The sequence below is a fragment of the Suilimivivens aceti genome, from assembly GCF_025567405.1.
Lineage (GTDB): Bacteria > Bacillota > Clostridia > Lachnospirales > Lachnospiraceae > Suilimivivens > Suilimivivens aceti.
This window is the reverse complement of sequence record NZ_JAOQKJ010000006.1, coordinates 196,244-245,950: the sequence shown is the minus strand read 5'-3', so window position 1 is coordinate 245,950 and position 49,707 is coordinate 196,244. Positions and strand designations below refer to the sequence as shown.

Annotated in this window: 53 protein-coding genes, 1 tRNA gene and 1 pseudogene (1 of these 55 running past the window's edge); 1 reads left to right on the top strand and 54 read right to left on the bottom strand. The window is 46.5% G+C overall.

The window, feature by feature from the left end; translation table 11 throughout:
- Positions 1 to 93 precede the first annotated feature (93 nt).
- The 11 genes from OCV77_RS09145 to OCV77_RS09095 form a co-directional block, all read right to left on the bottom strand.
- Positions 94 to 339, bottom strand: coding sequence for a DUF6061 family protein (locus OCV77_RS09145; protein ID WP_173866158.1), 246 nt, complete (start codon positions 337 to 339; stop codon positions 94 to 96).
- Between the two features lie 24 nt (positions 340 to 363).
- Entirely contained in the window at positions 364 to 1,896 is a 1,533-nt protein-coding gene (gene rlmD, locus OCV77_RS09140) for a 23S rRNA (uracil(1939)-C(5))-methyltransferase RlmD (protein WP_262574745.1), read from the bottom strand.
- A 104-nt stretch (positions 1,897 to 2,000) separates the two neighbouring features.
- Complete coding sequence (locus tag OCV77_RS09135; protein WP_262574743.1) at positions 2,001 to 2,294, bottom strand: hypothetical protein; 294 nt, start codon at positions 2,292 to 2,294, stop codon at positions 2,001 to 2,003.
- A gap of 117 nt (positions 2,295 to 2,411) precedes the next feature.
- Positions 2,412 to 2,726 (bottom strand): hypothetical protein, encoded by a 315-nt coding sequence (locus OCV77_RS09130; RefSeq protein WP_262574741.1) that lies wholly within the window; start codon positions 2,724 to 2,726, stop codon positions 2,412 to 2,414.
- Positions 2,727 to 2,744: 18 nt separating this feature from the next.
- Positions 2,745 to 3,374, bottom strand: a complete 630-nt coding sequence (locus tag OCV77_RS09125) for a cytidylate kinase-like family protein (RefSeq protein ID WP_118798262.1) — start codon at positions 3,372 to 3,374, stop codon at positions 2,745 to 2,747.
- Between the two features lie 17 nt (positions 3,375 to 3,391).
- A complete protein-coding gene (locus OCV77_RS09120) occupies positions 3,392 to 4,102 on the bottom strand; it encodes an ABC transporter ATP-binding protein (RefSeq protein ID WP_262574740.1) in 711 nt (236 codons plus the stop codon).
- A gap of 12 nt (positions 4,103 to 4,114) precedes the next feature.
- Positions 4,115 to 4,876: an ABC transporter ATP-binding protein gene (locus OCV77_RS09115; RefSeq protein ID WP_262574738.1), complete on the bottom strand. Its 762-nt coding sequence runs from the start codon at positions 4,874 to 4,876 to the stop codon at positions 4,115 to 4,117.
- Position 4,877: 1 nt separating this feature from the next.
- Positions 4,878 to 5,933, bottom strand: coding sequence for a branched-chain amino acid ABC transporter permease (locus OCV77_RS09110; RefSeq protein ID WP_334307702.1), 1,056 nt, complete (start codon positions 5,931 to 5,933; stop codon positions 4,878 to 4,880).
- Between the two features lie 19 nt (positions 5,934 to 5,952).
- Positions 5,953 to 6,837, bottom strand: coding sequence for a branched-chain amino acid ABC transporter permease (locus OCV77_RS09105; RefSeq protein WP_262574736.1), 885 nt, complete (start codon positions 6,835 to 6,837; stop codon positions 5,953 to 5,955).
- A gap of 189 nt (positions 6,838 to 7,026) precedes the next feature.
- Positions 7,027 to 8,205: an ABC transporter substrate-binding protein gene (locus OCV77_RS09100; protein ID WP_262574760.1), complete on the bottom strand. Its 1,179-nt coding sequence runs from the start codon at positions 8,203 to 8,205 to the stop codon at positions 7,027 to 7,029.
- A gap of 148 nt (positions 8,206 to 8,353) precedes the next feature.
- Positions 8,354 to 8,426: transfer RNA gene (locus OCV77_RS09095), tRNA-Pro, on the bottom strand.
- Between the two features lie 230 nt (positions 8,427 to 8,656).
- Between OCV77_RS09095 and OCV77_RS09090 the strand changes: the two genes are divergently transcribed.
- Positions 8,657 to 9,424 (top strand): DUF975 family protein, encoded by a 768-nt coding sequence (locus tag OCV77_RS09090; protein ID WP_262574735.1) that lies wholly within the window; start codon positions 8,657 to 8,659, stop codon positions 9,422 to 9,424.
- A 29-nt stretch (positions 9,425 to 9,453) separates the two neighbouring features.
- On the opposite strand, the gene OCV77_RS09085 is transcribed toward OCV77_RS09090, so the two are convergent.
- From OCV77_RS09085 to cbiD, 43 genes and pseudogenes are all read right to left on the bottom strand, one after another.
- Positions 9,454 to 10,665, bottom strand: coding sequence for an AI-2E family transporter (locus OCV77_RS09085; protein ID WP_262574733.1), 1,212 nt, complete (start codon positions 10,663 to 10,665; stop codon positions 9,454 to 9,456).
- The gene (locus OCV77_RS09080) at positions 10,666 to 12,126 is read right to left on the bottom strand and encodes an aminoacyl-histidine dipeptidase (RefSeq protein ID WP_262574732.1); all 1,461 of its coding nucleotides are present in this window, start codon (positions 12,124 to 12,126) and stop codon (positions 10,666 to 10,668) included.
- A 70-nt stretch (positions 12,127 to 12,196) separates the two neighbouring features.
- Entirely contained in the window at positions 12,197 to 12,553 is a 357-nt protein-coding gene (rplT, locus tag OCV77_RS09075; protein WP_118798247.1) for a 50S ribosomal protein L20, read from the bottom strand.
- A 43-nt stretch (positions 12,554 to 12,596) separates the two neighbouring features.
- The gene (gene rpmI / locus OCV77_RS09070) at positions 12,597 to 12,794 is read right to left on the bottom strand and encodes a 50S ribosomal protein L35 (protein WP_118798246.1); all 198 of its coding nucleotides are present in this window, start codon (positions 12,792 to 12,794) and stop codon (positions 12,597 to 12,599) included.
- 76 nt (positions 12,795 to 12,870) lie between these two features.
- Positions 12,871 to 13,362: a translation initiation factor IF-3 gene (infC, locus tag OCV77_RS09065; RefSeq protein WP_118798245.1), complete on the bottom strand. Its 492-nt coding sequence runs from the start codon at positions 13,360 to 13,362 to the stop codon at positions 12,871 to 12,873.
- Between the two features lie 238 nt (positions 13,363 to 13,600).
- Positions 13,601 to 14,248, bottom strand: a complete 648-nt coding sequence (locus OCV77_RS09060) for a hypothetical protein (protein WP_262574730.1) — start codon at positions 14,246 to 14,248, stop codon at positions 13,601 to 13,603.
- A 202-nt stretch (positions 14,249 to 14,450) separates the two neighbouring features.
- Positions 14,451 to 14,765: a DUF1540 domain-containing protein gene (locus OCV77_RS09055; protein WP_262574729.1), complete on the bottom strand. Its 315-nt coding sequence runs from the start codon at positions 14,763 to 14,765 to the stop codon at positions 14,451 to 14,453.
- Positions 14,766 to 14,824: 59 nt separating this feature from the next.
- Complete coding sequence (locus tag OCV77_RS09050; RefSeq protein ID WP_262574728.1) at positions 14,825 to 15,394, bottom strand: pilus assembly FimT family protein; 570 nt, start codon at positions 15,392 to 15,394, stop codon at positions 14,825 to 14,827.
- Positions 15,375 to 15,749 carry a hypothetical protein gene (locus tag OCV77_RS09045; protein WP_262574727.1) on the bottom strand — a complete coding sequence of 125 codons (375 nt, stop codon included), beginning with the start codon at positions 15,747 to 15,749 and terminating at the stop codon, positions 15,375 to 15,377. The genes OCV77_RS09050 and OCV77_RS09045 overlap by 20 nt, the downstream gene beginning before the upstream one ends.
- Positions 15,733 to 16,314 (bottom strand): hypothetical protein, encoded by a 582-nt coding sequence (locus OCV77_RS09040; protein ID WP_147371216.1) that lies wholly within the window; start codon positions 16,312 to 16,314, stop codon positions 15,733 to 15,735. Before OCV77_RS09040 ends, OCV77_RS09045 begins: the two co-directional genes overlap by 17 nt.
- A 16-nt stretch (positions 16,315 to 16,330) precedes the next feature.
- Positions 16,331 to 16,963: a prepilin-type N-terminal cleavage/methylation domain-containing protein gene (locus OCV77_RS09035; RefSeq protein WP_262574726.1), complete on the bottom strand. Its 633-nt coding sequence runs from the start codon at positions 16,961 to 16,963 to the stop codon at positions 16,331 to 16,333.
- Positions 16,953 to 18,635, bottom strand: coding sequence for a GspE/PulE family protein (locus OCV77_RS09030; RefSeq protein WP_262574725.1), 1,683 nt, complete (start codon positions 18,633 to 18,635; stop codon positions 16,953 to 16,955). The genes OCV77_RS09035 and OCV77_RS09030 overlap by 11 nt, the downstream gene beginning before the upstream one ends.
- Before the next feature lie 20 nt (positions 18,636 to 18,655).
- Positions 18,656 to 19,249 carry a hypothetical protein gene (locus OCV77_RS09025; protein WP_262574724.1) on the bottom strand — a complete coding sequence of 198 codons (594 nt, stop codon included), beginning with the start codon at positions 19,247 to 19,249 and terminating at the stop codon, positions 18,656 to 18,658.
- Positions 19,250 to 19,266: 17 nt separating this feature from the next.
- On the bottom strand, positions 19,267 to 20,700 hold the full coding sequence (gene pilM, locus OCV77_RS09020) for a type IV pilus biogenesis protein PilM (protein WP_262574722.1): 1,434 nt from the start codon (positions 20,698 to 20,700) through the stop codon (positions 19,267 to 19,269).
- 20 nt (positions 20,701 to 20,720) lie between these two features.
- A complete protein-coding gene (locus tag OCV77_RS09015) occupies positions 20,721 to 21,926 on the bottom strand; it encodes a type II secretion system F family protein (RefSeq protein WP_262574721.1) in 1,206 nt (401 codons plus the stop codon).
- Between the two features lie 92 nt (positions 21,927 to 22,018).
- Positions 22,019 to 22,486 carry a type II secretion system protein gene (locus OCV77_RS09010; protein WP_118798234.1) on the bottom strand — a complete coding sequence of 156 codons (468 nt, stop codon included), beginning with the start codon at positions 22,484 to 22,486 and terminating at the stop codon, positions 22,019 to 22,021.
- A gap of 25 nt (positions 22,487 to 22,511) precedes the next feature.
- A complete protein-coding gene (locus OCV77_RS09005; protein ID WP_262574720.1) occupies positions 22,512 to 24,146 on the bottom strand; it encodes a glycosyltransferase family 39 protein in 1,635 nt (544 codons plus the stop codon).
- 19 nt (positions 24,147 to 24,165) lie between these two features.
- On the bottom strand, positions 24,166 to 26,130 hold the full coding sequence (thrS, locus tag OCV77_RS09000; protein ID WP_118798232.1) for a threonine--tRNA ligase: 1,965 nt from the start codon (positions 26,128 to 26,130) through the stop codon (positions 24,166 to 24,168).
- A gap of 20 nt (positions 26,131 to 26,150) precedes the next feature.
- Entirely contained in the window at positions 26,151 to 26,402 is a 252-nt protein-coding gene (locus OCV77_RS08995) for a hypothetical protein (RefSeq protein WP_262574718.1), read from the bottom strand.
- Between the two features lie 403 nt (positions 26,403 to 26,805).
- Complete coding sequence (locus OCV77_RS08990; protein ID WP_262574717.1) at positions 26,806 to 27,312, bottom strand: SEC-C metal-binding domain-containing protein; 507 nt, start codon at positions 27,310 to 27,312, stop codon at positions 26,806 to 26,808.
- A 234-nt stretch (positions 27,313 to 27,546) separates the two neighbouring features.
- A complete protein-coding gene (locus OCV77_RS08985) occupies positions 27,547 to 28,359 on the bottom strand; it encodes a class I SAM-dependent methyltransferase (RefSeq protein ID WP_262574715.1) in 813 nt (270 codons plus the stop codon).
- A 77-nt stretch (positions 28,360 to 28,436) separates the two neighbouring features.
- On the bottom strand, positions 28,437 to 29,078 hold the full coding sequence (locus OCV77_RS08980; protein WP_118798229.1) for a TetR/AcrR family transcriptional regulator: 642 nt from the start codon (positions 29,076 to 29,078) through the stop codon (positions 28,437 to 28,439).
- On the bottom strand, positions 29,075 to 30,367 hold the full coding sequence (locus OCV77_RS08975) for an HAD hydrolase family protein (RefSeq protein WP_262574713.1): 1,293 nt from the start codon (positions 30,365 to 30,367) through the stop codon (positions 29,075 to 29,077). Before OCV77_RS08975 ends, OCV77_RS08980 begins: the two co-directional genes overlap by 4 nt.
- Before the next feature lie 144 nt (positions 30,368 to 30,511).
- Positions 30,512 to 31,306 carry an ABC transporter ATP-binding protein gene (locus OCV77_RS08970; RefSeq protein WP_118798227.1) on the bottom strand — a complete coding sequence of 265 codons (795 nt, stop codon included), beginning with the start codon at positions 31,304 to 31,306 and terminating at the stop codon, positions 30,512 to 30,514.
- Positions 31,299 to 32,228, bottom strand: coding sequence for an ABC transporter permease (locus tag OCV77_RS08965; protein ID WP_262574712.1), 930 nt, complete (start codon positions 32,226 to 32,228; stop codon positions 31,299 to 31,301). Before OCV77_RS08965 ends, OCV77_RS08970 begins: the two co-directional genes overlap by 8 nt.
- Positions 32,229 to 32,317: 89 nt before the next feature.
- On the bottom strand, positions 32,318 to 33,364 hold the full coding sequence (locus OCV77_RS08960) for an ABC transporter substrate-binding protein (protein WP_118798225.1): 1,047 nt from the start codon (positions 33,362 to 33,364) through the stop codon (positions 32,318 to 32,320).
- 84 nt (positions 33,365 to 33,448) lie between these two features.
- Positions 33,449 to 34,756, bottom strand: coding sequence for a diguanylate cyclase (locus tag OCV77_RS08955; RefSeq protein WP_262574711.1), 1,308 nt, complete (start codon positions 34,754 to 34,756; stop codon positions 33,449 to 33,451).
- 79 nt (positions 34,757 to 34,835) lie between these two features.
- The gene (locus OCV77_RS08950; RefSeq protein ID WP_262574710.1) at positions 34,836 to 35,354 is read right to left on the bottom strand and encodes a cob(I)yrinic acid a,c-diamide adenosyltransferase; all 519 of its coding nucleotides are present in this window, start codon (positions 35,352 to 35,354) and stop codon (positions 34,836 to 34,838) included.
- Positions 35,351 to 35,989, bottom strand: a complete 639-nt coding sequence (locus OCV77_RS08945; RefSeq protein ID WP_262574708.1) for a hypothetical protein — start codon at positions 35,987 to 35,989, stop codon at positions 35,351 to 35,353. Before OCV77_RS08945 ends, OCV77_RS08950 begins: the two co-directional genes overlap by 4 nt.
- Positions 35,990 to 35,995: 6 nt before the next feature.
- Complete coding sequence (locus OCV77_RS16670) at positions 35,996 to 36,673, bottom strand: precorrin-8X methylmutase (RefSeq protein WP_416910453.1); 678 nt, start codon at positions 36,671 to 36,673, stop codon at positions 35,996 to 35,998.
- Positions 36,650 to 38,137: pseudogene (locus tag OCV77_RS08935) on the bottom strand (cobyric acid synthase); the annotation flags it as partial. The pseudogene OCV77_RS08935 and the gene OCV77_RS16670, both read right to left, overlap by 24 nt.
- Positions 38,134 to 39,198: a pyridoxal phosphate-dependent aminotransferase gene (locus tag OCV77_RS08930; RefSeq protein ID WP_262574707.1), complete on the bottom strand. Its 1,065-nt coding sequence runs from the start codon at positions 39,196 to 39,198 to the stop codon at positions 38,134 to 38,136. The gene OCV77_RS08930 and the pseudogene OCV77_RS08935, both read right to left, overlap by 4 nt.
- A 29-nt stretch (positions 39,199 to 39,227) precedes the next feature.
- On the bottom strand, positions 39,228 to 40,250 hold the full coding sequence (cbiB, locus tag OCV77_RS08925) for an adenosylcobinamide-phosphate synthase CbiB (protein ID WP_331488825.1): 1,023 nt from the start codon (positions 40,248 to 40,250) through the stop codon (positions 39,228 to 39,230).
- Entirely contained in the window at positions 40,247 to 40,846 is a 600-nt protein-coding gene (locus tag OCV77_RS08920) for a histidine phosphatase family protein (RefSeq protein WP_262574706.1), read from the bottom strand. The genes cbiB and OCV77_RS08920 overlap by 4 nt, the downstream gene beginning before the upstream one ends.
- Positions 40,843 to 41,169: a bifunctional adenosylcobinamide kinase/adenosylcobinamide-phosphate guanylyltransferase gene (locus tag OCV77_RS08915; protein WP_262574705.1), complete on the bottom strand. Its 327-nt coding sequence runs from the start codon at positions 41,167 to 41,169 to the stop codon at positions 40,843 to 40,845. The genes OCV77_RS08920 and OCV77_RS08915 overlap by 4 nt, the downstream gene beginning before the upstream one ends.
- Positions 41,170 to 41,191: 22 nt before the next feature.
- On the bottom strand, positions 41,192 to 41,959 hold the full coding sequence (locus OCV77_RS08910) for an adenosylcobinamide-GDP ribazoletransferase (protein WP_262574703.1): 768 nt from the start codon (positions 41,957 to 41,959) through the stop codon (positions 41,192 to 41,194).
- Between the two features lie 54 nt (positions 41,960 to 42,013).
- The gene (locus tag OCV77_RS08905) at positions 42,014 to 42,562 is read right to left on the bottom strand and encodes a bifunctional adenosylcobinamide kinase/adenosylcobinamide-phosphate guanylyltransferase (protein WP_262574701.1); all 549 of its coding nucleotides are present in this window, start codon (positions 42,560 to 42,562) and stop codon (positions 42,014 to 42,016) included.
- A 33-nt stretch (positions 42,563 to 42,595) separates the two neighbouring features.
- Positions 42,596 to 45,004: a cobyrinate a,c-diamide synthase gene (locus OCV77_RS08900; RefSeq protein WP_262574700.1), complete on the bottom strand. Its 2,409-nt coding sequence runs from the start codon at positions 45,002 to 45,004 to the stop codon at positions 42,596 to 42,598.
- Positions 45,001 to 47,046 (bottom strand): precorrin-6A reductase, encoded by a 2,046-nt coding sequence (cobK, locus tag OCV77_RS08895; protein WP_262574699.1) that lies wholly within the window; start codon positions 47,044 to 47,046, stop codon positions 45,001 to 45,003. Before cobK ends, OCV77_RS08900 begins: the two co-directional genes overlap by 4 nt.
- Positions 47,043 to 47,795, bottom strand: a complete 753-nt coding sequence (gene cobJ, locus OCV77_RS08890) for a precorrin-3B C(17)-methyltransferase (RefSeq protein ID WP_262574697.1) — start codon at positions 47,793 to 47,795, stop codon at positions 47,043 to 47,045. The genes cobK and cobJ overlap by 4 nt, the downstream gene beginning before the upstream one ends.
- Complete coding sequence (locus OCV77_RS08885; RefSeq protein ID WP_262574696.1) at positions 47,792 to 48,868, bottom strand: cobalt-precorrin 5A hydrolase; 1,077 nt, start codon at positions 48,866 to 48,868, stop codon at positions 47,792 to 47,794. The genes cobJ and OCV77_RS08885 overlap by 4 nt, the downstream gene beginning before the upstream one ends.
- Positions 48,840 to 49,649 carry a precorrin-4 C(11)-methyltransferase gene (cobM, locus tag OCV77_RS08880; RefSeq protein WP_262574695.1) on the bottom strand — a complete coding sequence of 270 codons (810 nt, stop codon included), beginning with the start codon at positions 49,647 to 49,649 and terminating at the stop codon, positions 48,840 to 48,842. Before cobM ends, OCV77_RS08885 begins: the two co-directional genes overlap by 29 nt.
- Positions 49,646 to 49,707, bottom strand: partial view of a cobalt-precorrin-5B (C(1))-methyltransferase CbiD gene (gene cbiD / locus OCV77_RS08875; RefSeq protein WP_262574694.1) — the final stretch only. Its footprint extends 1,138 nt past the window's final position; 62 of the gene's 1,200 nt are visible here — the last part of the coding sequence; its start codon lies beyond the right edge, outside the window; the stop codon is at positions 49,646 to 49,648. Before cbiD ends, cobM begins: the two co-directional genes overlap by 4 nt.

Below are 49,707 nucleotides of genomic sequence, written 5' to 3'. Positions count from 1 at the left end.
GCGAAATGCAGTGTTGTAGAGCAATTAAGGGATGCCCAATAACTGTTAAGCAAAAAACGGCCCTCTGCCAAGGAAAAGGCAGAGGGCTGAGTTTTAATCTAAGGGTTTACATTCAGTTACAGTTTTTAGATAAATTTCGGGGGTTCCGTTCAAAACAAGGTCTGCATATCCAATCGGGTCATTGTAGATTAGATAGTCCAGCTCTGACCGCTGATACATATTGTCAGCAACCTCATTCTCCACGGCTATTGTATCAATAGCAATCATACTGCCATCTAAGAATTTCAGTTCCACACAGGCATTATCCATGTTGAACTCACAAGAAATCAACCTATCCATAAGAAACCTCCACTTTGCTGGATGTTAGATCATCCCAAAATATTTGAATGCTTCTCGGATTGCTTTCTCTTTTTCCGGTGGACACTGGGGCCGTCTGGAATCCTCGGACTTCGGCAGATTATAGTTCTTACCAACCCCAATCCCACATTTTCGTTTAATCTGTGAGATATAGAGGTTGGACACCTTTAACCCGGTATGCTCCAACACATACTCCTTGATCTGCGGATAGGTTGCCCCATCCTGAAATTCGGACATATCCATATCTTCCAAAGAGAACTCAACCCGAATCTTTTTCGAGTCGACCTCACCCTTGGAAAGCAAGACAACCGTCTCAACGTGTACCGTCATCGGAAACATATCTACTCCCACGCCCTTCTCCATCCGGTATCCGCGCTTTGTCAGGAACTGCAGGTCTCTCACAAGGGTTTCTGGATTGCAGGAAACATAAATCACTTTCCTGGGAGAGAGTCTGAGCAGGGAGGTCAGAAATTCCTCGCTGCTTCCGCTTCTCGGCGGATCCATGAAGACAACATCGATTTTTTCATTCTTTTCTGCCAGCTCTGTCATGAACACTCCAGCATCATTCTGATAAAATTGAATATTGGATATCTGATTCTGTCTGGCATTGATCACAGCATCCTTTACCGCATCCCGGTTCAGTTCCACTCCGATTACCTCTTTGGCATGACCAGAAGCAATAAGACCGATCGTACCAGTGCCGCAGTATGCGTCCAGTACCTTTTCCTTTCCAGTCAGTCCTGCATACTCGATTGCCTTTCCATAAAGCTTTTCTGTCTGAACCGGATTCACCTGATAAAAGCTCTTGGGAGAAATCTTAAAGGTCTTGGCACAGAGCTTATCCAGAATAAAACCGGGGCCGTAGATAACCTGTTCTTTCTTCTCTCCAAGCACCATACTGGTACGTTTATCATTCACATTGATCACTACTGTAGTGATCTCCGGATGTTCCTTCCTTAAAGCCTTCACAAAGTTGTTCTTGGATGGCAGAACCGGTGATGCCAACACAAGTATAACCATGATTTCTCCGGTGGCATGTCCGACCCGAACCAGCACATGGCGGAGAAGTCCATAATCGGTATCCTCGTCATAAGTTTTGATTTTGAAGGATTTTAACAAACTTCTGACTGTCCTGATAATGGCATCTGCCTTTTCGTTTTCCAGAAGACAGTTATCCACAGGCACCAAATAATGGGTTCCTTCCCTGTAATTTCCGGAGATGATGTTGCCCTTCTGGTCTCTGCCAAAGGTTGCCTTAACCTTATGCCGATAATGCAGTGGATTCTCCATGGCAATAAACGGTTCCAGCCTGCCAAAGCTCCGCAGCTGTTCCTGCAGCTGCTTCTCCTTTTTCTTTACCTGCTTTTCGTAAGGCATATCCAGAAGCTGACAGCCACCGCATTTTTCAAATACCGGACATACAGACTTCTGTTTCTGTACAGGCTTTTTCATTTCCCCGGATTTTTTCCCCTTATTGCTGTCAGTCTGTTTCCCCCGATATTTTTTCCCGTTAAAATTTCTTTTTTCCTGCTTTTCCATAGCTTTCCTCTTATCCTTCACCCTTTTAATCCAAAAGGATCCACCGGATCCCTTTTTCATATGCATGGCAGCACAAAAATACCCCGGACCAGCCGGGGCATCCTTTATTTTTCATTTGGTTCCATCTTACGTATCTTCACAGACTCAAGCCCTGTGACCAGATCCCTTGCCTTGTCTACATCCGCTTCATTGATCCGAATCGTAAAAACATTCTTTTCCTTGCTTTTATCTTTGTTCATAAGTCGCTGCCAGAGAGTCTTATCCTGCCATTCAATAAAATAGGAAATTCTGTTTTTCAAAAACAGCTTTTCCAGCTTCTCCTTGCTCTCCAGACTGTACACCTTGCAAAATGCCACTTCCCTGTCAAATACTTTATTGCTGAATGTAATTGCTGACATAGCTTCATCTCCTGTCCTGTATCGTATTTCCATACCTGCTTTATGTCAACTGCTTTTTCATTATAAAGCATTTTCGGTTAACATTTCAAGGTAAAAAACAGATTCCCTGCCAGTATTTTAAACCAGCTTTTTAGAAAGATCCCACAAAGGCTTCTGCTGCATATACTGTTCGTTCAGCCAATCCGCTGCTTCCATCACCCCATCTGCAGAAAAATCAAATTCCATCCGCTGTTTCTTTTCTTCCGGTGTTTTGGCATAGCAGCATGGCTCCGGCCAGATCGTCACAAGAAGAATCTCCTTTTCCTCCTCGTTGTCCTCTTCCTGTACCTTTTTTTTATGCTTTTTCAGCATATATCTCATACCATCCATGCTGGCGCAGTACTCTTCTTTTTTTATATAGTTAAAAATGTGAAACTTATCTTTCTCTATCACAGTACCAATTCCTTTACATCAGTCTTGAAATCTGACGTTCATATAAGCTATGATCTCATCTACACATCTTTCAAATCCAAGCTTGGAACTGTCAAGACAAAGATCATAGTTCCTCGCATCTGTCCACTCCAGTCCGGTATAGTACCTGTGATAATCTGCTTTGCGCTTATCTACCTTTTGAACATACTTTTCTAGTTCCTTTGGACTCATGCTCTGCTTCTTGGCTGCCTGTTCCAGGCAGTACTCCTTGGGTGCATGGATAAAAACACTCAGTACATTATCATAATCCTTCAGTACATATTCTGCACATCTGCCAACAATAATACAGGATTCGTCCTGCTCTGCCAGCTTCTTGATGATCTTTGCCTGATAATTGAACAGGTTCTCCATGGAAGTAAAATCTTCACTTTCCGGAGGGATCAGTTCTCCATGATATACACTGTGTGCAATCTTGAACAGCTTTGTATTCTTGATCTTTTCATCTGCATTTCTGAACAGATCTTCATTGATCCCGCTGTCTTCTGATGCCAGCCTTAATAATTCCTTATCATAATAATGGATCCCCAGTCTTTCTGAAAGCATCTGTGCAATCGTTCTTCCTCCGCTGCCATACTGTCTGGCAATCGTGATTACAATGTTCTTATCCATAACTCTGTTCCCCCTGTCTATTCCCCTAAATACGCTTTCTTGATCGCATCATTATGCAGAAGTTCATCTGCTTTTCCTTCCAGTACGACATTTCCTGTTTCCAGTACATATGCTCTGTCAGCAATGGAAAGTGCTTTCCTGGCATTCTGTTCCACCAGAAGTACTGTTGTTCCACTGGCACTGACACTCTGGATGATATCAAAAATCTCATTTACAAAAATAGGTGACAGTCCCATGGAGGGTTCATCCATCAGTATGATCTTGGGATGGGACATCAATGCCCTTCCCATGGCAAGCATCTGCTGCTCACCACCACTCAATGTACCAGCCATCTGATTCTGACGTTCCTTCAGTCTTGGAAATCTCGTATAAACTGTTTCCAGTGTCTTCTCTATTTCATTTTTGTCCTTCCTTGTATAAGCACCCATCTTCAGATTCTGTAATACTGTAAGATTAGCAAATACTCTTCTTCCTTCCGGCACATGAGCCATGCCCATTCCTACAATCTTATGAGCCGGTACTTTAGTAATTTCCTTACCTTCAAACTGCACAGTTCCCCTGTCAGCCGTGATCAGCCCGGTGATCGTATGCAGGATCGTTGTCTTTCCTGCCCCATTTGCTCCGATCAGCGCAATGACCTCTCCTTCGTTAACATCAAAGGATATCCCCTTGATCGCCTTTATTATACCATAACTTACTTCCAGATCTTTTATCTCTAACAATGCCATGCCCTTATCCCCCTATTCACCAAGATATGCTGTAATAACCTCAGGGTTATTTAACACTTCACTGGTATCTCCCTGTGCAAGCACACGGCCAAAATTCAAAACTGTCAGTTTTTCACAAATACCGGAAACAAGCTTCATATCATGTTCAATGAGCAGAATCGATACATCAAAATTATCCCTCACAAAACGGATCGTTTTCATCAGATCCTGCGTTTCATTCGGGTTCATGCCCGCTGCAGGCTCATCCAGGAGCAGAAGCTTTGGCTGTGTGGCAAGTGCTCTTGCAATCTCCAGTTCACGCTGTTTTCCATAAGGGAGATTTGATGCAAGGAAATCTGCCTGGCCATCCAGGTCAAATACCTTCAGAAGCTCCATTGCCCGCTCATTCATTTCCTTTTCTACTTTATGGTATCTGGGAAGACGCAGCATCCCCTCCAGCGTAGAATACCGGAAATGATTATGCAGACCAACTTTAACATTATCCAGTACTGAAAGATTCTTAAACAACCTGATATTCTGAAAAGTTCTGGCAACCCCTGCCATATTTACTTCTATCGTGCTGCGGCCTGTAATATCCTGCCCATCCAGTCTGATAATCCCTTCATCGGGCTTATAAACCCCCGTCAGAAGATTAAATACCGTTGTCTTACCGGCACCGTTCGGTCCGATCAGTCCATAGAGCTGTCCCTTTTCAATTGTAATATGAAAATCATCTACTGCATGCAGCCCTCCAAAGGAGATACTCAAATTCTGTACATCTAATATTGCAGACATATTATTTTACCTCCTTTACTTTTCCGCCAAACAGCCCTTTAAGCGAATACTTTTTACGAAGATTTACAAGCTTAGGACTCCAGTTAAAGAGCATGATCACTATCAGTACAATAGAATAAATCAGCATACGATAATCATTCATACCCCTGAGAAGTTCCGGAAGCAATGTCAGGATAACTGCTGAAATGATGGATCCCCTGATATTTCCAATCCCACCAAGTACGACAAATACCAGGATGGTGATCGACATATTATATCCAAAGTTCTTCGGTGTTGCCATCAGACTGTTCAGATTGTGCGCATACAGGACACCTGCCACACCAGCCAGTGCCGCAGAAATGGAAAAAGCCATCAGCTTATACCTGGTAATCCTGATCCCTACTGACTCCGCTGCAATCAGATTATCCCTGATCGACATGATCGCACGTCCATCCCTGGATTTGATCAGGTTCAATACGATAAACAGTGTGATCAGTATCAGTATCGTTCCTACTATAAAATTGGAATCCTTGGGTGTTCCTGTAATTCCCTGTGCACCATTAATAATGAGATCTCCATCACTTTCCATACTCATTGATGCCGCATCCTTCATGGAAATATGGATACCGTTTGCATCCTTTCCTACATAAATAACATTGATCACATTTTTGATGATCTCACCAAATGCAAGCGTAACAATCGCAAGATAATCTCCCTTTAACCGCAGAACAGGCATACCGATCAGAAGTCCGATCAGACCCGCACATACTGCACCGATCAGGATTGCCAGCGTAAATCTGACAGGTGCAACAGTAATCACATTTTCCATACACCTTGAGAAAAATGCACCGGTAAACGCACCCACACACATAAATCCGGCATGTCCAAGACTCAGCTCTCCCAAAATACCAACTGTCAGATTTAAAGAAATCGCCAGGATCACATAAACACACAAAGGAACAAGAAGCCCCTTCATCAGGCTGGATATGCTCCCTGTTGCCGTCATGATCTCTACTATAATAAATGCAACGATCACAATTCCATATGTGATCAGATTCTCTTTAAAATCTTTTGTCATCTTCATCTGCTTATTCCCCCTACACCTTTTCCTGAATCTTCTTGCCAAGGATACCTGTAGGTTTTACCAACAGCACCAATATCAGCACAAGAAATACAATCGCATCTGAAAGCTGGGAAGAAATATATGCCTTACTTAAAATTTCAATGACACCAAGAATGATTCCACCGATCAGTGCCCCCGGAATAGAACCGATCCCTCCAAATACAGCTGCCACAAATGCTTTGATACCTGGCATGGATCCCGTATATGGTGTCAGTGCCGGATAAGATGAGCAGAGCAGCATACCTGCAATTGCCGCCAGTGCAGAACCAATCGCAAATGTCAGTGAGATCGTTCCATTTACATTGATACCCATCAGCTGTGCGGCTCCTCTGTCCTCGGAAACTGCCTGCATGGCCTGTCCTGCTTTTGTCTTATTTACAAATAACGTAAGTCCCACCATGATCACAATACATGAAATGATAGTTACGATCGTTTCTCCTGTGATAATGATCTGTCCACCAGCCAGTGAAATGGCAGGAACTGTTACCACAGACGTAAATGCCTTTGTATTCGCACCAAAGATCAGGAGCGCCACATTCTGCAGAAAATAGCTGACACCAATAGCTGTGATCAGTACGACAAGAGAGGAAGCCGCCTGACGGAGCGGCCTGTATGCAACTGCTTCTATGGCAATCCCAAGGACTGTACATACCAGAACTGACAGCAGAATACCTACGGCCGGGGGCATACCTGCCATACTTACTGCTGCAAATATAGTATAAGCTCCAACCATGATAACATCACCATGGGCAAAATTCAGCATCTTGGCAATTCCATATACCATGGTATAACCCAGTGCAATGATGGCATATACACTTCCAAGGCTGATTCCATTAATTAAATACGAAATAAAACTCATAATAATACCGTATCCTTTCCCGTCGTTTTACACATACAATGTATACAAGTATAATTCACAATATTCCCTGCTATTATAGCAAATCTTCCTGATATAATGCAAGTGCGCTTTTGTCCTATAAACACAATAGAATCCTGAAAAAGAAAAAGAGGGTTACAACCTGTAACCCTCTTTGACTACATCATAAGCTTACTGAACTAATGCATAAGCACCATTCTTGATCTCCATTGCCTTAGGTGCCTTATTTACTGTACCATCAGCTGCCCAGTTCATACCCTCACCTGTCAGTCCGTCGACCGTGATCTCCTGCATAGCTGCTTTCATCTTGTCACAAATTCCTGAAACACCATCTGAAGGTGCTACATCGCCTTTTTCTGCTGCTGCCTTGATTGCATATACTGCATCATAGGCATCTGCTGCAAACTGGTTCGGAGTATCATTGTAAGCAGTCTCATATGCACTTACAAACTTCTTTGTCAGATCATCCTGTGCATCTGCTGCGAACGGTGTCAGCAGCATAACGCCTTCTGCCAGGCTGGTATCAAAGTTCTCTACACCAAGAATACCGTCAAGTCCGTCACATCCAAAGAATTTAGGTGCATACCCCATGGAATCTGCCTGCTTCAGGATCAGAGATGCCTCTGTGTAATAGATAGGAAGAAATACGAGCTCTGCTCCTGCTTCCTGTGCCTTGGCAAGCTGTACAGAAAAGTCTGTCTTATTATCAGCTGTGAAAGCTTCTTCGGAAACAATCTCAAAGTTCTGTGTTGCTGCTTCCTCTTTGAACTTTGCATAAATACCTGAAGAATATACATCGGAACTATCGTAAATAACTGCTACCTTGCTTGCAAGATTATTCCCTCCAATATAATCTGCTGCTCCAACACCCTGATTAGGGTCTGTGAAGCATACCTGGAATACATTGTCATTTCCTTCAATGCAATCTACAGAAGATCCTGAAGGTGTGATCTGGAACATATTGTCATTCTTGGATTCTGCTGCAACTGCTACGCAGCATCCACTTGTTACAGAACCAACCAGCATGTTCATGCCCCAGTCCTTTAAGGTATTGTAAGCATTTACTGATTTCTCATTATCCAGCTCATCATCCTGGAAATTGTACTCAATCTGGTATCCGTTGATACCGCCTGCCTCGTTGATCTCCTTGATTGCCAGTTCAGCACCATTCTTAACTGCGATACCATAAACGGCACCTGCTCCGGTGATCGGTCCGATACCACCGATCTTAAAGGTCTCTGCTGATGCGTCAGCGCTGTCTGTACCTGCACTGCTGTTTGATCCACATCCTGCCAGAAGAGACATTGTCATGGCTGCTGCAAGTGTTAAACTAATCAGCTTTTTCATAATATTCCTCCTCCTGGGAAAACTCATTCCCATCAACTTCCTAATTTTTTTCAAATGCTATCCTATCTCATATCAGAAATATTGTCAACCAAAAAGCAAACAACAAAAAACCTCGCAGTACTTATTTCCTAAATACTGTGAGGTTACCAAGTCGGAGTGACAAGACTTGAACTTGCGGCCTCTACTTCCCTAAAGTAGCGCTCTACCACCTGAGCCACACCCCGAAACGCAAGATTCATTATATATGTGCGATCATTAAAAGTCAAGTCCTAATTTGAAATATTTTTCAGAATTTTTTGTTCTTTTCAAACACTTTCTTTACTGCTTCTCTCAATTTCTCTTCATTCTTCCCAAATCCTCTTTTCCAGCATCATTATTCTATGCTATAATACTTTCTGTTATGGTCTCGCATTACAGTGACCAGACAGATTATAAACTATGGGAGGAATTCATTATGTGGTCAAGAGCAGACCTCAAATCACGTGCCAAAGAAATTTTAAAAGTAAACTACTGGAAAACAGTTCTGATTTCCCTGATCTTTATGTTTGTCAGCGGAAGCGGATCTTCTTCCGGTGCCACTTCATCCACCAGTAACAGCTCCGCAGATTTCTCTGATCTGCAGGATACTCTTTCATCACCGGGGAATCTGCAGGCGCTTCTGGTCGGACTTTCTATTGCCCTCGTTGTTGTATTTATTATGTGGATCATCACTTCACTACTGAAGGTTTTTGTTTTTAATCCCCTTCTGGTGGGCTGTCAGCGTTATTTTATCCGCTGTGGCAAACAGCCGACTTCGCTCAGTGATGTGGCCTTTGTATTCAGTTCTTCCTATTTAAATGTAGTGAAGATCATGTTTTTCAGGGATCTTTTTACTGCCCTGTGGAGTCTGCTCCTTATCATCCCCGGTATTATCAAAGACTATGAATACCGTATGATCCCCTATCTGCTCGCAGAGGATCCTTCAATCAGTAAGGATGATGCTTTTGCTGCCACCAAACAGATGATGGATGGAGACAAATGGAACACCTTCGTACTCGATCTTTCTTTCATTGGCTGGGCTTTTCTGGGTGCCCTTACCTGCTGTATTCTGAACATCTTCTATGTAGCACCTTACCAGAACCTGACCAATGCACAGCTTTTTTATGCACTGAAAAATAAGATTTCCTGGCAGGATTCTTCACAGAACCCTTACCAGGATCAGAACCAGAATCCCTATCTGTAAAATAAAGAGGCTGTCGCACTATTGAATTACTAGTGCGGCAGCCCCTTTTTCTTTCCTTCCTTTATTTTCACTCCTTCCCCAGTACCTTCCGGCTCCATTTGATTTCTTTTATTGACATCCTCCCGGAGCAGTGCATACCCTGTAGACAACAATGGGATAAAAATAAGCATTCCCACAATTCCCATAAGGCTTCCACCGATGGTGACCGCTACCAAAACCCAGATAGATGGCAGGCCTACCGAATTACCAACCACATGGGGATAAATCAGATTTCCTTCGATCTGCTGCAGGATCAGAAATAATACCACAAATGCCACTGCTTTCATCGGATTGTCAACAAGAATCAGAAATGCACCGACAGCGCAGCCAAGGAAGGCTCCCACAATGGGAATCAGCGCCGTAAAGGCAATCAGAACACCGATCATCAGGGCAAAGGGAAAACGGAATACCGTCATAGTCACAGCAAACATTGTTCCCAGGATTACTGCCTCCAGGCACTGTCCGGTAATAAAGTTACTGAAATTCTGATTCAGAAGAACAGCAATCTTTCTGACACTGCGGTATACCTTAGGCTTAATATAAGCTCTGAGGATCCTTTCTGCCTGATCTCCCAGTTTTTCCTTCTGTCCTAAAATATATAGGGAGAAGATCAACGCAATAAAGAAATTTACTGCACCACTGACAATACTTCCAGCAACAGAAAATGTGGTTGAAGCCAGACTTCCCATTCCATTTTTCAGAAAGTTTCCTGTTGCCTGCAGCATGGAATCCCAGTTGATGTCCGGGATTTCCAATGACTTAAGCTGCTTCTCAAGCTCTGCATTATCCGTAAAGAACCGCTCTGCTGATGTCATCAGATTATCCCAGAATACCGGTATTTCCTGTGCCAGTACCTTTCCTGTAGAAATGAGCTGCGGGATCACCGTTCCTGTCACCACGGCGATCACAAGGATCACGGAAAGCAGTGCAAGTGTCAGACAAACCGGCCTCTTTTTTTTCTCGTATTTGTTCTGCTTCCTCTGATCCGCATACTGTTTCCTGAACAGCTTCTTTTCATAAAACCTCATGGGCAGGTTCAGGATAAATGCCATCGCACCACCCATAATAAATGGTGACAGCATCTGCAAAAACAGCTTCAGCGCAGACACGAGCATATCAAACTTGAGCAGCACAAGCACCACGATCCCTGCAAAAAGGATCAGTCCTTTGATTCTTTTCATATTTCCCTTTCCAAGCTCCATTTACATTTCCTCCAGTAACTGCAGCAGATATTTCCATACTCTCTTTACAGAAGAAACGCTCAGCTCCTCTTCTGTGGTATGGATATTCTTCATATCCGGTCCCATGGAAATACAGTCAAGTCCTTTGATCTTTCCGGCAAAAAAACCAAGCTCAAGGCCTGCATGGATTGCCATAACCTCCGGTCTTCTGCCATACATGTTTTCATAAACCTCTGACATCTTACTACAAAGTGGAGAATCCTCTTTATAGGCAAAGCCCGGATAATTTCCGGTGATCTCCATTTCCACTCCTGCTAACTGTGCCAGCGCAGAAAGTCTGTCAAACAGTCCCTGTTTTGCACTGTCAACGGAGCTTCTGACTGAAATTCCCACATGAAGCTGTCCCTGCTTCAGTGAGATCACTCCGGGGTTCAGTGATGTCTCTACAAGTCCCTTCATGGAGCTGCTCATAGCCTGCACACCATAAGGCAGCATACAGATCAGATTGACCAGACGCCTGCTGTCTTCTTCTGATAATGCCATTCTTTCTTCTGTATCCAGGATCTCCGTCTGAAGCCTCACACCCGGATCTTTTTTTCTATATTCCGTGGCCAGACCTTCTTCAAGCTTCTCCACTACTTTCTCCAGATTATCTTTTTCCTCTCCATTTCCTTTATAACCTGTGACCAGAAATACAGCCTCTGCCTGTCTAGGAATGGCATTATCAGCCAGTCCTCCATCAATATTGCAAAGCGCAATAGAAAGTCCTGCTTCTTCCAGCTCCTTCATGGCTCTTCCAAGGATACAGATCGCATTTCCTCTTTCCTTGTCGATCTCGGCACCAGAATGGCCACCGAGGAGTCCGTCTACAGTAACCCTGTACACTGTCCCCTTCTGCATTACCGGTGTCAGTAAAGCGTTATAATTCACTCTGGCTCCGCCTGCACAGCCTGCCAGAAAAACACCTTCCTCCTCCGAGTCCAGATTGATCAGTTTTCTTGACTGACAGCCAGACAGATCAATTCCTCTTGCACCGTCCATGCCAGTCTCTTCCTCTGCCGTGATCACAAGCTCAATTTTCGGATGCTTATAATTTCCTGCCATCAGTGCCAGCCCATAGGCTACTGCGATCCCGTCATCCCCACCAAGGCTGGTTCCCTCTGCGTAAACACGGTCACCATCTACCTGTATCCGGAGACCTTCTGTCTTCATATCAATATCGCAGTCCGGCTTTTTCACAGCTACCATATCCATATGCCCCTGAAGCATCACAGGTGCATGATCTTCATAGCCTTCTGATGCCTCCTTTACCATGATCACATTCCCATATTCATCCCTGCAGTGTGCCAGATGATGTTCCTCTGCAAAGGAAACCAGATAATCGCTGATCTGCTGCAAATTACCTGATCCGTGCGGGATCATGCAGATTTCCTCAAAATAGTAAAATACATCCCGGGGTTCCAGTTTTTCAAAAGCTCTCATAATCATCTCTCACTTTCACTTTTAAAAAAAGACCTTACCATTTCTGATAAGGCCTTTGTTGTTTTCTGCTTTATGCGATGTTCTTCTTTGCAAGCTCTGCAAGAGTCTTGAATCCCTCTGCATCATTTACTGCCATCTCAGCAAGCATCTTTCTGTTGATATCTACTCCAGCAGTCTTCAGTCCATACATGAATTTGCTATAGGACAATCCGTTCAGTCTTGCTGCAGCATTGATACGTGCGATCCATAACTGTCTAAACTGACGCTTTCTCTCCTTACGTCCTGCATAAGAAGATGTAAGTGCTCTCATTACGGACTGCTTGGCTACTCTATACTGTTTGCTTCTGGCTCCTCTGTAGCCCTTTGCAAGCTTTAATACTCTGTTATGTTTTTTCTTGGCATTCATACCGCCTTTAATTCTTGCCATTTCTTATTTCCTCCTTACGGCTGTTATCAGTACCCACCCTTACTTATAAGTAGGGCAGAATCTTCTTCATATTCTTTACATTGGTTGCATCTGTAACTGCAGCTTTTCTTAAGTTTCTCTTTCTTTTAGTCGTCTTCTTGGTTAAGATATGGCTCTTGTAAGCTTTACTTCTTTTTAATTTACCCGTTCCTGTAGCTTTAAAACGCTTTGCAGCAGCACGGCTGGTTTTCATTTTTGGCATAACTGATTCCTCCTGTATTTCAGTGTGATTTCTTACTGACTGCCGTCTTCCGGCATTCATCTATTTTAACTGACGATTACCGCTTCTCAGTTAAAAACATGGTCATACTTCTTCCTTCTACCTTAGGCGCCTTCTCTACTACACTGACATCTGCAAGTGCCTGTGCAAAATCATCCAGAATGTGCTTACTGGATGCCATATGTGCCATCTCACGTCCTCTGAAACGTAATGTCACCTTAACTCTGTCGCCCTTCTGCAAAAATTTCTTGGCTGCATTCACCTTGGTATTCAGGTCGTTGGTATCAATGTTGGGGGATAAACGAATCTCCTTTACATCGATCACCTTCTGTTTCTTCTTGGCTTCCTTTTCCTTGCGGGCCTGTTCATATCTGAACTTGCCATAATCCACAATCTTACAAACTGGCGGCTTCGCTGTAGGTGCTATCTTCACAAGGTCAACCCCTGCTTCTTCTGCAAGCTGAAGTGCTTCCCTTGATGACATGATGCCAAGCTGCTCACCGTTCTCCCCGATCACACGTACTTCCTTGTCTCTGATCTGTTCGTTAATGAATAATTCGCTAATGGTTTTTCCCTCCTACAAGAAAAAAGTGGATAGCATAACTATCCACTGAACAATCACCTGACCAATCCTGCAGTTCTCTGCAGCCTTCATCCATGGTCCGGAACTTTGTGTACACCTGTCAGCCCATTTGCCACAGGGTGAGAGTGGATACTCTGCTTGTTTATGTGTTCCTCACACGCTTATATAATATAACATCCTGTATTTCAGATGTCAACACCTAATTTTATTTATTACTTGCTGTCTGTACCTCATCATCTTTGACCAGCCGGATCTCCCCGTCTGATACGTCAAAATCCGCCATCAATTCATCATCATCTGCCTGGCTGTAGGTAATCGTGTAGGTATCCTCCGCCATTACCAGGTAGGTAAGCTGCTGGATCGTATTATCCCCCAGCTGATATGTACTTCTGATCTTGTAAGCAGGCACTTCATCAAGACTCGTTTCCTCAAAGGATTCAATCTGGATGCTTCCTTCCTGTCCTGACTCTTCAAGTGCATCCTCCATGATCTTCAGATATTCCTTCTCTGTCAGGGAATCTGATACATAACCGTCTCCCGTCCCGTCAAAGGAGCTGTAATAAATATTGGAGGAATCAAGCGGTGCCATTTCATGTACATACATACCAGGAACCTCTTCTGATTCATGATACCCCTCCGGGATCATCACTGCACAGTAGCTGACATCTTCTCTTCCGTTTGCTGCCGGCACTTCCTTTAATTCAAGCTCTTTCATTTCTATGTATCCAGAACCTTCCTCCCCATCAAGAGAAGACGTCACCGTCACAACTTCCTTCTTACATCCACAGATACCAAACAGCATCAGCGCTGCCAGCACACAGATCCCCCTGCGCCCCCATTTTCTGATCTTCATATCATTCTCCATAAATCGCCGTTAATGCCAACAACTCTATTTAATCACAAATAGTACTTTCGTTCAAGACATATCTTCATAATTTTGTAACAAAAATGCAACAAAGCAGAAAAGGTAATCTCATGCCCGTACGATCTGACCCTGTCTGTTCCCTGGCTGAAACTACCCTTTCTCTTTTACCTTTCACACATTTTCCTTATTTCTATTTCTCTTTAAAGGTAGCGCATGAGGTTTCCCTGCAGCCCTTGGCACCGCAGCCCCTGATATCTACATGCTCCGCACTGCACCTGTAATTTTCATTGTACATACATTTCACAGCCTCACAGTCTATGCTGATCATTCTGCTCGGATGCTCCAGTGCACTTGTAAAGCTGTCCTTCTTTCCGTCTGTAAAGCTTTCACAGCAGGTAGAATCCGCATTTTCCGCACGCTCACCACCCACACAGATATCACCTTTACAGCAGCAGCTATCCTTATTATAGCCGCAGTTCGTTACTCCACATTTTAAATCTGCCATACTACTAAACCTCCTGATTCGTTTTGCTCATAGTTGCATTTATTAGTATGGCTGTTCTTTCATAAACTATTCAGATCCATATCAGTACTGGTTATTTTTTTAAAATCATCTGATGAAAAGCAATAGCACCTAGTAGTTCTGTCACTGGTATAAATAAATCCGTTTTTCAGATTTTTCAGTGACAATGTTACCTTCAGCACATTTTTACCTTCCAGCTGCTCTACGGAAAATCCTGTGATCCTGTAACTCATATAGGCCTTTTCATCCAGTGTGAAATAGTCTTTTCCTTCCATAACAAGAAGTCCGTCCTCAACGAAAAAGCAGGCAGGATTTCCTTCCCTGTCATAAAAGGAAACTCCTTCCCCAAGATCCTCGCCATCCCGGTAAACCCGTCCGATCCGGATCGCCTCCTCTTCTTCTGCCCTGGCTCCTGCCAGTTCTCCCGTCACCTTATCAAGGAGCGTTTCGCTGACAGTAGAAGCATACATGGTTCCGGACAGCTGCGCATGTACCATGATACTGGATGAGATCACCGCGGCTGCCGCTGTCAGGAATATCCCCATCAGGGCAAAGGTAACAACAAGCTCCGCCAGAGTAATGCCTGCATTATTATTCTTCAGCTTCTTCACCTGCTTCCGCCCCTTCCTCTGCCGTCTTTTCCTCCGTGCCATAATAATAGATCACGCCGGAAAGCCCGTCCTTCTGTGCCCGATAAAGTGCGGCATCAATATAAAAGCTGCCCTCCTTTCCAGAAAAGACAAGCTTCCCGTCTCCAGAGGCTGCACTGCCCTGCATCTGTGAGAGATAAAAGGACTCCACCAGCTCCCGGTTATTTATCTGCATATCCCTGGCATCCATCATCATATTCTGCGATACCTTCTGTACTTTAAAAAAAGCTGTTACAAAAATCATCAGTAGCGCAAAGGATATGATCACTGTGATCATGGAGGTACCTCTGTTATCCTCCCTAGCTTCTGCTTTCATGTTCCCACCTCCAGCTTTCATAGCCGTTCCCGCCTGATGAGCTAAGACGATAGACGTCCGTGATCACGCAGGTCTTTTCCTTGACTGTAACTCTTGTCAATATGGTCAGCTTCTCCGGAGCAGTATTCTCCCCGCTCGTTGTCCAGTATAAGGTAAGGGCTGTATCTGCAATTTCTCCGGCAATGCCAGTATTTTCCATGTTAAAAACACGGAATGCATTTTCCCTGCTGTGGATCTGATCCCCATTTTCTTCATAATAAGGCCAGCTTCCGCTCCGGATCTCATCCCTGACATAATGCCACAGGGAAGTCTGTCTCACATTTTCTGCCCGGTCCATGTCCTCTGACAGCTGATCCTCATAATGGTTTTTCTCTGACGTAAGCTGCTTTTCAATCTCTTCTGAAAGACTCACAGCCAGGATCCGGCACTGCTCCTGTGCTGCCGTTCCTGCACTATTTTTCATCAGTACAGATGCTGTCAGAAAAAGAGACAGTGACAGTGCCATAATGATCGCCATGACACAGATGACCACTATCGTCGTCACACCTTCATTTTTTCTATACACAGAGGAGCACCCCCTTTCATTCCAGGCCATAATATCCGATCAGATATTCACTGCGGTAATCCTCTCTTCTGTCACAGATATTGACCCTTCCATTTTTATTTTGGGCTGTATAGGTAAATGAATTCTTTCTGTCACTGTACAGAACACTGTAGACGATCCCTGTCTTTGGATCATATTCCAGTGCGATTGCAGCGGAAAGAACCGCTCTGTCAGTCATATAGCTTTCAAATATACCATATAGCATCTCATACTGTCTGCTTTCCAGATCTGTCTTTCCTTTATACTCTCCCTGCAGATACTTTTCATAGGTTTCCCGCGTTCCTGTCAGGCAGTAGATCCCATTCCGCTTTGCGGACAGTCCCCTTTCACTTTCATCTGCTGTAATTCCCTCCGGTGTCATGATCCCACCTAGAGAAACCGGACTGTCTGAAACCTCCATAAGCTCCGGTAAGGTTCCTCTTACACTATAGGAGGTAAGCTGCGCCTGTGCTACAGCAAAGAGCGTCTGTGCATAGCTGTTCTGTCTTTTAAAATCTGCATAGTCCTGATAGGACAATATTCCCACAATTCCGAGGGACGCCAGTATCAGCAGGATGGCAAGGCTGACGATCAGCTCTGCCAGCGTAAAGCCATCATTTTTATTCTTCATAGTAGGCTACCTTTGCTACTTCTTCTACTGTTGTGATGCCTTCCCGTAAATATTGCATGGCACACTGCTTCAGTGTCCTCATATGCTGTCTGTTAACTGCGTACTCCTTGATCTCCTCCGATGACGCATTCTCCATGATCATCCTTCTCACCTGCCTGTCGATCTGAAGGATCTCATGTACAGCAACCCTGCCACGGTAGCCGGTATAATTGCAGGCCGGACATCCACATGCCTTTTTTACATAGGGTACCCTCTCTCCAAGTATCCGTTCCTCTTTTTCTGTCAACTCAGCAGGAACAGCACAATCCCTGCACACCTTTCTCATCAGTCTCTGGGCCACCACCCCGACCATGGAGTTCGCGACCAGATAAGGCTCCATGCCCATATCCTTAAGCCTCACTACAGAGGAAGCTGCATCATTGGTATGCAATGTTGAAAATACAAGATGTCCTGTCAGCGCTGCACGTACGGAAATAGATGCTGTCTCACTGTCTCTTGTTTCTCCCACCATAATAATATCCGGATCCTGACGCAGAAGAGCACGAAGTCCCTTTTCAAAGGTAAGCCCGGCCATAGCATTTACCTGCATCTGATTCACTTTGTAGATATTCTTTTCTACAGGATCCTCGATCGTGGAAATATTCACATTCTTTTGGGAAAGCTCTTCCAGAACCATATATAAGGTAGTAGTCTTACCCGATCCTGTAGGTCCTGTCAGATATATGATGCCATTTGGAGAATGCAGCATTCTGGAAAACCGTTCATAGTCCTCCTGAAGCATTCCCATGGTATCACTGTGGTCAATCCTGGTATTCCCTGACAGCAAACGAAGAACAGCCTTTTCACCAAATACTGTCGGAATAATGGAAACACGGACATTCAGATATCCATCCGGCTGTCTGCTTCTGAAATGGCCATCCTGCGGTCTTCTTCTTTCTGCAATATCCAGCTCAGACAATATCTTGATCCTGGCGATCAGTGAATTATGGACACTGTTCTTCAGTGTCACATATTCTATGATCGTGCCATCAATCCTCATTCTGACTAAGGTTTTATCCTCAAAGGGTTCTATATGGATATCACTGGCTCCTGTACTGTATGCCCTCTGGATCAGGCTGTTCAGAAGATTGATCACAGGCGTATCATCATCTCCGTCCTCGATCTCCATCTCTTCTATATCCGGCTGTATATTCTCATTTGCCTTAAGTGCTGCATTCTTCGCTGAGATTTCCGTATAATAATACCGGATCGCCCGTACAAGAGAAGCCTTTTCACACAGATAGATCATTAATTCCTGCCCTGTGATCTGTCTGACATCTTCAAGACCATAAAAATTTAATGGATCATTGACAACAACCTTCAGCCTTCCCCCTTCACTTCCTACAGCAAGGATCCCGTATTTTTCTGCAGCCTGTCTCGGGATCCTGCCAACTGCCACAATGTCAACAGAAAGATTGTCAATGTCTACTACCTGACAATCCATCTTGGCAGCCATAGCCTGCAGCATCTGGTTTTCTGTTATGTATCCCTGTTCGATCAGCACCTCTCCAAGCCTTTTTCCGTCACTGCTTTTCTGTACCAGCAGCGCCTTTTCCAGATCCTTTTCTGTCAGATACCCCTGTTCGATCAGTACATCTCCGATTTTTAAATTTTTGCCGGTTATTGTTTCCATGTTGTGACCTCCAGCTATTATTACTTACACATATAAATTTCCAATGTCAGAGTCAGACTCCCTGTATTTTCCACCCATTCAACAGCTGCAATACTGATCGCCGGGTAGTTTTCTGATATATCGGTAAGCAGAGCTAACATATCTGCCCTGCTCCCCTCTGCACCTCCAAGCACCCTGACAGCATAAATACCTGTCTGGCCTTCGATCTTTTCCTCCCCAGCTATTTCTGTTGCTGCCTTTTCTGAGTACTGGTACCATTTCAGATCACTTTTCGTATCCGGCATGGTCACCGTCAGATTCTTTATCTGCATCCTGTGATTTAAAAGAAGTGTCGTTACCATCTTCTCCGCATCCTGGCTCTGCAGGTTCTGATAATATCTCTTCAGGGTTTCCTCTAGCTGTTCCCCGGTTTCTTCTTCTACCGTTCCTGCATCCTCAGCCAGGGCTGCTCCAAGATCCATTACCACTTCCTGATCCTTCGCCGCAGTGATCTGTCTTTTCAGATCACTGTTTTTATCTGCCAGCGGACGCAGCACCAGAAAAGCAAGCAGAAGAAGGAGCAGAACTGCCGCCAGGAAGGAAAGAAGCCTTTTATCACTTTCTGTTATTGTCATATTCATGGTTCTCCCCCTTATCTTCCTGCACCCTCTGTCAGACAGCAGACCACATGGATCGTATAGCTTTCTGTGCTATCTGCATAGGTATAGCCGCTGTACTCTACTGATTCAAAAATATCTTTTTCCTGTAATGCCGCAATGAAGCCGCTGATCTGTCTTGGATCTGCTGCCGAAGCATTCATTCCTATCACACCGCTGTCCCGGTTAAAATTCTTCAGTTCCACTGTAATTCCATTTCCCATACTGCCTGTAATCTCTCTCCATATGGAAGCGTCAAAGGTTGGATAGCTCATCAGCTTCTCCCATGCTTCCTGTGCATCCCTGATTCTCACCTTCATCGTCTCCACCTTTGTCATAGACAGTTCATAGCTGGCTTTCTTTTCGGCAAGCTCTTCATTTCCCATCGTTTCCTGTATCTGGTACAGCTTCTCCAGATTTCTGTAATAGCTGCCGCCAAGGCCGGCTGCCGCTGCAAGGACAAGTACCAGCACACACAGGGACGGGAGACAAAGCATGAATCTCTCATACTGCTTCTTTTTCTTCTTTTGTTCTCTTTTGATCTGTTCCAAAAAGGAAGTACCTTTTTCTTCCTGAAGAAGGATTCCTGCCGGATAGATAAAATCCGGTTTCTTCTTCATAGACCGTCCAGGGCAGACCACCTTATCTGCATGGTAGCAGTCAAGCTCAGGCTTTTCTCTTTTCAGCACTGCCGCTCCCTGTCCGCAGATATAGAATTTCTCAAGAGGCTCCTGCAGCTTCTGGGCAGATGCAAACTGTGACAGCTTCCCCTGGATCGCTATAAGCTCTTCTGCCAGCTCTTCCTCTGTTTCTGTCCTGAAAAGCCTGTTTTTCTGGGAATAAAAATAAACGCCTCCGTCAAAAAGATAGCTTCCCACCTCCTGTCCGTCCAGTACCTGGACAAGGCAGGTCTGTTTCTGTATCTCCGGAGAATGGGAAAACTGGCATACAAGGCTTCCCGTTTCCGAATCAATAGAGCCAAGTCCTATTCCGGCCTTTCTGAACAATTCCAGATAGGAAAGCAGAAACTCCTTACTGACAGCAGCTGCCATGATCTTCTGCATCCCCTTCCTTCCCTTTTTCTCCAGCACATAATAGGAATACAGGATATCTTCTTTTTTATTCTCAGCAAATTCCCTTTCGATCAGCTTCCGCAGCTCTCTGTCAGAAAGCCTTGGAAACTCCATAACCTTATGGTTAAACTGACTGCTCCCGATCACCAGTGCCACTTCCCTCGACGGGATCTTATTTCTGGAAAAGAAGTTTTTGATAAACGGAAGAAATGCTTCTTCATCTGTAATAATTCCATTGATTATGCTGCCGCCCGGTGCTTCTTCCTGCCACACCCTGCGGGCCATGATCTTTCTTCCCTTTTTCTTTACTTCCACTGCCTGGACAAGCTGATTTGACAAATACAGAATGACTTCCATACCTTCACCCCTTTTTCCAATTAATAATATACACTGGTACCGATTGCTGAATAGGAATCATAGATCGGCATCATCACTGCGATCATGATAAACCCGATGATAACAGCCATACCTATGATAAGTGCCGGCTCCAGATAGCTGATCAGCCGTCCCGTTGCCATCTCTGACTCATAATCAAAGGCATCTGCCAATGAATCCAGCATGACAGCCATATCACCGCTTTCTTCTCCTACACGTATCACAGAAGACAGCTTTTTCCTGAACCCGTTGATATGGTCTACTGCCTCACTGAGACAGTGTCCCTCCTTCAGAAGACTGATCACTTCATCAAACTGTCCCTCTATATAGCTGTTTCCAATCGTCCTTCTTGCGATCTGCATGGCATTCACGATTGGAAGCCCTGAACGGTACAATGAGCTTAACGATCTTGCAAATCTCGCCGTATAGATCACGGACAGAAGCTTTCCTGCGACCGGTATTTTCAGCTTCCATTCATCCCTTTTCCTCCTGACTGCCGGTATCCTGAAAAGCAGGAGGAAAAGCAGCACCAGAATGATCAGGACGGTCAGCAGTCCTATGCCATGTGTGCCGATAAAGTCACTAATTCCAAACAGGATCCTCGTCGGCAATGGTAATTGCGACATGTTATCAAACAGCTCTGAAAGCTGTGGCAGAATAAAGCTCATAATGAAGATCACCATCAGTACAGACATAACTGCCAGTATTTTCGGATATGTGACAGCACCCTTGATCCTGGTATCCAGATGATGTTCCTTTTCATAATGAAGAGAAAGCCTCATTGCCGTACCACCCAGGTTTCCTCCGTTCTCTGCAGCCCGGTACATATGGATCATCAGCGCAGGAAATGCTCCCTTCTGCTGCTCCATGGCATCTGACAGAGCTTCCCCCTGTCTGACAGCCTTCAGCACACCTGTCAAAATCTCCCTGTCTTTCTTCTTCCTGGTCTCCTCCTGGGAAAGTATCGTCAGACAACGTACCAGAGGTACTCCTGCTCCAAGCATATCAGAGAGTTCTCTGTTAAATTCAGAAAGCATCAGAGGAGATAACTGATGATAACTTCTGCTTTCCTGCATATCTCTTGCATCGATCAGATATTTTCCTTCCGTCTTCAGCTTCTGATACAGCTCCTCTTCACTTACAGCCGACATCTCCCCGGTAACTGCACGTCCCTTTTTATTTCTTGCCTCATAATAATACCTTGCCATCCGGACCCCCGTTTCTTTTCCGGCAAATCCTCTCTTTGCCCTGATTAAACCACAATAGCGGTGCCATTGACACCGCTAATCCTCATCTTATCTTACTGTATAACTGTCCACATACCGTCTTTCAGGGTAACGGTAATGCTTCCATACTGCACAACAATTCCATTAATGGTATAGTATCCATGATTGGAAGCTGCTCCTTCTTCTGACAGACTGTCACTTTCAAAAGATACATCCAGGATCTGAGCATCCTCTGCATCTGCCATTCTGAGGATCCGTTCCTTATCATAATCGGTCAGACTGTGATCCGCACCAGCCATGGTACCATCCCATACCGCATACTTCTCCGACTCGATCGCCTGTGCTGACATATACACGCTCCGCGCACTCAATATGTACTGCTTACCCTTGGCCTCATCAATCCAACCAAGAAGGCTTGGTACAAGTATGGCCGCCAGAAGCGTCAGTATGACCATCACTACGATCAGCTCTACCAGGGTAAAGCCTCTGTTATCTGCAGCATCTGTTCTGTAAACTGCCCGATTGCTTTCCTTAATGTTCATTTTAATTCCCCCATTAAGTACTATTTTATCGTGGTTTTGCCTCTTCGTCAATCGTTAATGCGTAAAGATTAAACCAGTAGCGTTCGATCATGGCACTGCTATCTTCCCTGACAGAAATTCCTGCTTCCTGCCATTTTGCCACAATTTCCTCTCTTGCCTTTCCACTTCCAAGGAAATATACCCTCCTGCCTTCTTTTAGAAGCTCCTTCAGCTGGCTGATCCCGGCTTCATCAGTAAATTCTCCTTCCGCAAGGTCATGTACCTCCGGAAACAGTTCCTTTACCAGCTCTTCTGCCCTCTCATACCACAAATAGGAATCCGATCCTTCATAATATGCCATCACAGCCTGAAGCTGTCCAAAATTAAATATCGTGACAGCATCCTCTTCTGACAGTTTCGTGAGAACCTCCTGTGCCTCTTTCATCTGCTTCTGCTTCCACATTTCATTTCCGTAGAATGCCCGGAAATCACAGCCTCCTATTATCACAAAAAGCAGCAGGACTGCCGCTATGACCGCTGACTCTGCCTTTTTCCTCTTCTCCTTCTGTCCCGTCCTGTTTTCTTTGCTCTCCCATCCCGTCAGGAAGTCTTCTACTCCACAGCTTCTGTTTCCCAGAAATACTGCCAGAGACAGCCACATACACGGCATGGCCGGAACCATATACCGGTATACAAAAACAGGCTTTATAAGGACAGATGCCAGAAATCCAAAGATTATGATCCCGACAACAGGCATCAGACATCCAAGTGAAAAGGAGACTGCCATTCCTCCATTTCTTCTCTTCGAAAACAGCAGAAAAATATCCCCAAGGACTTCTCCTGCAAAAAGAAGGAACAGCACTACTGCCATCACTGCACTGACTTTTCCAGATGAAAAATCCGGTGCAAGCAGAAATTTCACGCATCCCCCAAGTGTCCGCAGGGAGACCGGCTGGATCCAGTAGCTTTCCTTCACCTGGCTGACCTGTCTTGTGACTGCCGCAAGGAGCCATGGCAGATAACAGACAACGCAGACTGCTGCACTGAAAAAAAAGCTCCGCAGTTCATTTTTCTGCTTTTTCAGAAGCAGCATGACCAGGACATACAGATAGACCATACAGGCTGCCACACAGGCAAAATAATGGGTATAGCAGGCACACAGAGCAGCTCCTGTCAGAAGGATCCAGTTCCTCCGCCTGCCTTCTGTCAGAACGCCAAAGGCTTCTGTCATAGTCATCACAACGAACAGCGCCGCATAGCTGTACATCCTGATCTCAACCGTGTATTCTGAAAGCCCCGGCATGGACATGGTCAGGAAAAAGAACAGTCCAGCGCTCAGCGTACCAAAATACTTTTTTATAGGAAATACTGCCAGCAGCAGCATACAAAGAAAGGGCAGCCAGGAAACCAGCTTGGCAGCTGTCACCTGCATGGCTACTGTACTTTCCGGTACAGCTGTAAGAAACAGCTTCAGGATCAGATAATACAGTGGCGGATGTACATCCCTTGCAGTTATGGAGATCAGCTCCCATACCGGCTTTCTGACAAGCCCCAGAGAAAACACTTCATCATACCAGATATCGCTGCCCACACAAAGAAAAGCAGAGCTTACCAGCATACCTGCGCCAAGCAGAAAAAACAGGATTCCCGCAAGTTTCTTTTTGCTTTGCTTTTCTTTCATATAAACAGCTCCTTAAAAATTACTTCTTTTCTTCTTCTACTTCTTCCTTGCGGATCGCCTTGGTCCTGATCTCCTCTGTGATCTGGGCAATAAACTCATCCAGAGGCTTCACACCCTCATCTCCGGCAAAGCGGCTTCTGACAGATACTGTCCCGTCCGCCTCTTCCTGCTGTCCGACAACAAGCATATAAGGCAGTCTGTCCATTCTTGCCTCACGGATCTTAAAACCGATCTTTTCGGAGCGGTTATCTACTGTAACATCCACATCAGCCTTTGCCAGTGCTTTACGAACCTGTTCTGCATAATCAGCATACTTCTCAGAAATAGGAAGGACACGGACCTGCTCCGGGCAAAGCCATGTCGGGAACTTACCGGCATATTTCTCGATCAGCCATGCCAGTGTTCTCTCGTAGCATCCCATGGAAGTTCTGTGAATGATATAAGGACGCTTCTTTTCACCATTCTGATCCACATAGTACATATCGAAGTTCTCTGCGATCGCACAGTCAAGCTGGATCGTGATCATGGTATCTTCCTTGCCATATACATTCTTTGCCTGGATATCGATCTTCGGTCCGTAGAATGCAGCTTCACCATCAGCCTCTACAAAGGGCACCTGCTTCTCCTCCAGCAGCTTACGCAGTACCTCCTGTGTGGACTCCCAGTAATGCTCATCTCCCAGATATTTCTTCTTATTGGCCGGATCCCATTTGGAAAGGCGGAAGGTTACATCCTTTTCAAGGCCAAGCACTGACAGAACGTAATATGCCAGATTAAAGCAGTTGGATAACTCTTCCTCTGTCTGGTCAGGACGGATCACATTGTGTGCCTCTGTGATAGTAAACTGACGTACTCTGGTAAGTCCATGCATTTCACCGGAATCCTCAGAACGGAACAGCGTGGAGGTCTCACTCATACGGTAAGGCAGATCCCTGTAGGATTTCTGGGTATTCTTATATACATAATACTGGAACGGGCAGGTCATGGGACGAAGCGCAAATACTTCCTTGTCTGTTTCTTCATCCCCAAGGACAAACATGCCATCCTTGTAATGATCCCAGTGTCCGGAAATCTTGTAAAGATCACTCTTGGCCATTAGAGGAGTTCTGGTTCTGACATAGCCCCATTCCTTATCCTCAAGGTCTTCAATCCATCTCTGAAGCTTCATGATCATCTTGGTTCCCTTCGGAGGGAAAAGAGGAAGTCCCTGTCCGATCACATCTACTGTAGTAAACAGCTCCATCTCCCGGCCAAGCTTATTGTGGTCACGTCTCTTGGCATCCTCAAGCTGCTCAAGGTAGGCAGCAAGCTCTTCCTTCTTGTTAAATGCCGTACCATAGATTCTCTGCAGTCTTGCTTTCTCTGCATCTCCTCTCCAGTATGCCATGGAAGAAGAGGTCAGCTTGAAGGCCTTGATCCCCTTTGTGTTCATCAGGTGGGGGCCTGCGCACAGGTCAACGAATTCTCCCTGATCATAGAAGGAAATCTCTGCATCCTCCGGAAGCTCCTCGATCAGCTCTACCTTGTAAGGCTCTTCTCTGTCCTTCATAAACTGGATCGCTTCATTTCTCGGAAGGGTAAATCTCTTCAGCTCATGACCTTCCTTGATGATCTTCTTCATCTCCGCTTCGATCTTGTCAAGATCGTCTCTTGAAAAAGGCTCATGCTCAAAATCATAATAATATCCTGTATCAATGGCAGGTCCGATCGCAAGCTTTGACTGTGGGAACAGTCTCTTTACTGCCTCTGCCATAACGTGGGAACAGGTGTGGCGGATCACACGCAGACCCTCTGGATCAGAAGCTGTCAGGATGTTCAGGCTACAGTCCTTATCTACTACAGTACGAAGGTCTACGACCTCTCCGTCAAGCTCTCCTGCACAGGCTGCCCTGGCAAGTCCTTCACTTAAATCTGCTGCGATCTCATATACGCTTTTGGCACTGTCATATTCTTTTACAGAACCGTCTTTTAATGTAATTTTCATTTCTCTTATCTCCTCTTATTTTATTCTCTGTTCTCTTCTGCTTTCTCGATCTCGTCCCAGTCACCGGCCTTTTTCCCGGCTTTCAGACCGTTACCGCAGGGACTGTTATTGCCATTGTTGCTTCCGATGGTCGTATTTTTTCTGGGAGAAGTCAGAAGTCCAAAGACAATACCTCCCAGAATACCAACTGCCATGGCAAGCACAAACTCTCTGTTGGAAATGGTAGTGGTACCTGCCAGAAACGTTTTCAGTTTTTCGATTTTCTCTTTCATAGTTTTCCTCCTGGTTCAAAAATATTGCTTTCCCTGCGTCACCGTGAAGCCGCTTGTTTTTCTGTGGTGCGTATTAAAAAATCCCATGCACTACTGTCGTAATGCATGGGACGTAAGAAACGCGGTTCCACCCTGCTTGCTTCCTGCGCCTGTGACGTCTTACAGAAGCCTCTCAAATCCTGTAACGTAGGAATACGGACCTGATTGGGGTCACTCCGAGGTAGTTTTCGGATGCTTCCTGCAGGAACATTCTCAGCACAGATATCACTATCTGATGTTCTTCTCTGATACATTCCACATCGTACTCTTCTCATCAACGTGTTATCTTTAATCTGCCATTATCATATGACACTTTTTCAGATCTGTAAAGACCAAACCTGAAAAAAATTATTTAATGGAAAATTTATTTATTCCGACCGCAGCATTTCTTATACTTCTTACCACTTCCGCAGGGGCAGGGATCGTTGGGATAGATCTTCTCCGGCTTTACGATCGTGGTAGAAGACTTCTGCTCCTTGTAAAGAGCCTTACGCTTGTCCTCATCAAAGATCTCTTCCCATTCAGGAAGCTCGTACAGCCAGTCAGCACCTGCTGCTACCATGTTCTTGTAAAGAAGCTCCTTGTCAAATCCAAGGCTTACCTCAGTGTCCTCTTCCATTTCTTCGATGGGATTAGCAGCCTTTAAGCTGTCATTGATTCCGTCCAGGAAACCTACCATTGTCATCAGGTCAACACTGTATTTATCTGCCAGTTCCTTTACAGTACCCTTTACTTCTTCATCGGGATTCTTCAGAAGGATAGCATAGATTTCTTTCTCCTTCTGGAAGTAAGCACCCCAGAGTCTCTGTAAGTCTCCTTTATTTGCTGTTTCTGAATAGGCCATATCACGCCACTTTTGCAGTAATGCCATAAAACTCGTCCTCCTTGTTCATGTATGCCTATTATATAACAGTTTATCAGAAAAGTAAAAATTTTTTTCATTTTCACGTATAAACCTTATTTTTACGGTTCATACTATGATTACAATCAGTCACAGGAACCCCCTCCTTTGACGATTGCAAGGTAACCCGCTTACAAAGGATAAATGAAATACTTATCCTCCCCTAAAATCCCCGGGACTGCAAAGGCGCAGTTCCGGGGATTTTTATTTGATTCCGTAGATCAGGCCTGCCCCGCTGATCATCCATGGTGTCTGGATATATCCGGGCACAAGGCCATCCTGCTTCTCAATATTGCCGATATAATGCACCTCCTGAAAGCCTGCCTTTTTCAGTTCTTCCACAAACTGCTCCATATCACCGTACAGCGCCTTCTGTGCAAACATATCCTGCAGAGCAAATGCACCGCCTTTTTTCAGGACACGGAATGCCTCTCTTACCACATCTCTTTTATCCTTTGCCGTCCTTACCTCATGGAATACAAAGTTGCTGACAATGGCATCAAAAGTTTCATCTGCAAAATCAAGGCTTGCCGCATCTCCCTTCTGGAAGCTTACTCTGTCAGAAACCTTTTCCACCTTTGCATTCTTTTCACACTGCTCCTTTGCATAGCTCCACTCTTTTCCCCAGTAATCCATTCCTGTCAGTTCTGCCTCAGGATAGGTAAGGGCGCAGCGCATGGTAAGGGCTCCTGCTCCGCATCCGATATCCAGCAGTTTTCCCTTTCCGTCCCAGGGCAGATGATTTACCAGATACTGATGTACATCTCCCATTATATCGCCTTTGTTAAAATCAAAGGCCTCACGGCATCGCCACATATAAAGCGTATACGCCAGAAGGATTACAAGCAGCACTCCTGTAATCCAGGCCGGTACAGCCACCTTTAAAACTGCTGCAAAAACGATCGTCAACACAGCCAGCACAATATCCCCGGCCCACATAAGCTTCATCATATTTGCCGGTACCCAGTTTCCATAATTTCCTTCCTTAGATAACATGATCTTTTTTCCCTTCATCATAATCTCCTTCCTGCTTTTCAGCATAACATTTGTTATAATCTGTTATGTAAAAAAGTCCGAGGCGTCTGCCCCGGACTTCAATTACCACTATGTTCTGTTTTCAGTTGTCTGACGAGTGCCTCAAACCCGGCATCACAGTAGATGCCAATCTGTCTTGCCAACTTCTTTGTTTCCTCCAGTGTATATTCTTTTCGGATGATAGTGAGATAACTCTCTACCCGCATTCTGACGATCACATCCAGAAGCTTCTCATCCACATCTGATATTCCATATTTTCCGAAGAACAGGAGAAATCCCTGCCTCAGCCCTTCCTGAAGCTCTTCAAAAACCTTTTCATAAGCGGTTCCCGCTGTTCCTTCCAGAAGGATCTGACATTCTTCCTTGTAATTCCAGAGCATCTCCAGCATCTGCTCATCTCCGTCTGCACTGGATGATTCTCCTTCAAATTCTTCCATGGTGCTCTTCTGTACCATGGCACTGAAATAGGTGATCACCGGCCTTAAGATCTCATCCAGGAGCTGTTCCTTATTTTCAAACTGAAAATAAAACGCACCTGTTGTCACACCTGCTTGTTTGCAGATATTCCGAAGGCTTGCACCTTTGTACCCATATTTCAGGAACTCCTGTTTTCCCGCCCTGATGATCAGTTCTTTTGAATTTTCTCTGTCATTCTGGTTCATAACATTTGTTATGTTAGCATAGACTAACTGTTTTGTCAATCCCTCCGGGTTCTTCTCCACTTCACTACTTCATATCTTTTCTTCAGTTCCCGGACAACCCGGTTGCTGTCTCCCGACCTGATCACAATATCATATTTTCCCTCAATGCTGCCAAAGGTTACTGTCTTTTTCAGATCCAGCATAGCTTTCAGGTATTCCGTCATATGCTCCCTGGTTGCATTTTTATTATAAATCTTAATATAGGAATAACCCGGATAATCTACGGAGTCATATTTCAGGATCTTCAGTTTTTCTGTCAGCCCTTTGTTTTTCAGCACCTCATAAAATTCTTCTATGATCTTCTTTTCATAAAGCATCATAAAATAAACTACATTTTCCTGCTTCATGGATTCGCTTTTCACATAATTGCGGTAAGACGATTTTCTCATCTCCCGGACGAGGGCTTCGTGCACCGGCTCTCCCGTTTCTTCATAAAAGATCATAAGCATGTCATCCACCACCACATTGGCAAAACAGGACAGACCATGCTTTTTGACCAGACTCAGCACCTCCATGCTCATGGAGTGGGATATCACATACACCTTCAGATAAGCATTCTCATTGATATCATACAGCACTGCCCCGTCCATGGCGATCACCGGAAGTTTCAGCCTGATGTCCTGCATGGGCTTCATCAGAGATGCCGGTGTTCTCATGGTAGACAGGGTAAAGTTCGCTCCTTCATCCAGCATCCGGTTCAGTTCCACACGGCTGTAGTCGCTTAAATTGTCATCTCTGGAAAGCAGCGTATCATCCAGTCCTGATATGAACAGGATATCCTTCTGTTTTTTCCGTGGAAGGGAAATACAGTTCACCCCTATTCCCACACCGATTCCGATCACCGTATCCAGAAAACGATTCCATACAAAAAGATAGGGATTGGCATCTGTCATATGGTTGACCACGATGCTTAAAAATACCACACAGGAAAAATAGGAGGCCTGTTTCTTTTTGATCACAATGGTAGTGTAGAGCACCGGTACGATCATGGCAGAGATCAGTACGGCATTGAATACCTCCAATGCTTTTCCGGTAAATGGGATCTTCTCCATGATCAGGAGCACAATCAGTCCATAGATTGCTCCGATCGTGGTACCTGTCAGTCTCTGCAGTGCATTCTTTCGGCTGTTTGCCACATAGATCTGGATACACCACAGCGCCGCCAGATGGGAATAAAATACAATGCCGCTGCTTCCCCGAAGAAAGGAGATCAGATAACAGACGGCGATCGCTGTCGCCGATTTTACAATACGCATACCAATATGAGGAAACTGTAATCTTTTTTTCATCCTGTTCTGCCTTTCCTGCTACACATTCCTGCAACGTGAAAGAATCCTGCTTGCTGGATTCTCCGCCTGCGGTGGGTCACTGTAATTTCCTGTGACGTAAAAAGGCGTCCAGACCTCATGGTCTGAACGCCTTCGTTCTTTTTCTTAACCGAGAATTGCCTGATCACTCAGGAATTCATCTCCGCTTGCTGCCTCAAACTTATGAAGCAGGTCTTCTACGGTAAGCTTCTTCTTTTCTTCTCCTCTGATATCCAGGATGACATGTCCATCCTTCAGCATGATCAGTCGGTTGCCATGCACAATGGCATCCTTCATATTGTGAGTGATCATCAGAGTAGTCAACTTGTCTCTGTTCACGATCTTTTCTGTGGTCTCCAGTACCTTGGCTGCTGTCTTGGGATCCAGTGCTGCTGTATGCTCGTCAAGGAGCAGTACCTTAGGCTTCTGAAGTGTGGCCATCAGAAGTGTCAGTGCCTGACGCTGTCCACCGGAAAGCAGTCCTACCTTGGAGGTCATACGCTCTTCCAAAGAAAGATCAAGGCTCTTTAACAACTCCTTATATTCTTCCCGTTCCTTCTTGGTGATTCCCGTTTTCAGGGAACGGCTCTTTCCGCGGCGCTTTGCTAACGCCAGATTTTCTTCGATGCCCATGGTGGCTGCTGTACCGGTCATAGGATCCTGGAATACCCTTCCCAGGTACTTCGCCCTCTTATGCTCCGGAAGCTTTGTAACATCAATACCATCGATCACGATCCTGCCCTCATCGACCGGCCACACACCGGCAATAGCATTCATCATGGTTGACTTACCGGAGCCATTGCCACCAATAACAGTAACAAAGTCACCATCCTCAAGTGTCAGGGAAAAATCATCCAGCGCCACCTTTTCATTTACAGTTCCTTTATTGAAGATCTTGGTTACATTCTTAATTTCAAGCATGTGCCTTTCCTCCCTTCTTTGCAGAGGGCTTCGTGAAATATTTTGCCTTCCAGTAGGGTACTGCCAGGAAAATACCAACAACCACTGCTGACAGAAGCTTCAGAAGGTCTGTATCGATACCGAGCCAGATCACAGTCTGTACCACGAAATAATACAGGATGGAACCAAGCACAGCAGCAAGAAGCTTCAGTCCGAAGTTCTTGAAGATCTTACCAAAGATTGCTTCCCCAATGATAACAGCTGCCAGTCCGATAACGATAGCACCACGTCCCATATTGATATCCGCAAAGCCCTGATACTGACAGAGCAATGCCCCTGATAGTCCCACAAGACCGTTGGAGATCATAAGTCCAAGTACCTTGGAGAAATTGGTATTAATACCCTGTGCTCTTGACATATTGCTGTTACAGCCTGTGGCACGGAGCGCACATCCCATTTCTGTTCCAAAGAACCAGTACAGAATGGCAATCAGAATAATCACAACAACAGTAACAACAAAAATTGTATTTTTATAGAAAGGGACATTCTTTACATAGCGGAGAGCTACGAGAAGATCATATTTATCAGCACCGATCGCCTGATTGGCCTTTCCCATTATTTTCAGATTAATAGAATACAGTCCAAACTGTGTTAAAATACCGGCCAGTATCGCAGGTATTCCCATAAAAGTGTGAAACAGTCCTGTCACCAGTCCTGCCGCCATGCCCGCCAGTGTTGCTACCAGCATGGACACATATACATTGTGGCCGGAAAGCATCATCATAATGCAGACTGCACCACCGGTTCCAATAGAACCATCTACAGTCAGATCCGCAATATCCAGGATCCTGAAGGTAATATAAATACCGATTGCTGCGATTCCCCAGATCAGTCCCTGGGCTACAGCTCCCGGCAATGCATTGAGCAGATTTAAGAAATTCATTGATATCCTCCCCGTTACATCATTTTTCTTTTAAGAAAGGCAGCAGGGAAGTTCCTGCTGCCCGTTTCTTACTCTTTTTCTGTCTGTGATTATTCCTCAATTGCCTCATAATCATCAGGCACTGTAATATTCAGCGCATCACAGATCGTCTTATTGTACTTCTTTACGAAGTTGGGAGCGTACTCTACCGGCATGGTAGAAATATCTTCTCCGTTCAGGACTCTCACTGCCATCTTGCCGGTTGCAACACCAAGATCATAATAGCTGATGGAAAGAGTTGCCACACCGCATCCTGCACAGATACCTTCTTCTCCTGTCACTACAGGAATGCCTGCGGGCTGAAAGATGTTGTTGATGATCTCTGTATTGGAAGCTACGGTATTGTCAGTAGGCACATACAGTACATCTACTTCGCCGGATGCTGTTGTTGCTACGGAAGCAAGGTCATTGGAGTCTGAGAATGAATAGTAGTTGCATGTATATCCCATCTCTTCCAGATATCCCTTAATGGTATCTACCTGATACTGTGAGTTTGCTTCTGCGGAGCAGTATAACAGACCGACAGTCTTGGCATCAGGGAAAAGCTCCTTGATCATATCTGCCTGTCCGTCAAGAGGTGCCAGATCAGAAGTACCTGAAATATTACCGCCCACTGTACCACTAAAATCACTGATATCCAGTGCCACGCCATACTCGGTAACAGATGTTCCAAGAATCGGGATCTCTGTTGTACCGGTTGCAGCTGCCTGAAGGGCAGGTGTTGCATTGGCAAGGATCAGGTCTACATTGTTGCTGACAAAGCTGTTGATGATCGTAGCACAGGTATTGGAATCACCCTGGGCATTCTGCTCATCAAAGGTAACACTGTCACCGAACTCTTCTGTCAGGGCATCCTTAAAGCCCTGTGTTGCTGCATCCAGTGCTTCGTGCTGAACGAGCTGGCAGATACCTACAGTAAAGGTCTTGCCATCTGCTGCAGCAGTATCTGCTTCTGCAGTCTCAGCTGTTTCTGTTTCATCAGCTGCCTCGGTTGTTTCTGCTGCATCAGTTGTCTCTGAAGAAGTGGTATCTGCAGATCCACATGCAGTCAGAGCAACCATAGCACCGGTTAAAAGAAGTGCTAAGAATTTTTTCATAATTTTCTCCTCCTGTTTCTGGCGGCTTTCATCCGCCACGTGGTATAGTATACCGCTTCAACTCGTTAAAGTCAAATAGATTTCTCAGTTTTCTTCCTTACGCAGTGCTTTCTGATGGTACATACGTCTGTCTGCCTCTTCAAATACCTCCATCAGCGGATCCTCAGCTCCAGTCTTCACAGTTCCAAAGCAGAAGCTGCACTGTTCCCTGACCTTCAGAAGGATCTGCCTTACCTCCTCCTCTGAAAGTCCTCTGGTCAGGATGATGAATTCATCACCTCCAAACCGTCCGATCACTGCACTTTCCCCAAATCCTGCCGACAGTGCCTGCGATGTCTGCCGCAGGATCCTGTCACCATACTGATGCCCGTGCAGGTCATTGATCTGCTTGAAGTGATCAAGATCCACCAGGCTGAAATAATAGATCTCCCTTGGGGCTTCCACCATATATTCACGCATCTTTTCAAAGGCTGCTTCCTTCCGGTACAGTCCCGTAAGTCCATCTGTCTCCGCCCGGTAATTCAGCTTTTCCTTCTCCATATATTCTTCATGGATATCCTGGATCCTGCCTATCACACTGATCACTTTTCCTTCGTTATCAAGGATACTCTTATAGTGTGTCCGGTGCCACCGGTATCCGCCTCCGGATATGGACGAAAGATATTCCAGGTTTTTATCTACTTCCCCCTTGCATGCTTCCTGAAGCGCCTCGCAGAACATTTTCTGGTGGCTGCTGTGCACAAACGGTGAATTTTTCATATATTCACTGTAATTCCTGACTTCCCTGCGCTTCTTGTTTCCCGGAAGATTATAGGAAAATACCATGGTATCCTTCTCCGGATAATATTCAAACAGAAGCCCCATGGCTGTTGCCTCCAGGATCTTGTACCTCTCCTGCTGCAGTGTCAGTTCATCATTGATCTGCTTCAGCTCCCTGACCTGGGCTTCGCTCTCCTTTTCTACCGTAATATCCGAAATTACGGTCAGATAAATAGGATTCTTCCCGATGTGGTTTTCAAGAGGCTCTCCCTTGACCTCAAACCAGCCGATCTCTCCATTCTTGCGATAGCCTCTTATGATATAATAGATCGATCTGCCCTTCGGTGCATTCTCAGAGATACAGGCAAGAAAGCCTGCTGCATCCTCAGGTAAAAGAGTAGATAACACATCCTGTATCTCTTTATCATAGTCTTCCCTGCTATAACCAATGCACTGAAAATAGGCATCATTCAGATACAGGGCACGGATGGATTCCCCAACCTCAAACAGTCCGATCCCCGCACGGATATTTTCAAGAACGCTCTGAAGGATCTCATTGACATTATCCCCAAGATAACGCAGCCTGTGATAATCATTTATATCAAGATTATCCGGTTCATTTTCTCTTTCCATATATCTTCCCCCGATATGTATTTCTTCTTTTCCACATACTTTTATCTATTATAAACCATTCAGGCAGGATTCTGCAATGTTAATATTCGATTCCCTTTCTTGCCATTACCCCTTTATCAAAGGGATGCCTGATCTTTTCCAGTCTGGTAATATAATCCGCACTCTCCATAAGGAAATCTGCCGGATCCCTTCCTGTCAGGACAAGCTCACATTTCTTCTCTCCGGCTCTCTTCAGCAAAAGCTTCAGCCTGTTTATGTCGATCAGCCCATATTCCACGGGATAGGTGATCTCATCAAGCACGATCAGTCCTGCTTCTTCTTTCTCCTGGAGCATAAGCAGCTCCTCAAGCAGCCTGTTGTGGATCCCTGTCAGCTCCAGCCTCTCTTTTTCTGTCATGGACTTATAGAATCCGAAATCCTTTTCGCTGCGCAGGATACGCACCCCCTTTATATTCTCAAGGCTGTGCAGCTCACCGGTATCATTTCCCTTCATGAACTGGCAGAATACAGTCTTTTCTCCCCATCCATTCATCCTGATGAGCTGACCGAGTGCCGCTGTGGTCTTTCCCTTTCCATCCCCGCAGTATAACTGGATCATATCTGTTCCTCCTTCCTGTTTTCTTCCCTTCTGTACGGACAGCTTCTTTTTTCACAGGTCTGGCAGACACTCCGGCAGGCATTCCCTTTTTCCCTTGTGAGCTCCGCATAGAATACTACACTTTTTCTGGGAACCATACAGAAGCTTTTCAGGCACTGCACCGGAGCACCAAGCATATCCAGGATCTTCCCGATGTCCGACAGTGGATATGCTTCTTCGCTTCCGGGAAAATGAAACTCCTTTACCCGGTAATCCGTGGTTTCTGCAAGCATTCTGTCATATGCTTCATAGCTTTTCATCAGGATCTCATTACTGATCACCTCTGCCATGTAAGCTGCTGTCATATTTTCCCTTTCCCGGTATCTGTCCTGCAGACGGTCCACCCCTTCTCCAAGGGTAAGGACACTGACCGTCACCGGTCTTTTTCCTTCTGCTTCTTCCTGAAGCAGTTTACTTGTAAAGCTCCCCTTCCGGCCACTTTCCCGTACTACCTCCCCGGCAATACGGGAAAGCTCCGGCAGGTCTTCTCTTCCATACCCGTTTTTCCTGGCAGCTTCCTCAATAAAATCAGCCTGCTGGCAACGGGAAAGAAGCTGTTCAAAGGGTGCGATCTTATGAAGTGAAATGACTGCCATCGTTTCCTATCCTTTCTCCTGTATCCCGTAAAGAAGAGCATTGCAGATGGCTGCTGCCACATTGCTTCCTCCCTTTCGTCCTCTGGCTACGATGCAGGGCACCTCCTCTTTCTTTTCAAGTATCAGCTCTTTGGCTTCAACAACGTTGACAAAGCCAACCGGCACACCAATGATCCCGGCAGGCTCCACACATTTCTTCGCCATCAGCTCATACAGGCTGACAAGCGCTGTAGGTGCATTTCCAATGGCAAAGATCAGCGGTTTTCCAAGTGCCGCTGCCCGTTCCATACTGACAAAGGCTCTGGTACAGCCTCTCTCCTTCGCTTCCTTTGCCACATCCTCATCACTCATAAAGCAGTATACTCCGCCCCCATATTTCCCGAGTGCCTTCTTATTGATCCCTGCCTTAGCCATCTGGGTATCTGTTACAATACAGGCTCCCTCTCTCAGGGCTTTTCTGAGCTTTTCCACCGCGCCTTCAGAATAATAGAGGTTTTTCACATAGTCGAAATCCGCTGTTGTGTGGATCACGCGCTTTGTCACCATTTCTTCCTCTGCAGGCAGGCAGATCCCCCTGTGCTCCAGTTCTCTTCCGATTATGGCAAAGCTCTCTTTTTCGATCTGTGCCGGCACCACCTCCCTAAGTGGCTGCTTCAGGCCGATGATCTCATAGATCCTCCGCATATCAAGACAGCTCCTCAGTGTATCCGCCAGTATATCGAGCTGTCTCTCCCTGTACTGCTCATAGGTCTCCTTCTTTCCCTCCCGATATGGGAGCTTCTTACGCTCACACAGCATTCTGACAAAGGTACTGCAGAATGCCTTTTCATCAAATATCCCATGTAGATAGGTACCTGCCACATTCCGGCAGACACAGCCATCCTCTTTTCCCTGAAGGATCAGAAAGGGCTCTGCCCCTTCCTCACGGACACTCTCCCCCATATGGATCTCATAGCCTTTTACTTTTTTCTGTGACAGATCAGAGAATTCTCCGGAAAGGATACTGCATATTCCTTCCATCCTGGTTCTTGTCTTCTCCCTGGCAAAAGCAGTATGCACCGGCAGAAGTCCCATTCCTCTGCATGTTCTTTTTTCACCCTCTGTACCACTGCTGTCCGTGATCGTCCTTCCAAGCATCTGATACCCGCCACAGATCCCGAAAATCAGTGTCCCCTTTTCTGAAAGACGCAGGATAGCTGCCTCAATTCCATTTTCCCGTAAAGCAAGCAGGTCGCTGATCGTATTCTTACTGCCCGGCAGGATAACGACATCCGGGTTTCCAAGCTCTTCTCTCTTCTCTACATAACGTACTGTCGCATCCTCCTCCACCGCAAATGCCTGGAAGTCGGTAAAATTGGACAGTTTTCCCACATGGATTACAGCAATATCGATCTTTTCGCCCTTTTCCCTCTGCCAGAGCTTTTCCGACAGAGAATCCTCATCTTCGATATCAACATCCATGTAGGGGATCACACCAAGCACTTCTTTTCCACATTTATCATAAATCTGCTTAAGACCGGGAGTCAGCAGCGAAGCATCTCCCCTGAACTTATTGATCAGAAGTCCCTTGATCCTGTCCTGTTCCTCTTTTTCCAAAAGCTGCACGGTTCCGATCAGCTGTGCAAACACACCTCCTCTGTCAATATCCCCTACCAGCAGTACCGGTGCATCTGCCAGCTCCGCCATACCCATATTGACAATGTCATCCTGCTTTAAATTGATCTCTGCCGGGCTTCCTGCCCCCTCGATCACGATCACATCATTCTGCTCTGCCAGATTGTCATAAGCCTTCCTGATCTCAGGAAGATACTCTTTTTTATGCCGGAAGTATTCCATTGCCTTCTGGTTTCCCTGTACCTCACCCATAACGATAACCTGGCTGCCCATATCCGTCACCGGTTTGAGCAGAATGGGATTCATAAGGACAGACGGCTCCTTTCCACAGGCCAGAGCCTGTACTGCCTGTGCCCTTCCCATTTCCAGTCCTTCAGTGGTAATAAAGGAATTGAGCGCCATATTCTGGGATTTAAAGGGTGCAGTTTCGTAGCCGTCCTGCCACAGGATCCGGCAGAGTCCTGCAGCGATCAGACTTTTCCCCGCATTTGACATGGTTCCCTGTATCATTATGGCTTTTGCTCTTCGTTTCATTTCCCTGCTTCCTTTCCTGCAAGAGAATACAATATCTCTTTCAGCCTCTCATTCTCTTCCTGTGTCCTTATACAGATCCGGTAATATCCCCTGGAAAGTCCCTTAAAATTACTGCAGTCCCTGATCATGATCTTCCTGTCAAGGAGTGCTTCCTTAAGCCCTTCCCTTCCATGGAAAAGGAGAAAATTGGCACTGCCAGGATATACCCTGTCAGCTACGGTTTCTAACAGCAAAGACACCAGCTTTTCCTTTTCTCCCCGGATCAGCTCCCTTGTCTTTTCCAGATATCCTTCTGCTTTCAGTGCTGCAGCTCCCGCCAGCTGCGCCGGCAGCGATACATTCCATGGCGGCAGCTTTTCCTTCAGCCGTCCTGCCAGCTCTCTGTTCCCCGTCATAAGATAGCCAAGCCGCAGCCCCGGCATCCCATACACCTTGGTAAAGGCTCTTAATACGGCCAGATGAGGAAAACGGACTGTTTCTCCCTTCATGCTAAGCGCCGGTTCCCCGGGCAGAAAAGGAAGAAAGCACTCATCCACGCAAAGAAAGGTTTTTGTTTCTTCACATCTCTCTGCCAGTCTCACAAGCTCAGCCTTTCCCGTAACAGTGCCTGTAGGATTACCGGGATTGCAGAGAAAAACAAGGCTTGTCTCCTCCGTAATCTTTAAAAGCAGTTCCTGAAGGGGCAGGATAAAATCATTCTCTTCCTTCAGATACAGAAGCTCACAGGAATGATCTGCTGCCTCAAGGGCATTTTCATATTCCTGAAAGGAGGGCGCCGTCAGAAGCGCCCTTCCTGCCGGAACTGCCCTGCACAGCGCATAGATCAGTTCTGCTGCCCCGTTTCCTGTAAGGACCTCCGTCTGATCCGTGGTTCCTTCAAAGTCCCTGATCCCCTGGATCAGCTCCCGGCAATATGGATCCGGGTAACAGTCTGAAAGAAGGATTGCTTTTATGGCTGCCTGCCGGCTTTCCTCTGGCATGCCAAGGGGGTTAATATTGATCGAGTAATCCAGCTCTATTTCTCTGCCATAGCGGTCACCGCCATGTACATAATCCTTCATATCCATTTTCTTCCTTTGCTCTTCCACATTCACAGGATCACCTTTCCATGTAAAGCCATGTAGAGAAACAGACAGGCCATGCAGCAGAGATAAAAAAGCACTGTTGTCATAACAAGCAGCTTCCCCGCCCGTCTGATATCCTCCCGTTCGATCCTCCGGATGGGATCTCCGATAAAAGGCTTTTCATACAGCCTTCCAAAGTAATAGGCATTTCCTGCAAGCTGTACCTGCAGGGCACCTGCACAGACGCTTTCTGTCTGGGCTGAGTTTGGACTTTTATGCTTCCGCCTGTCACGCTTCCAGACATGTACTGCTCCCTTTGCATCCATACGGAGCAGAAAAGCAGCGGCTATCATGAACAGGGCTGCCAGTCTCGCCGGAATATAATTCAGAAGATCATCCAGTCTTGCTGCTGCTCTCCCGAAATATAAATATCTGTCATTTTTATATCCCACCATGGAATCCATAGTATTGACTGCTTTATAAAAGAATCCGCCGGGAACGCCAAGCAATGTCATATAAAGAAGAGGCGCGATCACACCATCTGACGTATTCTCTGCTATGGTTTCCACTGTGGCCTTTATGACCCCCTCTTCTGTAAGAGCCTCTGTATCTCTCCCTACGATCATGGAAACTGCTTTTCTGCCCGCAGCAAGTCCTTCCTGTAAAAGCGCCGTGTATACCTTCATGCTTTCTGCCTTCAGGGATCTCATTGCCAGAAGCTGATAGCAGAAAAAGCAGGAAAGAAGCAGATACAGTCCATGATGGATATGGTCTGCAAGATACAGGATCCCTGCCGGAACCGCTACAGAAAAAACTACCGTACCAAGCACAAGCAGTCCTCCGGCAAACAGCTTCCTTTTCTGATCTGCTTCCCTTTCTCCGGATATACGAAACAGTCTGTCAAGGAGCCATTCAAGCCCGGTGATCAGCTTCCCGATCATCCGCACCGGATGGTACAGCCAGACCGGATCTCCAAACAGTGCATCCAGCAAAAGTCCTGCTGTCAGGATCATCATTCTCTCTGCCATTATATGCTGCCATACTGTCATATTCTTCTGATCTCCTTCAGCCTGATCCTTCCGGATCCCACTTCTTCCGTCACCTCTGCCCGGAAGCCTTCTGCATTCCCGATCTGCCAGTCATAATAATCCCTGTGTGGTTCTGAAAATCTGTCAAGAACCGCCATGATCGTTCCCCCATGCACCACAAAGACCGCTTCTGCCTCCTCAGACATAAGCTTCCGGAGCTCTCCTTCAAACGCACTGCTGCATCTTTTCGAAAATTCCTTTTTACTTTCCCCTCCTGGGAACGGTGCTTCTCCCATGGAATCAAGAAATCGCTGGTAATCCGCTTTTCCGTTCAGCTCCTCATAATTCTTATATTCAAAGGTGCCAAAGTCACATTCTCTGAAATCCTCTACTACAGTCTGCTTTTCTCCAGGAAACAGAATCTCTGCACTCTGCCAGCACCGGAGCATGGGACTGACCAGCAGATGCGGTTTTCGGCATCCGTCCTTTTCCAGTCGTTTCTTAAGGGAAAGCAGTGGCTCATCCGCCTCCGGGAGGAGCACTTCCTCTGTACTTCCCACATAACGGTGTTCCAGATTTCCCTTCGTGACACCATGCCGGATCAGATATACCCTCATTTCAGTCTCTCTCCTTCACCGCAGACCACACGGTAAAACTGCTCTGCCTCTCCTGCCAGGTAGCAGTTTACCCTGCCAACAGCTTCCCGGTATTTCCGTTCAAAGGCATCTATGGGAACCAGTCCATACCCTACCTCTGCACTGATGATCACCGCATCCCTGTTTTCTCTAAGAAATTCTTCTGTCTCTGCCAGCGGATCCTTCCCGGAAAGCAGTTCTTCCCTTATGGTTTCCTCGTAATGAACCACGATCTTCTTTCCCTTGAAATGTGTTTCTGCAAAGGCTCCCTTACCCTGAAAGGCACCACCTACAATAAATATCATCAGCTTTTCTCCTGTCTGTCTTTTACATTCCAAATAACACTGCCATAAACAGCATGCAGATCTCACAGAGCTGCAGAAAGTGTCCCGCCAGATCCCCGGTCACCCCGCCGAACCATTTATAAGAGGACACCCGGTAATATACGAAGCAGGCTGCCGCTGTCAAAACACAAAATATGCCGGCAAGGGGTCTGTAAGCTACCATCAGCACCGCAAGCAGCACTGCTTCTGCCAGCAGCACCCATTTTACGTAACCGCCTGCACTGCCGGCAAAGGAAGCCGCCATGCCATCTTCCCTTGCTTTCCTGAAGATCAGAAGGGACAGAGCACTTAAGGCTCTCTCCATGCCATAGATCATAGGAAGCAGCAGAACTGATGCCTCAGTCATATTTAAGTACAGCAGCGTGGAAATAATAAAATACAGGGAGCTGTAGATCACAGCAAAGGCACCTGTATGAGGATCCTTCAGGATTTTCAGCCTCTCCTGCCTGCTTTTGAAAGAGCTTTTGGCATCCACGGTATCCAGGAAGCCGTCCATATGGATCCCTCCTGTGACCAAAACCGGCAGAGCACACATAAAGCCTGCCCGGATCAGGGGAAAGGTCAGATCGGTATGTGGCAGGATCACCGGCAGAAAGGAAAAGAAATGCATAAGCAGCCACTGGCAAAGTCCAATTACAATACCGATCAGCGGAAAAAAGCAGAGGCTTGCCCGCTGGTTCTTTTCTGAAAACTCCACATTCGGCATGGGAATCCTGGAATATGTGGAAAATGCCATAATAAGTGCTTTCAAAATGTTTCCTCCTGTTTTCTGTCTATCCGTTTTCCGGTTCATCCCGTTTTCCTTTTATTTCTTCCGTTCCACAGGGATCCCACAGATCACCTCTGTCACACTGTCTGCCGCCCTGGCAAGCAGACAGTTGCTTTTTCCAAGGAGCTGCAGATACAGCGCCGTTTCCTGCGGAAATGCAATTCCCTCTGAAAAGACCTCATTCGTCACCACGATCACAGCTGCACATTGCCCGGCAAGCCTTCGTACCGGTGCTGCGATCACCTCTTCCACACAGGAAGGTGCACTGCTCTTTTCCTGCAGCCGTCCTGTCTTTTCATACATCTCATTAGCCAGAAGATTTGAGAGACACTCGATCAGGAATACATCCTCCTTCTCTGCTGTCAGACTGGAAAGATCCGTATGGCATTCCCTTGTCACAAAGTCCTTGTCCTTCCGCATCCTGCGGTGTCTTCTGATCCGTTCCTGGCATTCCTCATCATAGGGTACCATGGTAGCCACATAATAAAGAGTGCCTGCCGGGTGCTTTTTCTTTTCCTCTATTGCCAGCTTTTCTGCAAAAGCACTTTTGCCGCTGCAACTTCCGCCTGTCACCAGTCTGAGCATCTTTCTCTCCTCACTGCCTCATTTAAGCCCACATCAGGCTTCCGGTATTTCTTCCTGAAACCGTTCATAGCTTCTGATTTCATAGTCGGTAAAGGTTCCCATCTTTTCATAGACCTCCATGGCCATGGAAAGCAGCGGGAACAGGGTAAGCGCTCCGGTTCCTTCCCCAAGCCGCATGCCGGCCCGGACAGGAGCCTGCAGACCAAGAGCAGAAAGCGCCATGGCTCCGGTTCCTTCCCCTGACATATGGGATGGCAGCAGATAATCCGTCACCCGGCAGTCTATCCGGTATGCCGCAAGCGCTGCAACACAGGAAATCGCACCATCCAGCACTACCGGCATTTCCTCCTTCACTGCTCCCAGAAATACACCAGCCATCATGGCGATCTCAAGACCGCCTCCTTCTGCCAGCAGCTCCTGCGGATCCGTATGGTGTTTTGCCCGTATCCTTGTGAGCGCCCTTTCTACTGCCCGGCACTTTCTCTCATAGCCTTCACAGGAAAGACCGGCTCCCTTTCCTGTCACCTCTCCTGCATCTTTATTCAGGTACAGCCCGGCAAGCACACTGGTTGGCGTGGTATTTCCAATCCCCATTTCTCCTACTGCAAGAATAGTATAGCCCTTCTCCTTCAGCTCCTTTACCAGTGCCTTTCCTTCCTCCAGTGCCCTTCTGCACTGCTCTCCTGTCATGGCGGCCTCCTTCGTGAGGTTTCCTGTGCCCTCTGCGATCTTCCGGTCTGCCACTGCATCCCTTCTCAGGGTTCTGTCCCGGTAGTATTCCCCCTTCATGCCGGCATCTACCGGATATACATCCACACCGGCTACCTCCGCCATATAGTTTACCGTAGAATTTCCTTTCGCGAAATTTTCTGCCACCACTCTGGTCACGCTGCTGTCAGTCTGGGTCACCCCCTCCTCTACAACGCCATGATCCGCACATAGCACAAGAAGTGCCCTTTTCTCCAGTGGATAAGGCTTTTCGGATCTTCCGATCCTGCACAGCTTCACCACCATATCCTCCAGAAGTCCAAGACTGTCAAGGGGCTTTGCAATACTGTCCAGATGCTTCTTTGCAAGCCGCCCTGCCCGGTAGCTTTCACAGGCACGAAGGAAGCTATAGAGCATCTCCGGATTGCTTTCATAATAAAAATGAGGGAATCCTGCTGCCATATGTGCTGTATATATCATACAGGAATAGCTTCTGTCTGAAAGCGGCTTTTTAGCCGTAAAGCCATCCCCATTGTTACTGCAGTCAAAATAATGGAATTCATGTCCACGGATCGATACCCCTGCATCCCCAAGAAGTCCCGGCTTTTCTGCTGCCGCATCCAGATAACCAAACCTTACGGAGCTCTTCGTCTGAAATCCTTCTCCATCAAGCACCCCTGTCATGTCAAAGGTTTTCCCTTCATAAGTCAGGTTTTTCTGTAAGTAAAGAAAGCCCCCGCATTCGGCAAGAACCGGCATGTTTCCTTCGCAGGCCTTTCTTACCTGATTTCTCATGGAGTGATTTTCAGAGAGTGCCTCTGCATACAGCTCCGGATAGCCTCCTGGCAGGATCAGACCATCTGTTTCCTCCGGCAGCTCCTGATCATGGATAGGAGAAAACAGGCAGACCTCTGCCCCCATTTTTTCAAGGAGCCTCCTGTTCTCTTCATAAAAGAAGCTGAATGCTTCATCCTGTGCCAGTGCGATCCGGACTTTGGTGGAAAGCACCGGCAGTGATCCGCTTTCTCCTGTCTGCAATTCCGGTGCTGTTTCTGCCACAGCAAGGATCCCCTCGAGGTCCACCGTCCTTTCCAATGTATCCCTAACCTCTGTGATCCAGGTATCAAATCCGGCAAGCTCCTCAGGCTGCAGCAGTCCAAGATGCCTTGACGGCACAGAAAGCACCGGCAGCTCCGGCAGATAGCCAAGGACAGGCAGCTCACACTCCTTCTCGATCACTGCTTTGATCCGTTCATAATAAGCAGGAGAAACCCTGTTTAAAAGCACACCCGCTATGTGACTGTCTTCCCGGTAGTCCCTTATTCCACGGATCAGTGCTGCCAGGGAAACACTGGCTCCCTTTCCATCCACCACAAGCAGCACCGGCGTCTTCGTGAGCCTTGCCACATCATAGGTACTGGCCTTTTCGCTGATCCCGGAAAGTCCGTCATAAAAGCCCATGACTCCCTCGATCACAGTCAGGTCACTCTGTTCCATTTTGTCTGTCAGGATCCCTCTCAGAGTATCCTCATCGGTAAAATAACTGTCCAGATTGCCGGAAGGTACTTTAAGCACCTTCCTGTGGAACATGGGATCAATATAGTCAGGGCCGCATTTCATGGCAGCCGCTTTGATCTGTTTCTTTTTGCACAGTGCCAGCAATCCACAGGTAAATAATGTTTTTCCGCTTCCGCTCTTTGGCGCAGCCAGCAGAATCCTTGCCTGTTTTTTCATTTCTCTCCTCCAAATGCTGCGATCCATACCGGATTTTCACTTTCTGTCAGATGATAAATGGAAAGCTCTTTTACCCTTGTAACCTGCACCTGGAGCAGCTCCATATTCCGGCAGCGTGGATTTTCCCGTTTCAGCTTCAGCAGTATTTCCAGCGTTTCCAGGGTAATGGCATTTATCACGATCCTTGCCCTGTCATTCTTCTGCAGCACTGCTTCTACGATCTCAGTCAGTCTGCCGCTGCTGCCTCCGATAAAAACATGGGTCGGTGCCGGCAGCTCCTGTAAAGCCTCCGGTGCCTCTCCCCTTATCTGTAAAAGATTGGATGCCCTGTGCTTTCTCGCATTCTCTCCGGTAAGGGCATACGCTTCTTCCTTCTTTTCTATAGCGTATACCTTTCCTTCCGTGGCAAAAAGTGCTGCCTCAATTCCCACAGAGCCGCTTCCGCTTCCGATATCATAAACGATGCTGTCCCTTTTCAGGTTTAATTTGGCTAAAGACAATACCCGGATCTCTTCCTTGGTCATAGGCACCTTTGCCCGGCTGAAAGAATCATCCGGAAGTCCCGGAAGGCTTCTTCTGTCTGTACCGCTCTCTGTTCTTTCCAGTAAAGCTATGGTAAGACTGTCTGTTTCCTTCCCGATAAAATCCTCTGGCCGCCCCCTCCTGATCCGCTCCTCTGGATAGGAAAGCCTCTCTCCTGCAGTAATCCCTACATCAGAAAGTCCATAGAAAACCAGCTTCTCGCACAGCCCGGAAAGCTGGCTTCTGCCACCGAGCAGAGCACAAACCTTCTTTCCTTCCAAAAGCATCGGAATCAGCTCCTGCTCCCTTCCATGACAGCTTACAAGTGCTGCTTCCTCCAGCGATAGTCCAAGTAGTGACAGAAAATAGACCGGAGAAGAAATACCCGGAATACGACTTACGCGGAAGCTCCCTGCAAGGAGCTCTTCCATGCCTTTTGCCCCGGAAGAAAAGCCCACATCCCCGGAATACAGAACGGCTGCTCTTTTTATGCTGCTGTGTTCCTTAAGATAGGCTGCGATCTCCTCTTTCCGGACACTGATAAAGCAGGGCTTATCTTCCGCCAGCACCTGATGTGCCTCCTGAAGCATCCGTCCGGATCCGATCAGCACCTCACAGGACTCAAGCACCTGACGGGTTTCCACAGACAGCAAAGAAGCTCTTCCAGGCCCCATGCCAATAAGATATACTTCTCTGTCTGTTTCTGGTACAGTCCCATCCGACGCCTTAAAAGCCACGCTTTCCAGAAGCTGGCAGGCCTCCTGAAGCGTCATGGTCTGCTTTTCTGCATTCTGCCCTTCCTTCTTTTCCGGGCATTCTGCCTCCGGTCTTTCCACCACTATAAGGGTTGCTCCGGCTGCCCTGGCCGCCCTGCATTTTTCTGCAAAGCCTCCTTCTTTTCCGGAGCTTTTCGTCACAAAGTACCTGCTTCCCGCACTCTTCAGCATGGCTTCATTCAGTTCTTCTGAAAAAGGTCCCTGCATAGCGATCAGATGTTTCCCTGAAAATCCAAGGGAAACGGCCTTTGCAATGGCTTCCTCCGAGGGCAGGATCCTTGCCGTGCAGCGTTCCTTAAAGTTCCGGAGCTTTGTATATTTCTCCAGTTCCTTACTGCCTGTAGCAATGAAAATCCTCCCTTCCGTCTCCTGCAGGAAGGAAACTGCCTCCTCCACACTTTTCACAGAAACTCTGTCTTCCCCGGCATCCGTGGCTTCCTCTTTTCGAAGGATCCTGACATAGGGCAGAGCCAGCTTTTCACAGGCCTTTCTGGCATTCTTTGTCACCAGCTCTGCATAGGGATGAGTCGCATCCATACAAAGCTCTGCCTGCCATGAAAGAAGAAGCTGTTCCATTTCTTCCTCTGTCAGATTGCCCTGATGTACCGTAAGAAAAGCGTTCTCCTTCAGAAGCTCTGCCCCGTATTCTGTGGATACGCTGACAATTACCGGTATCTTTAATGCCACAGCCTTCTCCGCCAGCACTCTTCCTTCTGTTGTCCCACCAAAGATGACAAGTCTCATACCCTGTTTCCTTCCTGATTTTCGATCCTGTACCCTCTTTTGGTTACCATTTTATCTCCTATCCTTCTGGTCGTACTGTTCCCGATAAACACCGTGGTGAACATATCTACCTGTGCCTCCCTGAGCTGCAGAAGGGAAAGGATCTCTGCTTCTTCTCCTTCTCTGCCAATGTTTCTCACATAGCCGCAGACTGTCTCCCCTCTTTTATAACGAAGAAGGATCTCACAGGCTTTTTTCAGATAATCCGGCCGGTTATGGCTGGAAGGATTATAAAGGCAGATCACAAAGTCTGCCTGCGCCGCCAGTGCCAGTCTCTTCTCGATCAGCTCATACGGCGTCAGGAGATCACTTAGGCTGATTAATGCAAAATCATGGGACAGCGGTGCACCAAGTACTGCCGCACCGGAAAGGGCAGCCGTCACACCCGGAACCACACGGATCTCCACTCCTGGATATGCCTCTCCCATTTCATAAAGCAGACCTGCCATACCATATACACCGGCATCTCCGCTACAGACCATAGCTGTCGTCCTTCCCTCCTGTGCAGTAAGAAGTGCCTTTTCACAGCGTTCCTTTTCCTGCCTCATTCCGGTAACAATGATTTCCTTTCCCTTACATAAGGCACGGATAAGCTCCATATATTTCTGATACCCTACAATCACCTCACAGGAAGAGATCACGTCCCTTGCCTCTGCCGTCATGCCTTCTTCTTTTCCAGGTCCGATGCCTACTACATAAATCTGCTTCAAAATACGATACTCCTCTGATATTCTCCTACTGCTGTGGTCACACCATTCTCTGCCCGTTTGCCTGACAGGAGAGCTGCACCTGATGCCACTACGCTGCGTTCACAGACATTATCCACACCTGTGACCTTTTCTACAAAATCTGACGCAGTAAAGCTGCCCATCTGAATCTGCAGCTGCTTTGCAGAATAGGTCATAAAGGGAATCTGCTTTTCCCGGCAGAAGGCAAGGATCCCTTCTTCCTCCTGCTTCAGGTCAATGCTTGCCACACCGGCAATTGCCTCCTCTGAAAGACAGATACTGTGCAGATGTGCAGTGACTGCCTGCCGGATCATTTCCTTATCAGTTCCCTTTCTGCAGCCAATACCAACTACAATATTCTTTGGCAATAGCTGCAGGCAGCATCCCTTCTTTGCAGCTCCGGCAGCTGTGTATACCCTGTCCGAGATCAGGATACGCTTTTCTTCCCTTTCAAGACCATTTTCTTTTCCCCTGCTTTTTTCAAGAATCAGCTCTTCCGGCACTTCTCCTTCTACAGGATAGCTGCACTCAAAGAATATTTTCTCCCCCTGGAGGATCGCTGCTGAAATTTCCTTTGCGCACTGGAAATCAGTCAGGACAAGGCCATTCCTTCTGGCAAATTCATCAACAGAAAAGCATCCCTCCCGGTCTGTGGCTGTAGTGATCACCGGGATCATCCCCTTATCTGCCATCAGTCCGGAAATTTCCTCTGCCAGCGTATTGGCTCCGCCAAGATGACCTGAAAGAAGGGAAATACAGAACCTTCCGGTTTCATCAATGACAAGGATAGCCGGATCCTTCGCCTTATGTCTGAGAAAGGGTGCAATACTGCGTACTGCAATTCCACTGGCACAGAAAAAAAGAATAGCATCCTTATCCGGGAACCAGCTTCCTGTCAGCTCTGTCACAGTTTCAGCCATGGAAATGGAGGAAAGTGCCCTGCACTTCACCTTATATTCCAGCTCATCCTCCGGATGCTTCTGCTGCCATCTTTCTCTGACCAGGATCATCAGGTCATATGCTGCTTCACTGCAGGCAATCATTCCTGCTCTCATAGCCTTTCTCCTTTCCGGCATTCTGCGTGTCCATCCCCTTCCGATATCCGGTAGTAAAACAAGGATCATAAAGCTTCGATCTTTCAAAGCCACTGTCTATCACATTTCCCACGATGATCAGCGCTGTCCTTGAAATGCCCTCTTCTTTCATCTTCTCCGGAAGCAAAGAAAGTGTGGTAACAAATTTCCTTTCCTCCGGCCAGGTTGCTTTATATACAACTGCTGCCGGAGTATCCGGCGCATATCCACCACCGATCAGCTCCCGGCTTACCTCTTCTGCCAGTCCTGATGATAAAAACAGCACCATGGTAGCCTGATGGGCTGCAAGGCTTCGAAGGCTCTCTTTCTCCGGAACAGCAGTCCTTCCCTCCGAGCGTGTGATGATCACACTCTGGGATATCCCGGGAAGCGTATATTCCAGGGAAAGTGCTGCTGCCGCCCCGCAAAAGGAGCTGACTCCCGGGCACACCTCCCAGGCTATATTTCTCCTTTGCAGCTCTTCCATCTGCTCCCTGACAGCGCCATACAGGCTGGAATCCCCTGTATGTAACCTGACTGTCATTTTTCCTGCCTTTTCTCCCTCCTCCATTACCTTAATCACCTCAGGAAGAGTCATATATGCACTGTTGTAGATCTGGCAGTCTTCTTTGGTATTTTTCAAAAGCGCCGGGTTGACCAGTGATCCTGCATAGATCACAATATCTGCCTCTGTCAGATACCGCTGCCCCCTTACCGTGATCAAATCCTCACTTCCCGGTCCTGCACCTACAAAATAAATCATGTTTCATCCTTTCTCTCATTCCTGCCTGTAAAATAAGGCAGAAGCTCTGCTGTTTCCT

Bases quoted from the DNA above. Each gene is read 5' to 3' on its own strand.
- OCV77_RS09145 (WP_173866158.1), bottom strand. From the start codon at position 339: ATGGATAGGTTGATTTCTTGTGAGTTCAACATGGATAATGCCTGTGTG.
- rlmD (WP_262574745.1), bottom strand. From the start codon at position 1,896: ATGGAAAAGCAGGAAAAAAGAAATTTTAACGGGAAAAAATATCGGGGG.
- OCV77_RS09135 (WP_262574743.1), bottom strand. From the start codon at position 2,294: ATGTCAGCAATTACATTCAGCAATAAAGTATTTGACAGGGAAGTGGCA.
- OCV77_RS09125 (WP_118798262.1), bottom strand. From the start codon at position 3,374: ATGGATAAGAACATTGTAATCACGATTGCCAGACAGTATGGCAGCGGA.
- OCV77_RS09120 (WP_262574740.1), bottom strand. From the start codon at position 4,102: ATGGCATTGTTAGAGATAAAAGATCTGGAAGTAAGTTATGGTATAATA.
- OCV77_RS09115 (WP_262574738.1), bottom strand. From the start codon at position 4,876: ATGTCTGCAATATTAGATGTACAGAATTTGAGTATCTCCTTTGGAGGG.
- OCV77_RS09110 (WP_334307702.1), bottom strand. From the start codon at position 5,933: ATGACAAAAGATTTTAAAGAGAATCTGATCACATATGGAATTGTGATC.
- OCV77_RS09105 (WP_262574736.1), bottom strand. From the start codon at position 6,837: ATGAGTTTTATTTCGTATTTAATTAATGGAATCAGCCTTGGAAGTGTA.
- OCV77_RS09090 (WP_262574735.1), top strand. From the start codon at position 8,657: ATGTGGTCAAGAGCAGACCTCAAATCACGTGCCAAAGAAATTTTAAAA.
- OCV77_RS09085 (WP_262574733.1), bottom strand. From the start codon at position 10,665: ATGGAGCTTGGAAAGGGAAATATGAAAAGAATCAAAGGACTGATCCTT.
- OCV77_RS09080 (WP_262574732.1), bottom strand. From the start codon at position 12,126: ATGAGAGCTTTTGAAAAACTGGAACCCCGGGATGTATTTTACTATTTT.
- rplT (WP_118798247.1), bottom strand. From the start codon at position 12,553: ATGGCAAGAATTAAAGGCGGTATGAATGCCAAGAAAAAACATAACAGA.
- rpmI (WP_118798246.1), bottom strand. From the start codon at position 12,794: ATGCCAAAAATGAAAACCAGCCGTGCTGCTGCAAAGCGTTTTAAAGCT.
- OCV77_RS09060 (WP_262574730.1), bottom strand. From the start codon at position 14,248: ATGAAGATCAGAAAATGGGGGCGCAGGGGGATCTGTGTGCTGGCAGCG.
- OCV77_RS09055 (WP_262574729.1), bottom strand. From the start codon at position 14,765: ATGGCAGATTTAAAATGTGGAGTAACGAACTGCGGCTATAATAAGGAT.
- OCV77_RS09045 (WP_262574727.1), bottom strand. From the start codon at position 15,749: ATGAAAGCAGAAGCTAGGGAGGATAACAGAGGTACCTCCATGATCACA.
- OCV77_RS09035 (WP_262574726.1), bottom strand. From the start codon at position 16,963: ATGAAGAATAAAAATGATGGCTTTACGCTGGCAGAGCTGATCGTCAGC.
- OCV77_RS09030 (WP_262574725.1), bottom strand. From the start codon at position 18,635: ATGGAAACAATAACCGGCAAAAATTTAAAAATCGGAGATGTACTGATC.
- OCV77_RS09025 (WP_262574724.1), bottom strand. From the start codon at position 19,249: ATGACAATAACAGAAAGTGATAAAAGGCTTCTTTCCTTCCTGGCGGCA.
- pilM (WP_262574722.1), bottom strand. From the start codon at position 20,700: ATGGAAGTCATTCTGTATTTGTCAAATCAGCTTGTCCAGGCAGTGGAA.
- OCV77_RS09015 (WP_262574721.1), bottom strand. From the start codon at position 21,926: ATGGCAAGGTATTATTATGAGGCAAGAAATAAAAAGGGACGTGCAGTT.
- OCV77_RS09010 (WP_118798234.1), bottom strand. From the start codon at position 22,486: ATGAACATTAAGGAAAGCAATCGGGCAGTTTACAGAACAGATGCTGCA.
- OCV77_RS09005 (WP_262574720.1), bottom strand. From the start codon at position 24,146: ATGAAAGAAAAGCAAAGCAAAAAGAAACTTGCGGGAATCCTGTTTTTT.
- thrS (WP_118798232.1), bottom strand. From the start codon at position 26,130: ATGAAAATTACATTAAAAGACGGTTCTGTAAAAGAATATGACAGTGCC.
- OCV77_RS08995 (WP_262574718.1), bottom strand. From the start codon at position 26,402: ATGAAAGAGAAAATCGAAAAACTGAAAACGTTTCTGGCAGGTACCACT.
- OCV77_RS08990 (WP_262574717.1), bottom strand. From the start codon at position 27,312: ATGGCATTACTGCAAAAGTGGCGTGATATGGCCTATTCAGAAACAGCA.
- OCV77_RS08985 (WP_262574715.1), bottom strand. From the start codon at position 28,359: ATGATGAAGGGAAAAAAGATCATGTTATCTAAGGAAGGAAATTATGGA.
- OCV77_RS08975 (WP_262574713.1), bottom strand. From the start codon at position 30,367: ATGAAAAAAAGATTACAGTTTCCTCATATTGGTATGCGTATTGTAAAA.
- OCV77_RS08970 (WP_118798227.1), bottom strand. From the start codon at position 31,306: ATGCTTGAAATTAAGAATGTAACCAAGATCTTCAATAAAGGAACTGTA.
- OCV77_RS08965 (WP_262574712.1), bottom strand. From the start codon at position 32,228: ATGAATTTCTTAAATCTGCTCAATGCATTGCCGGGAGCTGTAGCCCAG.
- OCV77_RS08960 (WP_118798225.1), bottom strand. From the start codon at position 33,364: ATGAAAAAATTCTTAGCACTTCTTTTAACCGGTGCTATGGTTGCTCTG.
- OCV77_RS08955 (WP_262574711.1), bottom strand. From the start codon at position 34,756: ATGGAAAGAGAAAATGAACCGGATAATCTTGATATAAATGATTATCAC.
- OCV77_RS08950 (WP_262574710.1), bottom strand. From the start codon at position 35,354: ATGATCCAGTTATACTGCGGGGATGGAAAGGGAAAGACCACAGCGGCA.
- OCV77_RS08945 (WP_262574708.1), bottom strand. From the start codon at position 35,989: ATGGCAGTCATTTCACTTCATAAGATCGCACCCTTTGAACAGCTTCTT.
- OCV77_RS16670 (WP_416910453.1), bottom strand. From the start codon at position 36,673: ATGCGGAGGATCTATGAGATCATCGGCCTGAAGCAGCCACTTAGGGAG.
- OCV77_RS08930 (WP_262574707.1), bottom strand. From the start codon at position 39,198: ATGAAGGATTATGTACATGGCGGTGACCGCTATGGCAGAGAAATAGAG.
- cbiB (WP_331488825.1), bottom strand. From the start codon at position 40,250: ATGACAGTATGGCAGCATATAATGGCAGAGAGAATGATGATCCTGACA.
- OCV77_RS08920 (WP_262574706.1), bottom strand. From the start codon at position 40,846: ATGAGGGTATATCTGATCCGGCATGGTGTCACGAAGGGAAATCTGGAA.
- OCV77_RS08915 (WP_262574705.1), bottom strand. From the start codon at position 41,169: ATGATATTTATTGTAGGTGGTGCCTTTCAGGGTAAGGGAGCCTTTGCA.
- OCV77_RS08905 (WP_262574701.1), bottom strand. From the start codon at position 42,562: ATGCTCAGACTGGTGACAGGCGGAAGTTGCAGCGGCAAAAGTGCTTTT.
- OCV77_RS08900 (WP_262574700.1), bottom strand. From the start codon at position 45,004: ATGAAAAAACAGGCAAGGATTCTGCTGGCTGCGCCAAAGAGCGGAAGC.
- cobK (WP_262574699.1), bottom strand. From the start codon at position 47,046: ATGAGACTTGTCATCTTTGGTGGGACAACAGAAGGAAGAGTGCTGGCG.
- OCV77_RS08885 (WP_262574696.1), bottom strand. From the start codon at position 48,868: ATGAGAGCAGGAATGATTGCCTGCAGTGAAGCAGCATATGACCTGATG.
- cobM (WP_262574695.1), bottom strand. From the start codon at position 49,649: ATGATTTATTTTGTAGGTGCAGGACCGGGAAGTGAGGATTTGATCACG.